General features: G+C 71.0%; 43 protein-coding genes (2 of these 43 only partly in view). 24 read left to right on the top strand and 19 right to left on the bottom strand.

The features are described from left to right. Together purK and purE are read right to left on the bottom strand one after the other, a co-directional pair. Positions 1-882, bottom strand: partial view of a 5-(carboxyamino)imidazole ribonucleotide synthase gene (gene purK, locus K8638_RS11420; protein ID WP_223754502.1) — the 5' portion only. Its footprint begins 261 nt before the window's first position; the window shows 882 of its 1,143 coding nt (coding positions 1-882); the start codon lies at positions 880-882; its stop codon lies beyond the left edge, outside the window. After that, a complete protein-coding gene (gene purE / locus K8638_RS11415) occupies positions 879-1,376 on the bottom strand; it encodes a 5-(carboxyamino)imidazole ribonucleotide mutase (RefSeq protein ID WP_223754501.1) in 498 nt (165 codons plus the stop codon). Before purE ends, purK begins: the two co-directional genes overlap by 4 nt. Before the next feature lie 337 nt (positions 1,377-1,713). Here purE and K8638_RS45165 point away from each other — a divergent pair, with 337 nt between their 5' ends. Then, entirely contained in the window at positions 1,714-6,216 is a 4,503-nt protein-coding gene (locus tag K8638_RS45165) for a cytochrome c peroxidase (protein ID WP_223754500.1), read from the top strand. Between the two features lie 82 nt (positions 6,217-6,298). Here K8638_RS45165 and K8638_RS11405 read toward each other — a convergent pair whose 3' ends face one another. Together K8638_RS11405 and cglC are read right to left on the bottom strand one after the other, a co-directional pair. Further along, on the bottom strand, positions 6,299-7,729 hold the full coding sequence (locus K8638_RS11405; protein ID WP_223754499.1) for a VWA domain-containing protein: 1,431 nt from the start codon (positions 7,727-7,729) through the stop codon (positions 6,299-6,301). An 84-nt stretch (positions 7,730-7,813) separates the two neighbouring features. Continuing rightward, complete coding sequence (gene cglC, locus K8638_RS11400; protein WP_223754498.1) at positions 7,814-8,338, bottom strand: adventurous gliding motility lipoprotein CglC; 525 nt, start codon at positions 8,336-8,338, stop codon at positions 7,814-7,816. 275 nt (positions 8,339-8,613) lie between these two features. On the opposite strand from cglC, the gene K8638_RS11395 reads away from it, so the two are divergent. From K8638_RS11395 to K8638_RS11370, 6 genes are all read left to right on the top strand, one after another. Then, positions 8,614-9,438 carry an outer membrane beta-barrel domain-containing protein gene (locus K8638_RS11395; RefSeq protein ID WP_223754497.1) on the top strand — a complete coding sequence of 275 codons (825 nt, stop codon included), beginning with the start codon at positions 8,614-8,616 and terminating at the stop codon, positions 9,436-9,438. Beyond that, positions 9,435-10,211 carry an outer membrane beta-barrel domain-containing protein gene (locus tag K8638_RS11390; protein WP_223754496.1) on the top strand — a complete coding sequence of 259 codons (777 nt, stop codon included), beginning with the start codon at positions 9,435-9,437 and terminating at the stop codon, positions 10,209-10,211. The genes K8638_RS11395 and K8638_RS11390 overlap by 4 nt, the downstream gene beginning before the upstream one ends. Continuing rightward, positions 10,208-12,253, top strand: coding sequence for an adventurous gliding motility protein GltC (gene gltC / locus K8638_RS11385; RefSeq protein WP_223754495.1), 2,046 nt, complete (start codon positions 10,208-10,210; stop codon positions 12,251-12,253). The genes K8638_RS11390 and gltC overlap by 4 nt, the downstream gene beginning before the upstream one ends. A 90-nt stretch (positions 12,254-12,343) precedes the next feature. Continuing rightward, positions 12,344-13,624: an MFS transporter gene (locus K8638_RS11380; RefSeq protein WP_223754494.1), complete on the top strand. Its 1,281-nt coding sequence runs from the start codon at positions 12,344-12,346 to the stop codon at positions 13,622-13,624. Between the two features lie 10 nt (positions 13,625-13,634). Further along, positions 13,635-14,672: a phosphate acyltransferase PlsX gene (gene plsX / locus K8638_RS11375; protein WP_223754493.1), complete on the top strand. Its 1,038-nt coding sequence runs from the start codon at positions 13,635-13,637 to the stop codon at positions 14,670-14,672. Further along, positions 14,669-15,712, top strand: a complete 1,044-nt coding sequence (locus K8638_RS11370; RefSeq protein WP_223754492.1) for a phosphatase domain-containing protein — start codon at positions 14,669-14,671, stop codon at positions 15,710-15,712. Before plsX ends, K8638_RS11370 begins: the two co-directional genes overlap by 4 nt. Before the next feature lie 97 nt (positions 15,713-15,809). Here K8638_RS11370 and K8638_RS11365 read toward each other — a convergent pair whose 3' ends face one another. From K8638_RS11365 to K8638_RS11345, 5 genes are all read right to left on the bottom strand, one after another. Beyond that, entirely contained in the window at positions 15,810-16,277 is a 468-nt protein-coding gene (locus K8638_RS11365) for an immunity 26/phosphotriesterase HocA family protein (RefSeq protein WP_223754491.1), read from the bottom strand. Further along, positions 16,274-22,612 (bottom strand): RHS repeat-associated core domain-containing protein, encoded by a 6,339-nt coding sequence (locus K8638_RS11360; protein WP_223754490.1) that lies wholly within the window; start codon positions 22,610-22,612, stop codon positions 16,274-16,276. The genes K8638_RS11365 and K8638_RS11360 overlap by 4 nt, the downstream gene beginning before the upstream one ends. Before the next feature lie 12 nt (positions 22,613-22,624). Beyond that, positions 22,625-22,828 carry a hypothetical protein gene (locus K8638_RS11355; protein WP_223754489.1) on the bottom strand — a complete coding sequence of 68 codons (204 nt, stop codon included), beginning with the start codon at positions 22,826-22,828 and terminating at the stop codon, positions 22,625-22,627. Positions 22,829-23,354: 526 nt separating this feature from the next. Continuing rightward, positions 23,355-24,473, bottom strand: a complete 1,119-nt coding sequence (locus tag K8638_RS11350; RefSeq protein ID WP_223754488.1) for a hypothetical protein — start codon at positions 24,471-24,473, stop codon at positions 23,355-23,357. 45 nt (positions 24,474-24,518) lie between these two features. Then, positions 24,519-26,774, bottom strand: a complete 2,256-nt coding sequence (locus tag K8638_RS11345; RefSeq protein WP_223754487.1) for a TonB-dependent siderophore receptor — start codon at positions 26,772-26,774, stop codon at positions 24,519-24,521. 683 nt (positions 26,775-27,457) lie between these two features. On the opposite strand from K8638_RS11345, the gene pcnB reads away from it, so the two are divergent. Beyond that, positions 27,458-29,197: a polynucleotide adenylyltransferase PcnB gene (gene pcnB / locus K8638_RS11340; RefSeq protein ID WP_223754486.1), complete on the top strand. Its 1,740-nt coding sequence runs from the start codon at positions 27,458-27,460 to the stop codon at positions 29,195-29,197. Positions 29,198-29,245: 48 nt separating this feature from the next. Here the strand turns inward: pcnB and dinB are convergent, their stop codons facing one another. Further along, positions 29,246-30,448 carry a DNA polymerase IV gene (dinB, locus tag K8638_RS11335; RefSeq protein ID WP_223754485.1) on the bottom strand — a complete coding sequence of 401 codons (1,203 nt, stop codon included), beginning with the start codon at positions 30,446-30,448 and terminating at the stop codon, positions 29,246-29,248. A 48-nt stretch (positions 30,449-30,496) separates the two neighbouring features. On the opposite strand from dinB, the gene K8638_RS11330 reads away from it, so the two are divergent. Next, on the top strand, positions 30,497-30,910 hold the full coding sequence (locus tag K8638_RS11330; RefSeq protein ID WP_223754484.1) for a secondary thiamine-phosphate synthase enzyme YjbQ: 414 nt from the start codon (positions 30,497-30,499) through the stop codon (positions 30,908-30,910). A 148-nt stretch (positions 30,911-31,058) separates the two neighbouring features. Here the strand turns inward: K8638_RS11330 and K8638_RS11325 are convergent, their stop codons facing one another. Together K8638_RS11325 and K8638_RS11320 are read right to left on the bottom strand one after the other, a co-directional pair. Then, positions 31,059-32,009, bottom strand: coding sequence for an RluA family pseudouridine synthase (locus K8638_RS11325; RefSeq protein ID WP_223754483.1), 951 nt, complete (start codon positions 32,007-32,009; stop codon positions 31,059-31,061). Next, on the bottom strand, positions 32,006-33,139 hold the full coding sequence (locus K8638_RS11320) for a serine/threonine-protein kinase (protein WP_223754482.1): 1,134 nt from the start codon (positions 33,137-33,139) through the stop codon (positions 32,006-32,008). The genes K8638_RS11325 and K8638_RS11320 overlap by 4 nt, the downstream gene beginning before the upstream one ends. Positions 33,140-33,269: 130 nt before the next feature. Between K8638_RS11320 and K8638_RS11315 the strand changes: the two genes are divergently transcribed. Further along, positions 33,270-35,399: a serine/threonine-protein kinase gene (locus tag K8638_RS11315; RefSeq protein ID WP_223754481.1), complete on the top strand. Its 2,130-nt coding sequence runs from the start codon at positions 33,270-33,272 to the stop codon at positions 35,397-35,399. Between the two features lie 159 nt (positions 35,400-35,558). Here the strand turns inward: K8638_RS11315 and K8638_RS11310 are convergent, their stop codons facing one another. The 3 genes from K8638_RS11310 to K8638_RS11300 form a co-directional block, all read right to left on the bottom strand. Next, the gene (locus tag K8638_RS11310; protein WP_223754480.1) at positions 35,559-37,595 is read right to left on the bottom strand and encodes a putative metal-binding motif-containing protein; all 2,037 of its coding nucleotides are present in this window, start codon (positions 37,593-37,595) and stop codon (positions 35,559-35,561) included. A 77-nt stretch (positions 37,596-37,672) separates the two neighbouring features. Then, on the bottom strand, positions 37,673-38,644 hold the full coding sequence (locus K8638_RS11305; protein WP_223754479.1) for a tetratricopeptide repeat protein: 972 nt from the start codon (positions 38,642-38,644) through the stop codon (positions 37,673-37,675). Next, complete coding sequence (locus K8638_RS11300) at positions 38,619-39,599, bottom strand: YafY family protein (protein WP_223754478.1); 981 nt, start codon at positions 39,597-39,599, stop codon at positions 38,619-38,621. Before K8638_RS11300 ends, K8638_RS11305 begins: the two co-directional genes overlap by 26 nt. Positions 39,600-39,704: 105 nt before the next feature. On the opposite strand from K8638_RS11300, the gene K8638_RS11295 reads away from it, so the two are divergent. From K8638_RS11295 to moaD, 11 genes are all read left to right on the top strand, one after another. Continuing rightward, on the top strand, positions 39,705-40,661 hold the full coding sequence (locus K8638_RS11295) for an SDR family oxidoreductase (RefSeq protein ID WP_223754477.1): 957 nt from the start codon (positions 39,705-39,707) through the stop codon (positions 40,659-40,661). 162 nt (positions 40,662-40,823) lie between these two features. Next, positions 40,824-41,612, top strand: a complete 789-nt coding sequence (locus tag K8638_RS11290) for an isoprenyl transferase (protein WP_223754476.1) — start codon at positions 40,824-40,826, stop codon at positions 41,610-41,612. Further along, positions 41,609-42,439: a phosphatidate cytidylyltransferase gene (locus K8638_RS11285; protein ID WP_223754475.1), complete on the top strand. Its 831-nt coding sequence runs from the start codon at positions 41,609-41,611 to the stop codon at positions 42,437-42,439. Before K8638_RS11290 ends, K8638_RS11285 begins: the two co-directional genes overlap by 4 nt. Positions 42,440-42,523: 84 nt before the next feature. After that, positions 42,524-44,155, top strand: a complete 1,632-nt coding sequence (rseP, locus tag K8638_RS11280) for an RIP metalloprotease RseP (protein WP_223754474.1) — start codon at positions 42,524-42,526, stop codon at positions 44,153-44,155. Between the two features lie 6 nt (positions 44,156-44,161). After that, positions 44,162-44,641 (top strand): septal ring lytic transglycosylase RlpA family protein, encoded by a 480-nt coding sequence (locus tag K8638_RS11275; RefSeq protein WP_223754473.1) that lies wholly within the window; start codon positions 44,162-44,164, stop codon positions 44,639-44,641. A gap of 11 nt (positions 44,642-44,652) precedes the next feature. Then, positions 44,653-45,390 (top strand): tRNA (adenosine(37)-N6)-threonylcarbamoyltransferase complex dimerization subunit type 1 TsaB, encoded by a 738-nt coding sequence (gene tsaB, locus K8638_RS11270; protein ID WP_223754472.1) that lies wholly within the window; start codon positions 44,653-44,655, stop codon positions 45,388-45,390. 53 nt (positions 45,391-45,443) lie between these two features. Beyond that, positions 45,444-46,478 carry an aspartate-semialdehyde dehydrogenase gene (locus tag K8638_RS11265; protein WP_223754471.1) on the top strand — a complete coding sequence of 345 codons (1,035 nt, stop codon included), beginning with the start codon at positions 45,444-45,446 and terminating at the stop codon, positions 46,476-46,478. Positions 46,479-46,604: 126 nt separating this feature from the next. Next, a complete protein-coding gene (locus K8638_RS11260; protein WP_370643953.1) occupies positions 46,605-47,498 on the top strand; it encodes an MXAN_2561 family MXYO-CTERM-anchored protein in 894 nt (297 codons plus the stop codon). After that, positions 47,495-48,223 carry an MXAN_2562 family outer membrane beta-barrel protein gene (locus K8638_RS11255; protein WP_223754469.1) on the top strand — a complete coding sequence of 243 codons (729 nt, stop codon included), beginning with the start codon at positions 47,495-47,497 and terminating at the stop codon, positions 48,221-48,223. The genes K8638_RS11260 and K8638_RS11255 overlap by 4 nt, the downstream gene beginning before the upstream one ends. Positions 48,224-48,230: 7 nt before the next feature. Continuing rightward, positions 48,231-50,060 (top strand): PKD domain-containing protein, encoded by a 1,830-nt coding sequence (locus K8638_RS11250; protein WP_223754468.1) that lies wholly within the window; start codon positions 48,231-48,233, stop codon positions 50,058-50,060. Further along, positions 50,057-50,731: a molybdopterin converting factor subunit 1 gene (moaD, locus tag K8638_RS11245; RefSeq protein ID WP_223754467.1), complete on the top strand. Its 675-nt coding sequence runs from the start codon at positions 50,057-50,059 to the stop codon at positions 50,729-50,731. The genes K8638_RS11250 and moaD overlap by 4 nt, the downstream gene beginning before the upstream one ends. A gap of 1 nt (position 50,732) precedes the next feature. Here moaD and K8638_RS11240 read toward each other — a convergent pair whose 3' ends face one another. From K8638_RS11240 to K8638_RS11230, 3 genes are all read right to left on the bottom strand, one after another. Continuing rightward, entirely contained in the window at positions 50,733-51,407 is a 675-nt protein-coding gene (locus K8638_RS11240; protein WP_223754466.1) for a hypothetical protein, read from the bottom strand. A 108-nt stretch (positions 51,408-51,515) separates the two neighbouring features. Beyond that, on the bottom strand, positions 51,516-52,694 hold the full coding sequence (locus K8638_RS11235; protein ID WP_223754465.1) for an RIP metalloprotease: 1,179 nt from the start codon (positions 52,692-52,694) through the stop codon (positions 51,516-51,518). A 16-nt stretch (positions 52,695-52,710) separates the two neighbouring features. Beyond that, positions 52,711-53,133, bottom strand: coding sequence for an NUDIX hydrolase (locus tag K8638_RS11230; RefSeq protein ID WP_223754654.1), 423 nt, complete (start codon positions 53,131-53,133; stop codon positions 52,711-52,713). A gap of 70 nt (positions 53,134-53,203) precedes the next feature. Between K8638_RS11230 and K8638_RS11225 the strand changes: the two genes are divergently transcribed. The 3 genes from K8638_RS11225 (at position 53,204) to K8638_RS11215 (ending at position 57,463) form a co-directional block, all read left to right on the top strand. Beyond that, the gene (locus tag K8638_RS11225) at positions 53,204-53,683 is read left to right on the top strand and encodes a hypothetical protein (RefSeq protein ID WP_370643951.1); all 480 of its coding nucleotides are present in this window, start codon (positions 53,204-53,206) and stop codon (positions 53,681-53,683) included. 68 nt (positions 53,684-53,751) lie between these two features. Next, the gene (gene acs, locus K8638_RS11220; protein ID WP_223754464.1) at positions 53,752-55,707 is read left to right on the top strand and encodes an acetate--CoA ligase; all 1,956 of its coding nucleotides are present in this window, start codon (positions 53,752-53,754) and stop codon (positions 55,705-55,707) included. A gap of 403 nt (positions 55,708-56,110) precedes the next feature. After that, complete coding sequence (locus K8638_RS11215; protein WP_223754463.1) at positions 56,111-57,463, top strand: aminotransferase class I/II-fold pyridoxal phosphate-dependent enzyme; 1,353 nt, start codon at positions 56,111-56,113, stop codon at positions 57,461-57,463. Positions 57,464-57,539: 76 nt separating this feature from the next. Here the strand turns inward: K8638_RS11215 and K8638_RS11210 are convergent, their stop codons facing one another. Next, on the bottom strand, positions 57,540-57,671 hold the final stretch of the coding sequence (locus K8638_RS11210; protein ID WP_223754462.1) for a histidine phosphatase family protein. The gene runs 498 nt beyond the window's last position; only the last 132 of its 630 coding nucleotides appear in the window; its start codon lies off the right edge, out of view; its stop codon occupies positions 57,540-57,542.

Genomic DNA, 57,671 nt, shown 5'->3' with positions numbered 1-57,671 from the left:
CACCGCCTGCTCGAACTGGGAGGTGAGGCAGGCGACTTCCGTGGAGTGGAAGCTGTTGTGCGGGCGCGGCGCCAGCTCGTTGACGAGCACGCTCCCGTCGCGCAGCAGGAACAGCTCCACCACCAGCAGGCCCTCCACCTGGAGCGCCTCGGTGATTCCGCGCGCCAGCTCCGTGGCCCGCGAGGAGACCTTCTCCGGCAGCGGGCCCGGCAGCAGGGACCACGCGAGGATGCGCTCCTCGTGGTGGTTGTAGGCCGGCGGGTACACCGCCACCTCGCCCTTCGGGCTGCGCGCCACCAGCACGGACAGCTCGGACTGCAAGTCCAGCGCGGCCTCCACCACCACGGAGCGCTCGCCCAGCTCCTTCCACGCGGTGGGGGCCTCGGCGGCGGACTTCACCTCCACCTGGCCGCGCCCGTCATAGCCACCCTCGCTGGACTTCACGAAGCAGCGGCCGCCCAGCGCCTGAATCGCCTCGGCCAGCTCGGCGGCGGAGTGGGCCTCGCGCCAGGGGCCCAGGGGGAAGCCACCCTTCGCGAGCCAGCCCTTCTGACGGCCGCGGTGCTGCACCACGCGCAGCACGTCCGCGCCCGGGCGCATGGGCGTGTGCCGCGCCACGGCCTCCAGCGTGGACAGGGCGACCTTCTCGATTTCGAGCGTCACCGTGTCGCTGCCACGCGCGAGCTGCTCGGCGGCGGCGGTGTCCGAGAAGGGGGCGGTGATGCACTGGTCCACCACCGAGAGGGCGGGGCAGGTGGGGTCCGGGTCCAGCGCCTTCACCTGGAAGCCCAGCGTGCGCGCCGCCAGCGCCATCATCCGCCCGAGCTGGCCGCCACCGAGGATGCCAATCGTCCCGCCGGGAAGCACCACGCGCGCCTTCATGAAATCTCCCGGTGCGCCAGCACCTCGTCGGTGCGCGCCTTGCGCCAGGCCGCGAGCCGCTCGCGCAGCTCGGGGTACTTCAGGCAGAGGATGGACGCGGCGTGCAGGGCGGCGTTGGCCGCGCCCGGCTTGCCGATGGCCTGGGTGCCGACGGGCACGCCCTTGGGCATCTGGACGATGGACAGGAGCGCGTCCAGCCCGCTCAGCAGGGTGGTGGGCATGGGCACGCCGATGACGGGCAGCAGCGTCTTGCTGGACACCATGCCGGGCAGGTGGGCGGCCCCTCCCGCGGCGGCGATGATGACGGACAGGCCCCGCGACTCCGCGGTGGACGCGTACTCCATCATCCAGTCCGGGGTGCGGTGGGCGGACACCACGCGGACCTCGTGTGGAATCGCCAGCTCCTTGAGGATGTCGACCCCGGGCTGCAGGTACTCCAGGTCGCTCCTACCGCCCATGATGACCCCGACCCAGGGGGTGACCGTGCTCGCCATATGGTGTCTCTCCGCGCCTCAGTGCGCTCTCCGGCCGAAGGCTGGAGGAACGCGGAGATAGGGCGGGGGCATTCCGCCGGTCAACCTGGAAAGCCAGCCCCCGGCGCCGCCCACACCGCCCGCATGCACGGCAGGGCGACTACCGGTTGCGCCAGGACGCCACGCGCCTTCATCCCGATGGTGCGCATTAATCAAGTTATGTCAGTTTTTCTGGATGCACAGACCCACACCCCGTTTCCGACGTTCCCGAGCCGTTCTGCCGTGTCTCCTGCTTCTCCTGGCGCTCGCCGGGTGCCGCCCGGAGGGGGCGGCGGAAGGGGAGGCTCCCCCGGAGGCGGTGGCGCGGGAGTCCGCGACGCTGACGGGCTCGGCCACCCAGAGCCTGCCGCCCATCACCCTGCGCAACGCGCTCGTGACGCAGCCGTTCGACCCGGAGCTGCTGACGCCGGACGGGCGGCTGGGCCTGTCCTTCCTGGGCGGCAACCGCGTCCGCTTCCTCGCCCTGGGGGACCCGGCCATCAACGTCACCTCGGGCGCGCCCCGCTTCGCCGCGCCCATGGCGCAGGGCGCCGTCATCGACGTGGACCTGCCTCCGCTGGCGGCACGGTCCGCCAACCTGGTGCGGGTGGACGGCGCGGCGCCGCTCTACACCTCCACCGCGCTCCAGATATGGACCAACTCGGGGCAGGGGGCGCTCTCGCTGGACCCGCGCTACTCGCCGGCGGGCAAGCCCTTCCCGGTGACGACGCCCGGTGAGTGCGCCGGCATCACCCCCGCGATGCGCGAGTCCGTCGTCGCGCCAGGCGGCCGGTACGAGTGCTACCGGCTCATCCACTTCCAGCCCTACTACGCGCCCACCACCGGGGCGCTCCTGTTGCACCAGGCGGAGGTCGCCGTGGTGGTGGATGCGCGCCGTCCCGACACCACCACGGGCGTGCCGGCCCGCGCGGCCAACCCCAACGTCGTCAGCGTCCAGTACCTCTCCGGCACCATGGCCCCCTGCCGCAGCCAGGGCCAGTCCTTCTACCTGTGGGCGCTGGAGGCCAGCGCCACGGCGGACGCCCGGCTGGTGGTGTCCGAGGGCGGCCGCTGGTCCTACAACGAGACGCCCTGGAATCCGAACACCTGGACCACGCAGCGCGAGTTCGGCGCGCTGTACGACAGCGTGCGCAACGACGTGGAGGGCACCCGGCGCATCTGCCGCCACATCGACCCGGCCACGGGCCAGCCGTCCTGCACCACCGCGACGGAGGAGGACTTCGCGCGCGTGTACCCGCTGGCCGCGCGGCCCATCTTCCTGGCGGACGGCACGCGCCGGACGGACGGCGGGCTGCCCACGCACCTGCAGTGCGGCTACACCTGGGTGACGCCCGAGGGCACCGACGTCTTCTGCCGCCCCAACCCCGCCATCAACGGCACCGTGCAGCCCTCCGTCGCCGTGGAGCTGACGCAGGGCTTCGAGAGCTCCACCGGCATGCACTTCTTCGCCTTCGGCCAGCACACCGGCTGGGTGCTCCGCCGGCTGGACGCCTCCATCAACAGCCGGCGCTTCAACCCCGAGGGCCTGAACAGCTTCCCGCCGGTGCAGCCGGACCCCATCCACCGTCCCTTCTCGCCGGTGTTCCTCAACACGGCCACGGGCTTCTGGGCGGAGAACCGCACCTCCCCGGAGCGCTCGCTGCCGCTGCAGCGCCAGTGGCCGCTCTTCCAGTTCATGACGCTGGACGACGGCATCCGCAACGCGGCTGGGGCGCAGTACGGCGGCCTGGGGCTGCTGCCCGAGTACGGCACGGCCATGTGGACGAACATGCATTACTGGGAGGCGTCGTTCGCGTGCGGGGTGAGCCCTACCTGCCTGCTGCACCTGCCCATGAACGAGCTGTTCTATGACACTACCGCCGCGCGGGGCGTGCTGCGGGCGCTGCCGCTCACCCAGGACACCTCCAGCAACAGCGACTTCCTGGACGCGGCGGGCAACCCGCTGGCGCGCATCAGCCCGTACGTGGGGCAGCTCCAGGGCGCCGCGCGCTTCGTCGGCGAGGTCTACGGGACGGCCTCGGACGAGCGCTACCTGTCCGGCTACCGCGGCACCGCCGTCAGCCTGGGCGCGAGCGGCCTCGTCACCGTGTCGGGCAACACCGCGGACGCGCCCGCGTGCCGCCGCAACAAGGGGTGCCTGGCGGCGGAGACGTACGGTGGTGGCTTCACCGCCGAGGTGGCCTTCCTGCTGCTCTTCAACCCCGCGGGTGTGTCGCTCCCCATCGCCCAGCACCACGGGCTGTGGGCCTTCCGCGTGCAGGGCGGCGCGCTGGTGGCGGACCTGACGTACGTGGGGGCCGACCAGGTGCGGCGGGTGCTGACGCTGTCGGCGCCGGGCACGCTCCCGTACTCGCAGCTCGGCGCCACGCCGGCCGCGCAGGCCCCGAACTGGCGCCACGTGGCGCTGCGCGTGGCCCCGGACGAGGGGCAGGCCTTCCTGCTGGTGAACGGGGTGGTCGCCGCGCGGGCGGACCTGGTGGCCGGCTCCACCTTCATGGGGCCGGCGTCCGGCTCGGGAGAGCTGGTGCGCGCGGGCCCCGGCGGCGCGTGCACGGCCTGCCCCGCCAACGACGCGCTCTTCATCGACGAGCTGGCCTTCCACCGCGTGGCGCTGCCGCTGGAGGAGGTCGCCGCCTCGGCGTCCGCCTTCTCCGGCCGCCAGGACTTCCTGACGCCCTCCGAGGCCCGCACCCTGTTCGCGCGCTACTTCAGCGCCACCAACCCGCGCCAGCTCGGCCTGCAGCCGGACGGCTTCCCGCGCTTCGTGCGCCCCGAGGATTTGCGCGTGCCGGCGTCCTTCCGCGCCTTCCTGCAGCCCGGGCAGGAGGCCGCCTTCCGGCAGCTCGTGGCGGTGGGTGAGCAGCTCTTCCGCTCGCCGGTGCTGTCCACCAACGCGGCGGGCGTCAGCCAGACGCAGGCGGGCACCGGCGAGCCGCTGTCCTGCGCCACCTGCCACCGCCAGGAGCGCGCCTTCACCGACGGGCGCGCGACGGCCATGGGCACGCAGTCCGTCCCGCTCAACACCCCCACCATCGTCAACCGCGCCTTCGGCACCAACCAGTTCTTCGCCCGCCGCTCGCAGGACCTCATCGACCTGGCGCTGGAGCCGGTGGTGGACCCGCGCGAGCTGAACGGCAACGTGCCGAGGATTCTCGAGCGCATCAACACCGGCGCGGACCAGGCGGCGCTGCGGCAGGGCTTCACGTCCGTCTTCGGCGCCGTGCCCGTCACCAGCAACCACCTGGAGCTGGCGCTCACCGCGTTCCAGCTCGTGCAGCTCAGCGTGGACTCGCTCTCGGAGGCGGTCATCGCCTCCGGCCAGCCCGTGGTGGACGGCCAGGGCAACCTGCTTCGGCCGGAGCTCTTGCGGCTGGGCCGGGAGCTCTTCGAGGGCAAGGCGCGGTGCAGCGCGTGCCACACGGGCCCCAACCTCACGGACGAGCTGGCCCATGACACGGGCGTCTCCGCCACCGCCGGCGCCATCAAGACGCCCACGCTGTGGGACGTGGCGGACACCGCGCCGTACTTCCACGACGGCAGCCGCGCCACGCTGCGGGACGTGCTGGACTTCTACAACCGCGGGGGCAACGTGCCCGGCCGGGTGCGCGACGGCCTGCGCGTCATCGACCCGGAGCTGCGCCCGCTGGCCCTGGCCGAGCGCGAGCTGATGGCACTGGAGCTGTACGTCCGCTCGCTGCGCAACGCCGCGCCCGTCATGTCGCAGGGCTTCCAGGGGCTGGCCTTCAGCGACCACGGCCCCATCCCCGGGATGAGCTGCGTGTCCGTCAACGAGTCCGCGGACCCGGCGGGCTGGTCCGACAACTACCTGTGCTCGCCGCGGCCCGAGGGCCTCGCCTGGAGCAGCGCCGGCCCCATCGCCGGCATGCGCTGCACCCAGGTCTCCGAGGCGGCCGAGCCTCCCGAGACGACGTGGAACGACAACTACGTCTGCGTGCCGACCAGCTCGACGCTGAACTTCACCTGGTCCATGGCCGGCCCCGTGGCTGGCAAGGCCTGCGTGCGCTTCCACGAGCCGGCGGACCCGCAGCCGTGGATGGACAACTACCTCTGCTACGACGAGCCGCTGCGCCTGCGCTTCAGCGCGGAGGGCGCCATCTCCGGCATGGTGTGCACGCTGACGAACGAGCTGTACGACACCGCGGGTGGCTGGAGCGACAACTACCTCTGCGCGAACAAGGACGTGGGCCTGCGCTGGAGCATGGGCGGTCCCATCTCCGGCATGCGCTGCACGCAGGTCAACGAGGGGCTGGAGCCCCCGGAGACGACGTGGAACGACAACTACGTGTGCGTGCCGCCCGAGTCGGACGTGCTGCTGTCCTACTCCATGGCGGGCCCCGTGGCCGGGCTGTCCTGCGTGGTGCTGAACGAGCCGAGAGACCCGCACTCCTGGGGTGACAACAACCTCTGCTTCCGCGAGGAGCCGCTGGCGCTGACGTTCTCCGCGGCGGGCGCGCCCGCGGGGCAGTCCTGCATCTCCGTCAACGAGGGCGCGGACCCGGGAGGCACCTGGAGCGACAACTACTTCTGCGCCAACCGTGACATCGGCATGCGGTGGGGCAGCGCGGGCCCCATCGCCGGCATGCGCTGCACCCAGGTGAACGAGCCGGCCGAGCCCGTGTCGACGACGTGGAACGACAACTACCTGTGCGTGCCGCCCGCGTCGTCCGTCACCTTCACCTGGTCCTACTCCGGCCCGCTCGCCGGGAGGACGTGCGCTCGCTGGTACGAGGCCGCGGACCCCCACTCGTGGGGCGACAACTACCTCTGCTACGCGTACTAGCGGCACCTCCCTCCGGACGTGAAAAGCCCCGCCTCCACGCGCTTCGTGGGGGCGGGGCGGGAGCGCCCGGCGGGGCGGGGCTTCAGTAGGTGGAGCCCAGCTTTCCGAAGCTCTTCAGGGCCCGCACCTTGCTCTTCTTGACGGCGGCCCGCGACTCCTCCTCGCTGTCGGCGCCGTCGTACTCGTCCATCGTGGCCTGCTGCTCGGCCATGTCGGGGGCCACCGCGGCGGCGCCCGCCACGGCGCTGGCCTCGTGGAAGAGGGCCTGATTCTGCTGGAGGTAGCCCTTCGCCTCGTCCTTGCGGCCACCGCGCAGGGCCTCGGCGGCCTTCTGCATGTTGACGGCGCTGCGGGCCCGCGCCGCGTACACCGTGGCCTCCTTGTCCTGCCGCGCCAGCACCTCCTCGCGCCGGTCCGTCACCACCGCGGACAGCGAGGCCCCGTTCTCCACGCCCACGCTGCGGATGAGGTCCGTGTACGCGAGCTTCAGGTCCGTGACCCGCACCGTGCGGCCCACGACGTCATCCGTGACGTTCAGCCGCACCACCACGCGCTCGAGCTGCCCCGCGGAGAAGTCCGGCAGCGTCACGCTCACCACGTTGCCGGACTGGCTGGCGCGGTAGCCCAGCACCTCGCCCAGCGACGTGCCCGGGGGCAGGGTGAAGGTCAACGTCACGTCGCGCGCCACGGAGGTGGTGGCCTGCTGCAGGTCCTTCTGGAAGAGGGTGGCCAGCTGCCCCGCGTCCTCCAGGAAGCCGTACGCGCCCGCGCCGTACTCGGCGAACGCCTGCATCAGGTCCTCGTTGAAGTCCGTGCCCACGCCGATGGCGCTCAGGGTGATGCCGGCGGCGCGCAGCTCGCGCGCCTGCTGCGTCAGGCCCGCGTCGTCGGTGACGCCCTCGGTGGGCTGGCCGTCGCTCATCAGGATGAGGCGGTTGACGGAGTACGCGCCCTGCGCCGAGGTGAGCTGGAAGCGGCCGGCGGACAGGCCCGCGCCGATGTTGGTGCCGCCCTCGTCCCAGATGCCGTCGATGTACTGGAGCATCCGCTCCCGGTTGCCGGGCGTGGCCTGCAGGGACGGCAGGCTCTTCACGTCCGAGCCGTAGTGGACGATGGCCAGCCGGTCCTCGTCACGCAGCAGGGACACCAGGTGCCGCGCCGCCTGCTTCGCCTGGGCCAGCTTGTAGCCGCTCATGGAGCCCGAGCGGTCGATGACCAGCGCCAGGTTGACGGGGCTGCGCTTCGCCCCCGGCACCTCGGCGCCCGTCAGGTCCACCGTGGCGAAGAGCTCGGAGGTGCCCGTGGGGATGTACGGGTGGGACAGGCGGCTCGTCATGGTGAGCGAGCCGTGCGTCGCCGTCACGGACGGGGGAGAGGGCGGGGTGGGCACCGGCGGAGCCACCAGCACGGGGGACGGCGGCTTCGGCGGCTGGCTCAACTGGGGCAGCCCCAGCACCAGGGCGGTGAGGGCGAGGCCGCCGGCCAGGCTGAGGAAGAGGACCGTTCGGTTCATGGCAGGGCTCCTTGCGCGAGCGACGCGGGCCCTGCCTTTACGAACGAGGTGCGGGAAAAGGTCTACCTTCCGCGCCGGAAAGTGTCAGGTGCCCGTCTCGGCCACGGGTGCGCCCGCGCAGAAGAAGGGCGAGTTGTTCTCGCCGAACGTCGCCCGGTACTGGGCCTCGTTCTCCGCGCGCAGGGCCTCCAGGGTGGCCTGGTCCAGCAGCAGGGGGCGGCACGCCATGCGCTCCGGCAGCCCCGGCAGCACGTCGCTGGTGTCCTTCACCTCGCAGGCGCTGGAGCCCTCCACGCAGGGCTTGCTGCAGTAGCCCATGGCGGGGGCGTTCCCGTTCACCGTGCCGTCCTCGTTCAGCGCGCGGGGGTAGTCCTGATCCCTCACGCAGATGAGGTCCTCGCACCCCAGGGAGCCGAAGGAGATGAAGTCCTGCCGCGCGGCGATCTCCTTCTCGAGAATGGGCATGGTGTCCTGGCCGGTCTGCGCCTTCTCCTCGGCGGTCGCCTTGCGGACCAGGGCGCACGGCTTGCCAATCTCGCTGGTCACCTCGCAGCCGCCCAGCAGCAGCGCGGCGGACATCAGCAGGGTGGTTCGCACGGACATCTTCATGAGACCTCGGACCTCGACAGAAGGGGGATGGGGGGCGCGGAACCTCGGGGCCCGCGAAGCATCCAGAAGGGTATCACAGCACCCCTGAAGGCCAACGCCCCCGTACCACGGTCTGAGATGGTGGAATTGTGAAGGAATACCGGAGGGATACAGGGCAACCAGGCGTGCGCGGGGCGGTTGATGGTTGGGAATGCGGCCGATAGGATGCGCAAGCCGAGAGTCCAGCTGTACCCCCGGTGGCAGTTACGCCCCCCTCCCTCACGGAGCCCCCGGATTTGAACCGCCCCACGTTGCTGCTCGCCCTGTGTCTGGTGCCTTCGCTGGCACCCGCCCAGAGCCAGGAAGGCATGGGACTCGACCTGACGGAAGAGTCCCAGCCTGCCTCGACCCCCGAGGAATCTCCCACTCCACCTCCCGCCGAGGAGGCCACGCCCGCCACGGCCACTGCCACGGAAGAGCCGGCGCCGGAACTGGCTGCTCCGCCACCACTGACGGACATCACCCAGGAGGACCGGGTGAAGAGCGTCCAGCGAAAGGTGTATCTGAAGAAGGGCCGCTTCGAGCTGACGCCGCTCATCAGCATCTCGGTGAATGATCCGTTCTACTCCAAGGTCGGCGCGTCGCTGCGCGGCGCGTACTACCTGGCGGACACGCTGGCCATCGCCGCGCGCGGTTCGCTGATGCAGGTGGTGCCGTCCGACGACGTGCGCCTGGCGAAGACGACCTTCCAGAGCAAGATCTACAACTCGGTGCCCGAGTGGTCCGCCATGGGCGACGTGGAGTGGAGCCCGCTGTACGGCAAGGTGGCGTTCCTCAACTCCATCCTCCACTTCGACGGCTACCTGCTGGCGGGCGCGGGCGTGGTGAAGACGGAGACGTCCTCGCTGCCCGACCGCGGCCTCAACCCCGCCGCCGACCTGGGCCTGGGCATGCGCTTCGTGGCGAAGGACTTCGTCGCCGTGAACGTGGCCCTCATCAATACCTCCTACGTGGACCAGCCCCTGGGCAGCAGCAAGGGCGCCGTCCAGAACGTCATGACGCTCAACGCCGGCATCTCTCTGTTCCTGCCGTTCAGCTCGACGGGGAGGGACGCGGAATGAAGCTCGCTCTTCGTCTGCTCCTGGCCCTGTGCCTCGTCGCGCCCGTGCTGGGCCACGCCCAGTCGACCTCTGAAGAGACGGAGGCCGGTGACGTGTCCGAGGTGGACAAGGACCGGCTCGGGCCGCTGCGCGAGCGCGTGCGGCCGGTCTCCGGGCACCTCTTCCTCAAGAAGGGGCGCTTCGAGTTCAGCCCGTCCGTCACGGCGTCGCTGCGCGATGCCTTCTTCAGCAAGTACATCTTCGGCGGCACGCTGACGTACCACCCGCTGGAGACGGTCGGTGTCAGCCTTCGCCTGGGCTACGCCATCAACACGGTGGCCGGCGCGGCGCAGATCTGCACCTTCGACGGCACGGGCGCGGACGCCACGCGTGGCTGCGGCTCGCCCACCATGAACCAGCTCGACGGGCAGGCCCCCGGCCAGCTCAAGCTGCTGGGTGGCGCGGACGTCCAGTGGGCCCCCATCTACGGCAAGCTGTCGCTGCTGGCGGAGAAGTTCGTCAGCTTCGACATGTACGGCATCGCGGGCGCCTCCGTGGTGCAGTACCGGGGCCCGGACCTGGACGACGCGCTCGCCGCGAAGAACTACCTCACCGGCGGCGCCAACCTGGGCGTGGGCGCTCGCTTCTTCTTCAACCGCTGGGTGACGCTGCGCGCCGAGGTGCGTGACCTCATCTACGTGGAGAAGAGCCGCGACGCCGACAACTACCTGCGAAACCAGCTCCTGTTCGAGCTGGGCGTGTCCTTCTTCTTCCTCAACGGCTCCGAGTCATGATCCGCTCCTTCCGGCTCATCCGTGTCGCCGTCCTCGGGCTCGCGCTCGCGTGGACGGCCCCCAGCTTCGCCCAGAGCTTCGAGGGACTGGACCTTGGTGCCCAGTCCAAGAAGAAGAAGCGAGGCTCCACCAGCAAGAAGAAGAAGACCTCCACCCGCAAGTCGCGGGGCGGCAAGGCCACGCCGGCCACGCCGGAGGACACTTCCGAGGACGCCTCCGCCTCCAGCGAGAGCCCGGCCGGGGCGCTGACGCCCGCGGAGACCGCGCCCGCGGTGCCCGCGCAGCCCGCGGCCACCCCCGCCTCCACGCCCGCGCCCGCGCCGACTCCCGCCTCGCCTCCGGCCTCCGCCGGCGGCCTGGGGTTGGATTTGACGTCGGACGCGCCCAAGCCGGCCGCGCCCACCATGTCCTTCGACGCGGTGGACGTCTCCGGCAAGACGGCGGACCGCCAGCGGCTGGACGTGGCCGTCAGCCTCTTCAAGAACGACGAGTACGAGAAGGCCGCCATGGCGGCGCACGAGCTGCTGGGTGACGCGAAGCTGGCGGGCCTGCACACCGAGGCGCGCTACGTGCTCGCCAAGTCGCTCTACCGCATGGGCATGTACCACTCGTCCCTGGGTGAGTTCTCCAAGCTGCTCGCCCTGGGCCCGTCCACCAAGTTCTTCAAGACGAGCCTGGAGTGGCTCTTCTTCATCAGCCGCAAGACGAAGAACGAGACGGTCATCCTCGACGAGATTGCCCGGCACGCGAACCAGGAGTTCCCGGAGAAGTACCGCAACGAGTTCCGCTACCTCCTGGCGCGCTACCACTTCGTGCGTGGCCGCGCGCTGGACCAGGTGGGCCAGCCGGCGGATGCGGACAAGAGCTTCGAGGAAGTGAAGCGCCTGGTGCTGATGATTCCCCGCACGGACCCGTTCTTCCCGCGCGCGAAGTACCTGGAGGGCATTGCCTCGTTCCGCAACGGCAGTCGGCAGAAGGACGCGGCCTCCAAGCGCGGCAACGGCGAGATGCTGGCCTCCGTGGAGGCGATGAAGGAGGTCATCCGCCTCACCCGGCCCATGCCCGGCAAGTCCGCCGAGCAGGCGAAGCTGGACAAGTCGCTGCGCGAGCTGGCCTTCATGCAGCTGGCCCGCACGCACTACGGCATGCAGCAGAACCGCTACGCCCTCTTCTACCTGGCCAAGGTGGAGCGGGGGAACACGCAGTGGCTGGAGTCCCTCTTCGAGTCGAGCTGGGCCAACTACCGCGTGGGCCAGTACGAGCAGGCGCTGGGCAACCTGATTACCCTGTCCTCGCCCTTCTTCCGCGAGGAGTACTTCCCCGAGGCGCTCATCCTGAAGGCGGTCATCTATTACGAGAACTGCCGCTACCGGGAGTCCAACCTCATCCTCCAGGACTTCGAGCGCACGTACCTGCCGGTGCATGACCAGCTCGAGTCGCTGGTGAAGAAGAACATGGACGCCGGGGAGTACTACTCGGTGCTCGCCGAGGTGCAGAAGAAGAACAAGGAGGGCCTGGAGAAGAACGAGACGGACATCATCCTCGAGCGCATCCTCCGGCTGGCGCTGACGGACCAGGACCTGCGCAAGACGAACGACTCCATCCTCGAGCTGGAGGCGGAGATGGACGCCTTCGCCAACAAGGCGGACACGTTCAAGTACTCGGAGCTGAGCAAGTCGCTGCTGGAGGACCTCAAGGTCCAGCGCACCGCCCTCATCTCCAAGGCCGGTATCATGGCCAAGGGCAAGCTGGAGACGGAGCTCGTCGCGCTCAAGCAGCTGCTGGCCAACGGCCTGCGCATCAAGTTCGAGACGACGACGAAGGAGAAGGAGTTCCTCGAGGAGCAGCTCAAGGCGGGTGGCCGCACGGCCATCGTCAAGAAGTACAAGTACTCGGTGGCCGTCCCGGACGACCAGCTCTATTGGCCGTACGAGGGCGAGTACTGGCGTGACGAGCTGGGCACGTACCAGTACACGCTGACCAAGGGCTGCATCGAGCGCGACACGGCGAACCGGAACGTCCAGTCCGCCGAGGCGATGTAGCGCCGGGTACTTCTTCACTCTCCACCTGCCGCCGGGGGCGCTATCTTCCGCGCTCCCGGCGGTTTTTCTTTTTCGAGGAAGGGGTTCCTGGTGGTGAGGCGGGCGGCGTCACTGCGCGTCGTCTTCGGAATCGTCGCGCTGGACCTCATCGGGTTCGGCATCCTGATTCCGCAGCTCGGTGTGTATGGAGTGAAGTTCGGCGCCTCGCCGTTCACGGTGGGGCTGCTCATCTCCGTCTATTCGCTCATGCAGCTGCTGGCCGCGCCGCTCCTGGGCCGGCTCAGCGACAGGTACGGCCGGCGGCCGGTGCTGCTGATGAGCCAGGTGGGCTCGCTGGCGGGGTACCTGCTGTTCGCCTTCGCGGACTCGCTGCCGCTGCTCTTCCTGGCGCGCATCATCGACGGGGTGTCCGGGGGCAACATCTCCACGGCGCAGGCGGTGGTGGCGGACATCACCCCTCCGAAGGACAGGGCGCGGGGCATGGGCGTCATCGGCGCGGCCTTCGGCCTGGGCTTCGTGCTGGGCCCGGCGCTGGGGGGCTTCCTGGGGGCCTGGGGCGGCAACCTCGCCATCGGACTGTTCGCTGCCGGACTGGTGGCGCTCAACCTCACGGGCACCTTCTTCTTCCTCCCGGAGACGCGGCCTCCGGACGCGGCCGGGGGCCACGCGCGCACGCTGAAGGGCGCGTCCGTGGCGCTGCACCTGCCGGTGGTGGGGCGCTGCCTGGTGCTGGTGCTGGTGTTCACCACGGCCTTCGCGCAGATGGAGGGCACCTTCTCCGTGTACCTCCTGACGCGCTTCCTCTCGTCGGGGCCGGTGCCGCTGCAAGGGGGGCTGTTCCTCCAGGCGGCGCTGCCGGATGCGGCCGTGCTGCGTGAGGCCAGCCTCCGGGCCGGTTGGCTCTTCGCCCTGGTGGGCGTGCTGTCCGCGGCCGTACAGGGCGGGCTGGTGCGCCGGTTGACGGGAGGAGAGGAGGGCAGGCCGGGGCGCGAAGCCCTGCTGGCCACGGTGGGCTTCGGGCTGACGGCGGCCGGACTGGCCCTGCTCCCGGTGGCACCGACGTACGCGTGGTTGTTTCCCGTGATGGGGCTCCTGGCGGTGGGGTCGGCGCTGGTGAACCCATGTCTGTCCGCCCTGGTATCTCTCCATGCTCCGCCGGAGCGGCTGGGGGCGGTGCTGGGGGCATTCCAGGCCTTCGGCTCGCTGGGGCGGATTGTCGGGCCGGCGCTGGGCGGGTGGCTCTTCACCCGTATGGGGCCGGGGGCGCCGTATGGGACGGCGGCCGTCATGGTGGGCATGGCGGGGCTGCTGGCGTTGTCCCTGGTGGCCCAGGCGAGAATGGCAGGCGCGGGGGCCGGGCAAAGGTCCTAAGATGGAGGCCATGGTGGGGACGCAGCCGCAGCCGGTGACGATTGCATTCGATGTCATGGGGACGGACCACGGCCCCGCGGAGGTGGTGCGCGGAGCGGCGATGCTGTCGCTGGAGGCTCCGCACATCCACACGCTGCTCGTCGGCGACCGGGCGCTCATCGACGAGGCGCTGGCGGAGACGAAGCACAACGGCGAGCGCATCTCCGTGCAGCACGCCGCGGACTTCGTCGGCATGGACGAGAAGCCGGGCGAGGCGCTGGCGCGCAAGCCGAACGCCTCGGTGGCGGTGGCGGCGCGGCTGGTGGCGGAGGGCGAGGCCCAGGCGCTGGTGTCCGCGGGCAACACGGGCGCGGGCGTGCTGGCGTGCGCGCGGCACTTCCAGCTCATCCCCGGCGTGCGGCGCGCGGCGCTGGCCACGGTGTACCCGACGCGCTCGGTGCGTGGCGCGAAGGAGGACCCGTTCTCCCTCATCCTCGACGTGGGCGCCACGGTGGAGGCCACGGCGGATGACCTGGTGACGTTCGCCGTCATGGGCTCGGCCTACGCGCGCATCATCTCCCGCAACGAGCGGCCGAAGGTGGCGCTCCTGTCCAACGGCGTGGAGCCGCAGAAGGGCCCGCCTCGGGTGGTGGAGGCGCACGCGCGGCTGTCGGAGCTGCCGGACATCAACTTCATCGGCAACGTGGAGGGCATCGACATCCCGAAGGGCACCGCGGACGTCATCGTCACGGACGGCTTCGTGGGCAACGTCTGCTTGAAGATGCTGGAGGGCGTCCACGACACGGTGGTGGAGCTGGCCCAGTACGCCTACAAGGAGAGCCTGCGCTGGCGCGCGGGCCTGGCCATGCTGTCCAGCGGCATCCAGCGCATCAAGGACATCACCGACTGGAACCAGTACGGTGGGGCGCCGATTCTGGGCTTCGACAAAATCTTCATCAAGGCGCACGGGCGCTCGAAGTCGCGGGCCATCGCCAACGCGGGGAAGGTGGCGGCGAAGGTGGTGGCGAACAACCTCGGTACCGCCATCCGGGAAGGCCTGAAGAAGTGAGCCTGCCGGACCGCATCGACCCACGTCCGCCCCGGCGCATCTACCGGTGGGACCTGGACAAGACGTACCTCCAGACGGACTTCGACTCGCTGCGTGATTTGCTGCGCACGGCGTTCCAGAAGGCGCACGAGAAGGTGGCGGTGCCCGGGGCGAGCGCGCTCATCCGCGAGCTGTCGGAGCAGGGCGACTCGCGGCTGTGCATCGTCTCCGGCAGCCCGAAGCAGATGCGGGCGGTGCTGGAGGAGAAGCTCAAGCTGGACGGCGTGAAGTGGGACGAGTTCGTCCTCAAGGACAACGTGGGCAACCTCCTGCGCGGCCGCTTCCGGGCCCTGCGCGGGCAGGTGGGCTACAAGCTGCCGGCGATTCTGGAGAGCCGGGTGCACGCGCCGGTGGAGGCCGAGGAGGTGCTCTTCGGCGACGACGCGGAGGCGGACGCGTTCATCTACTCGCTGTACGCGGACCTGATTGCGGGCCGCGTGGACGAGCGGGTGCTGTCGCAGGTGCTGGAGGCGGGCGGGGTGTACCCGGACGACGCGGAGCGGGTGCGCGCGGCGTGGAAGAAGATTCCGGTGTCGGACCCGGTGCGGCGCATCTTCATCCACCTGGACCGGCTGACGCCGCCCGCGCAGTTCTCCGCGTACGGGCCGCGCGTGGTGCCCATCTTCAACTACTTCCAGGCGGCGCTGGTGCTGCTGGCGGACGGCCACCTGACGGCGCCGCAGGTGCTCAAGATTGCCGTGGAGATGGTGCAGACGGCGGGGCACAACATCATCACCCTGTCCAACTCGTTCCAGGACCTGCTGCGGCGCGGGCTGCCGCTGCAGCAGGCGGCGATTGCGCTGTCCCAGGCGCTGGAGGGGCCCAACAAGCTGCTGGCGGCGATGCGGCCCATGCCGGACATCCTCTCCGCGTTCAGCAAGCGCCTGGCCGCGCTGGGCACGCCGCCGCCGCCCCCGCCGGTGCAGGCGGTGGACTACGTGAAGCTCATCCACCACGCGCTGCCCCGCAACCACAAGGGGCGGACGAAGCCGGCGGAGTAGGGCGGGGCGAGGGCCCCGAGGCCTTCCGGGCCGGCGCGGTGGGCCGGGACGGAGGTGCCGGTGACTTTGGCACCTCCGCCCGTGAGGCCCGGGACGGTCAGCCCCGGACCCGCAGCGACTCCACCCACTTGTTCGGCCGGCCGGCGAAGTGGTCCTCCAGCCGGTCCACGACGTGGCCGGGCTCCCACACGGCCGCCCGCTCCAGATGCAGGCACTCTTCGCGGCTCGCGGGGCGCTCGTCCCCGCCGTCGTGGGTGATGCTCAGTGCCCCCGACAGCGGGTCCTGCTTGAAGAACGCAGGGGGACGCAGGAGCTCCTCGGGCACGGTGACCCGTCCGAGCACCGGCCAGAGGCCGCTGGTGACCGCGTGGTTCATCACCCAGAGGCTGAAGGCGATGGGCTTGCCAGCAATCTCCTCGACGGGAGGCGCTGGCTCTCGAGCCCGGAAGTCAAAGAACGCCATCAGCGGCTCTGGCAGGACCCACGCGAACGCGAGCCTGCCCTCGGAGAGGGGGATGGCCACGATGTCGCCCACCCTGCGTCTTACCCTGCGTGCTGCGCTCATGGTCCGAACTCTTTTTTCGCGGCGTCGATGTAGGTCTGCCGGTTCGGGTTGTTGGGGGAGATGCCGTTGATGGCATTCCCGGAGGTGCCACCCGTCGACCGGGCACCGCCATTGGCGTCAATCCCCTGCTGCTCGCGTCCCCGGATGGCGGCCGGGTTGCTCGAGGATTTGTCCAGGACGGCTGGGCCATAACCCTGCCCGTTCATGTGGTGATTCGCATCCCGCCTGGCCACGTTCTGGGCGGGGGTGCCCGTCCCGCTGGTGCGGCCCGTATATACATCGCCCGTCGTCGGATGGGTCTTCGTGTACGTCTGGTAGGTCCTCGAGCCTCCCCGGATGCCCATCGTCGGGGGGGCCCGGACGCCGCCCCTGCCGCCGCGGCCCCCGCTCTCCAGGGCGGCTCCCACGCCGTACCCGAACAGGTAGGACATGCGGTTTTCACTGGGCGGGTTGAACTCGCCCAGGGCGTGTTCGCCGATGCCGGTGAAGAACGCGTCCAGGGACGCGCGCCAGCCGGACACCCCCTTGGCCTCGGTGCCGAACGGGTCGACGAGGTTGAGGGGGTCATTGCGGACGTAGGCGTAGAGGTTGACGTCGTCCTGGGTGCCGATGGGGTCGGTCTGCACGAAGCGGCCCAGCCAGGGGGCGTAGGCGCGGGCGCGCAGGTCCACGAGGCCCGTCTCCGCGTCCTCGCGGCGCCCCTGCCAGCGCAGGGCCACGCAGCCGGCCGTCGTCGGCTGGCAGGAGGCCACCGACGCCTCGCCGAACGGGCCGTAGGTGTACTTCGCCGTCACGGTGCCGGCGGCATCCGTGACGCCGATGATGCTGCCGAGGCGGTCCGCCAGCAGGTACTTCTTCGCGGTGCCCTCGATGATGGCGAGCGGCTCATCCAGTCCCGGGCCGGGGATGTAGCGGCGGATGAGGGCGTTGGCGCCGTTGTAGTCGGCAAGCTCCGCCAGCCCCGCCAGCAGCACCTGGCTGACGGTACCGGCGACCGTCTTCTTCACCCGGCGGCCCACCGGGTCGTAGCCGTACGTGGCGGAGGTGGTGCCCTGGGTGGCGCTGGCGAGACGGTTGAGGGCGTCGTAGCCCAGCGTCCGGCCGTTGCTGGAGGTGAGGTTGCCGTTGGCGTCGTAGGCCTGCGCCTGGCCCGTCCACGTCGTGTACTGGTTCAGGCCGTTGGAGACGTAGGCCGCCGTCTGCGCCGCGGGCGGGACATAGACATACGCGGCATTCGTCGACCACAGGCCCGTGAGCTGGTGGGCCTTGTTGTAGCCATGGGTGAGCGTCACGTCGTCGGCGGTGCCCGCGGTGTCGTGCGTGAGCTGGTACACGGGGCCCGCCGGCCAGTACGAGTACGACGTCGTCACGCCGCCGCGCGCCATGGAGGTGCGCCGCGAGGCCTGGTCGTACGCGAAGGTGACGAGGGTGGTGGTGCCCGACTCCTTCACCGCGGTGACGCGGTTGGCGCCGTCGTACTCGTAGGTGACGTAGTAGCCGTCCGGCCACGTCAGCCGCTCCAGGCCACCGGACTTGTTGTACGTCGTGCCGATGTTGCGCGTCCACGTGCCGACGACGTCGCTCGTCTGGGTGACGCGGCCGGCGTTGTCGTAGGTGTAGCTGATGACGTGAGAGCCGTCCGCGTAGCGCGTCTGCGAGGGCCGGCCCGCCGCGTCGAAGTCGTAGGCGACGTTGGGCACGACGGTGCTGGTGCGCTGCCGCAGCCGCTGGAGGACGTCGTAGACGAAGGTGAGGGTCTGCCCCGCCCGCGTCCGCTGGCTGGTGACGTTGCCGGCGGCGTCGTAGCCCAGCTCTTCATAGTCCGTGGTGCTGGACTGGCCCGCCGTCGTGGGGTTGGGGAAGTACGTGCGCTTCAGCCTGTCGTACGCGTCGTACTCGTACGTCGTCTTGTTGCCCTTGGCGTCCGTCAGCGTCTGCACGCGCCCGTTGTTGGTGTACGTGTAGGTGGCGTAGGTGGCCTGCGAGGCCGTGCCGTAGGCGAGGTAGACGCGCCACTCGCTGCCGTCGGCGTACCTGTCGTAGCGGGTGACGCGCCCTTCCATGTCCGTCACCGACAGGAGGCGGCCCGCGTTGTCGTAGGTGTTGACGCTCTTCGGGGTGGTGCCGTCGACGGTGTGGGCCCAGGCGGAGACGGTGGCCACGTTGCCCGTCGGCGTGTACGTGCGGACCTGGCGCAGCCACTGCGTGCCGAGCTGGCGGCGCGTCTCCGTCAGGCGGTCGTCGGCGTCGTACGTGGACTCCGTCACCGGGGCGGCCTGGCCCGTCGCGGGCACCGGCTCCACCGTGCGCTCCAGCAGCCGGTTGGCGTTGTACACGTAGGTGGTGACGAAGCCGCGCGGGTCCGTCACCGAGGCCACGTCACCCGCGGGGGTGTAGCCGTACTGGGTGACGAGGTTGAGGCCGGCCGGGTCCACCTGGCGCTGCAGCAGCGTCTTCTTCCCCGCCTCGTCGTAGGTGTGGCGCACCAGCCGGCCCGTCGGGTCCGTCTCGTCCACCACCTGCCCGCGCGTGTTGTACGTCCACGTCGTCGTCGGGTTGACGCCGTCGACGAGGGGCTGGATGCGCTTGAGGAGGTTGCCCTTCGTGTCGTACTGGTACGTCGTCTGGTTTCCGAGCGCGTCCCGCGTCCACTCCGGCTTGTTCCAGGTGGCGTGGTAGGAGGCCGTGGTGACGAGGTCTCCCGTGCCCGTCTTGGGCTTGACGCGCGTCTCGATGACGTTGAAGCGCGAGTCGTAGGTGAGGAGGACCTGGTTGCCCTCGGGCAGCCGCGTGCCCACCAGGTTCTGCTGGCCGTCGTACGTGTACGTCGTCGCGAAGCCGCGCGGGTCGATGAAGCGCCGCACCTTCCCGTTGTCGTCGAAGTACCAGACCTTCGTGTTGCCGAGCGGGTCCACCTCCTCCGTGCGGGTGCCGGCGACGAAGTACTGCGTCAGCATGCCGTTGGCGTCGAGCTGCTCCTTGACGCGCCCCAGCGAGTCATACGTGTTGGTGACGAAGGCCACCGTCGGCGCCGTGGGATAGAAGATGCTCCGCACCTGCCCCGGCTGCACGTAGCTGTACGTCGTCGTGTTCAGCCGCGGGTTCCTCACCCCCGTCAGGTTGCTGCCCGTCAGGGTGTACTGGACGGAGCGGCCGGCCCCGTCGGTGACGGTGGTCAGCCGCCCCGAGGCATGGGTGAACGTCAGGCTCCAGCCGTGGGTGTGCGTCACGGAGGTCAGCAGCCCGCCGGAGTAGGTGAAGTTCAGCCCCACCCCGTTGGGATTCCGGAGGGTGGCCACCGTGCCGTCGGCGTTGAACGTCATCACCTCCTGCGTCTTCGCCGTCAGCTGCCAGTTGGCGGGCTTCGTGAGGGTGGACGCGGAGCCGGGCGGGGGCAGGTAGCGGAAGAGGCGCGCGCCCCCGGCGTCGAGGCCATTGGGGGCCTTGATGAACTGCTGGTTGGCGCCCATGACGGACACCGTCGCGGCGTTGTCCACCAGCGACTGGGTGGCCCACTCCTGCACCATCGTGGCCAGCACGAGGTTCTTCAGGCCCTTGTCCGTCGCCAGCAGGTCATGCGCGACGTACAGGCCGACGAGCATCGATGCCGCGTCCGCCGTCGAGTCCTCGCCCAGGCCCTGGAAGCCGTCGCTGTCCTCGCGCACGCGGACGTCGAGGTTGTGGCCCCAGCCGCGGCCCAGCACGCCGTCTCGCAGCCAGGCCCCCGAGTTGTAGCCGCGCTTGAAGACGAACTCCGCCTCCGGCGGCCCCACCTGCAGGTCCTCCACCTCGTGCACGAAATCACCCGTCACCACGTTGACCGGGTCACCCGACTTCGGCTGGGAGGCGGCGTTTCCACCGTTGGTCGCGGACGACTGCGCGCTCGTCTCGATGCTCGAGGACGCGGTGGTGGACGCCACCGTGGTGCTGGAGAAGCCTCCCTTGGCGCCGTTGATGATGTGGCCGATGGCGTTGTTGCCCGAGCTGACGGCGAGGAAGGTGAAGCCCACCCACGAGCCCTGGCCCAGGTTGCCCTCGCCGGGGATGATGATGCGGTAGCCCGCGTTGATGTAGGCCTCCGCGTTGGCCAGCTCGTTGGCGTCGTAGTTGAGGGCCGCCAGCTTGGGCTTGATGGTCGCCCAGTTCAGGCTCGTCGCCTCGTAGAAGGTCTTCCCCGCGGTGTTGGCCACGTCGAAGAGGCTCACCGTGGAGATGCCCTCCACCGCCTGCGTCTGCTCGAGGACGGTCGACTCGTAGGCGCTGCCGAAGCCGGCGGTGGAGAAGAAGGCCGTCAAATCACTGCCGCCCGCCTTGGAGATGGTGGAGCCGTAGGCGAAGGGGATGTCCACGTACGGCGCGGTCGTCTGCCCCGCCACGCCCACCACGTGGTGGGTCAGGACGTAGGAGTTGGTGACGCGCTCGAGGAGGGCCGACGTCACGCTGCGCTCGGCCAGCCACAGGTCGGCCAGCTGCTGGAGCGACTCGCCCAGCACCGCCTCGGAGTCCCCCGCGCTTCCACCCGCCCGCAGGGTGGTGGACTTCTGCCGGTGGGACTCGCTGGCGCCGCGTCCGGTGGCGCCCCAGCCATTCATGATGGCGTAGGTGTAGTTGGCGCCGACGCGCAGGTACATCGTCCCGGACTGGTCCGCGTAGGTGCCGCTGTTGGCGGCGTAGGCCTCGTTGATGGTGACGGTCATCGCCTGCGTTCCGCCGGCCGTGCCCGCCGTCGTCGCCGTCGCCTGTGTCACGCCGTCCAGGAGGAGGACCGCCTTGTTGTCGGCGCCGTAGCGGAGGGTGAGGCGCTTGCCGCCCAGGTCGGAGGCGTAGAAGGTCTTGTCGATGCCGCCCACCTGCAGCCGCAGCGTGGGGAGGTACGAGGTGGGGATGGACGCCCAGAGGGTGGGCGTCGTGCCGGCCTTCAGCTTGGGGTTGGCCGTGACGCGCAGGTCGGCCTGGCCGGCGATGGACTGGATGGGGCGGCCGCCCAGCGTCTGGTCCATCGTCTTGAAGGTGTGGCTGGCGCGCACCGTGTTGATGAGGTTGGTGGCGTAGGTGTGCAGCTTCTGGCGGAGCGCCGTGCCGTTGAAGCTCTTCAGGGACGCGCCCGAGACGTCACCGGCGACGCCGCCCACGGAGGTGAGGAAGTCGCTCTGGGTGTAGCCCAGGACGGAGGAGAGGCTGATGGCCGCCGGGGTGAGGGAGGCCTGCTTCCGGGCAGGGTCGAAGTGGTACCAGGTGGTGCCCAGCTCCTTGCCCGTGGCGCGGACCCAGACGTGGCCCATCTCCACGACGGTGACGTCGCCATTGGCGTCCTGGCCGTAGGCCATGGGGATGCCGCCGCTGGGCAGCAGCCAGCTCAGCACCGCGCCCTTCTTGGAGCCGAGCCAGCCCTCGACGTCGGCGGGGGCGAGGCTGAGCGTGCCCTGCACGACCTCGGCGGTGTAGCCGGAGGCGCGCAGCAGCTGCACCATGAGGTTGGCCTGGTCGAAGGCGTTGCCCGCCTGGTCCAGGATGACGGACTGGGGGCTCTTCTTGAGGCCCCACGTGGGGGTGAAGGCGATGGTGTCGTGGACGTACTCGTGGATGCGGTCCACGTCGGAGCGCAGCGCCCTGGCGAGCTCGGCGAGGTCACCGACGGGCTGCACGAGGGCGGCCTGCATGATGGGAGCGTCGGCCCGGCGGGACTGCGTCTCGTAGTAGCGGACGGCCTCGTCCGGGGACACGCGAGGCCCGTGGATGAGCCCCACCGACGGGAGGGCGCCACCGGGGGCGCTGGCCGTCTCCGGAGCCTCCTGGGGGCCACGTGCCGCGTCCGGGTCCTCTGCCGTGCCGCCGCCCTCGGGCGGGCGGGCCTGGCCGTCGAGGACGCCGGGCACGGCCACCTGGGCCGCGTCTGGCGCGAGCTCCTGGAGGCAGGCCGTCGCCTCACCGTCTCCGGTGCCGGCCAGCGTCAGCTCGGCGTGGACGACGTCCGGGACGAGGGCGTCCGGCATGTCGCACGTGTCGAGGACGAGCGCCTGGTCGCGCGCCACGAAGCGGCAGCCCAGTTGCGTCCCGTCGCCCTGGACGAGGCGCAGCGTCGCCGTCGCCTCGCCGGGCAGGGGCTTCTCGCTCCGCCACGACAGGGTGGAGGGGGCGCGCACCTTCTCCGCGCGGGCACTCTGCCCCTCGCGCTCGGCATTCCACTGCCCCGCCACCGCGACGCCTTCGCGCACCGCCGCCGTCGCGCTGGGGTTGCACTCCTGCGCGGACACGTCCCGCGTGCCGGTCTCCGCTCCGCCGCAGGCGGTGAGGAGGAGGGTCCCAAGCAGACCCGCTTTCAGTCTCAGGCTCATGGTGGTGTCTTCCTAGGGAGTCGGAGGGACGGGGTTGGGGTTGGTGATGGTGGTGTCGATGACGCGCTGGGTGCGGTTGCCCGCGACGTCCAGGGTGTGGACGATGCGCTTCGTCGAGGCCGGGTACTCCGCCCACTGCAGCCGTCCCTGCGCGTCGTAGCCGAAGGTGACGGCCGTCTGGGTCGCCAGCGCGGCCTCCCGTGCCGAGACGGGCATGCCCTCCTGGGGACGTGCCGCGGGGGCCGTCACTCCGGCTCGCCCGGCCTGTTCCGGCGCCTGGGGCTCCGAACCACAGGCCGTCCCGAGGCAGGCGAGGGCGCCCACCGCGAACAGTGAAGATATACGTCTGGCATCCGCAATGCCTTGCTTGAAGAACAAAGTATTCATCCTCGTTGTCAGGGATTCGCTGTCACGTGCGGAACTCGGCCGTGACAAGGCTTGCTCACCACCAGGGCTGCGTGGCGCGGCGCGCCTCAGCAAAGCCCGTACCAGTGGCTTCTCCAGACAGACGAGCACAGTGAGAACAACAGAACAGAGCCGAGTCGCCGGACAGCGGTTGGGGGAGGTGAGGTCCCCACAGGCTGGGGGGCCCGCACAACATTCGCTGGGCGGAGGCGTCACTCAGGGGGGGCTGGGGTCGAATGACCCTCCCGCGCCCTCCCTGGTTTGATGACGCTCAGTTCAGGTCGGGCGGGGGCCGGCGCTGCTCGAGGCCGCACCGGGCCCCCGGGTGAAGCGGTGACTACGGGCAGGCGAAGAGCGCGTCGAGGGCGGCCACGGCGGCGTCCACGTCCACGTCTTCCGCGTTCGTCTTCTCCACCTCGGCCTTCAGCACGTCCGCCCGCGCCGCGTTGGTTTCCCGCGCCGCGCGGTCGAAGAAGGGCCCCAGCGTGTTGATGAAGGCCATGCGCGCCTGGGAGCCCTCCTCGTTGCCACACGTCAGCTCCGTCAGCCGCTGGCGGAGGATGAGGGCCGTGCCGCGCAGCAGCGCCTTGTCGTACTGGCGCAGTGCCCGCTGCTGAAGCGCGGTGTTGGTGGCGGCGCCCGTCTCGTTGTCCAGGTTGCGCCAGCAGCGCACGGCCAGCGCGCCGTCATAGGCGCGCTCGTGCGTCTCCGGCCCCAGCGCCTTCACGTAGGCCGCCAGGCCCTTGGGCTCCGCGCGCGGCGTGCCACCCGTGTAGTAGGCCCAGGCGCTGTCGCAGTCCTTCGGGGTGCTGGCGCAGCTCGTCACCTCGGCCAGCGGCGAGACGTAGAGGAACCAGAGCAGCGCCGCCTCGATGCGCGCGGCGTGCACGCGCGGTGACTCGCCCTGGGCGCCGCGGGTGAAGGCATCGTTGAGGACGGGGAGCAGCTTCGCCGGGCCCACGCACCGGTCCGGCGCCGTCTCCGGCACGCCCTGGTCCCGGCACCGCGCGCCACCCGGCGCGGGCGGGTAGTGGATGTCCTCGCGGCGCTGCACGCGTGACGCCAGGCCCTCCGGCTGGGTGAAGAGGTCCAGTGACTCCACGAACTCCTGCGACGTGGGCACCTTGCCGTCCTTCCACAGCTTGACGGCAATCTGGTCGAACGCCGCCACGCGGGCCACCGTGGAGATGTTGGGGTCGATGGGTGTGTAGACGTTCTCGTCCGAGACACACGCGGGCCACGCGTCCGTCACGCTGTTGTTGGCCGCCGCGTCGCGGGGACGGTAGTCGGTGGCCGCCGGCTGGCAGGCCGTCACGTTCTCCGTGTAGACGGGCGGGTTCTCGCAGTCGATGTCGTTGCCCCCGGCATCGGGGTTGCCGTTGGGCTTCGGGTCGTCGTCGCCGCAGCCCGTGGACAGCAGGGCCGCCGTGGCGAGGGTGAGGAGGATGCGCTTCATGGGTGTCTTCTCCCGCGGGGAAGGAGGAGGCGCTCGGGGCGCTCGTCAGAAGGGGGTGGCCTCCAGGGAGACCACGAGTCCCCGGCCCGGGCCGTTGACGCTCGAGCCGTGCGAACGGTACGCCGCGTCCGTCACGTTCTCCAACACCGCGGCCACCACCCACCGTGTATCCAGCCGCCAGGCGGCTCTCACCTCGAGCACTGCGTACCCGGGAGTGCCTCCCAGCGGAATTCTCGCATCCGAGCGATCCGCGATGGCGAGCCGCTCCTGCGCGAGGGCCCAGCGCAGGCCGGTGCTCGCGGAGAGGCCGGAGGGGTGCGCCCACAGCAACTCCACGGTGCCGTTGAGCGGAGGCACACGCGACAGGGGCACGCGCGGCGAGTAGGGCACGTCGGGGTTGGCGGGTGGGTCCGCGAGGTTGGGGCCCTCGCCCCACGTCCACGCGACGCCGGCCTGCGCGGTGAGGGCCGCGGGGAGCCGCAGGCGGGCGCTGCCCTCCAGGCCGTACAACATGCTCGGCTCGCGCGCGTTGACGAGCTGGAAGCGAGACCAGGAGGCATTGCACTGCGGGGTGGACGGCGGGCAGTCCGCCACGTCGCGAGGCCGCCGGCCGATGGCGCCGTCCAGCCGCGTGGCGAAGCCCCAGCCTTCCAGCGTGACGCGCCAGGAGCGCAGGCGGGCGCCCAGGTCCAGCGTGGTGGACCGCTCGGGGGTGAGCGCCGCGTTCTCGAACTGGAAGCCGGGGCCGGTCTGCTGCCGCGAGGTGAGGTCGTCCAGGTTGGGCGCGCGGAAGGAGCGGTCCAGGTGCGCCAGCAGCGTGACGGCGCGCGCGGCCTTCCACTCCACGCCTGCGTGGCCCACCCACGGCACCCAGGTGTTGCTCACCGCGAGCGTGCCGGACTCGGCGTCCTCCGGGGCGCGGGCTGAGACCAGCCCCACCCGGGTTCCGGCGCGCGCGGTGAGCCGGGAGTGGGCCTCCCACTCGGCGTCCATGAAGACGCCGCCGGTGAAGTAGCGCGAGCCCCGCAGGTACTGGCCCCGGCTGCGCTCCAATTCCACGCCGAGCGCGGTGAAGGCCGTGCGGGCCTCCGAGCGCACGAAGTCCCATGCCCCGTCCGCGCCGAAGGTGAAGCGCACCGGGCGCGAGGCCAGGGTGTACGGACTGGGAGACACGTGCAGGGTGGCTCCCAGCGTGTCCACGTCGTCCGTGCCCCGGTCCACCACGTTGAAGGCGGGACGGTTGAAGGTGCGCCGCTCGTGCTGCTGCTGCCAGGACAGGGTGGCACGGGCGGTGGTGCCCCAGCGCTCGGCGCGAGTCCAGGCCGCGTACGCCAGCGTGCGGAACTGCTGGTCATACTGGAGGCACTCGTCGAAGCGCGAGAAGGGCGGGGCGCACTGGTCCGTGCGCGGGGCGTCGTACTGGCGATAGAGGTATGCGGCCGCCGTGAGCGTGTCCCTGTCGCTGGCGCGCCAGACGAGGCGGCCGTCCGCCGTCAGTTCATCGAAGCCCGTGCCGAGCTGGGTGCGGCCATCCCTGTCGAAGCGCGGCACCTCGGGCGGTTGCCCGTCGGTGAGGTTGTACACGGGGCCGCCGCTCTCCAGCAGGCCCACGCGCCGGCCGCCCACGCCGCCGATGAAGCCGAGGCGCTCGGTGGCGCCCCGCACCTGAACCCGGCCGCCGCGCTCGCTGTCGGCGGTGGCGCCGCGCAGGAAGAAGGTGGGGCGGAAGGGCGTGGGCCTCGCGGGGGGCTCCAGCGGGTGGGCCAGCAGCACGCCGCCCAGCGCGTCCGAGCCGTACGGCGTGGAGGCTCCGCCGCGCAGCACCTCCACCGAGTCCAGCGTGCGCGAGTCAAGGGTGAAGAAGTACTGGTTGGGGCCCTGGCGCCAGGTGCTGGTGTTGAGGCGGATGTCGTCGAAGAGCGCGAGCGTCTGCTGGCCGGTGAGCCCGCGCACGAAGGCCGAGCCCTGCGCGTGCGCCGTCTGCTGCACGAAGACGCCCGGCTCCCAGCGCAGCGCGTCGGGCGCCGAGCGCGGCAGGCGGCGCTCCAGGTCCGCGCGGGTGACGGTGCTCGTGGCGCGACCCTCGGGCGCGTCGTCCGCCGAGGCGGACGCGGAGACGATGGTCTCGCGGGAGAACTGAATCTCCGGGGCCACGGGGCGGCCCCGGGACGTGTCCTCCGCCGGGGGAGGCACGGAGACCTCCGCCGTCTCCTGGGCTCCCACCGGCGTGCCGCACAGCAGCGCCACCCCGGCGGCGAGGAGCGCGGTACGGGCGGGCGGTGCGGGACGGGGAGGACGCATCGGGGCCGGGGAGGCCGCACAATACCGGCCTCCCACGCCCTGTCAGCCCCCCGGGGACGCAGTGGCGCCTGGCGCGCCCGGCCCGGGGCCGGATGGCCGCCCGCTCTCCGGACGTCCGTCAAGCCCGCTCTGTCCCGGCCCGCCCGGCACCTCCCCGAGCGGCCCGGGGCCCGCCGTCCCGGCGGTTCCCAGAACGTTTCGCGTGCGTAGCGTGTTGATACGAGACAGAGTGCCCCGGGAGAACGGGTCGTCCCCACGCGCTTCCGGTCACGTGAGCTACGTGCGTGACGCCGTTCAGCGCACTCGGAGCGAGCCCGGAGCAGGATGCCCTTCCACGTTTTCGTGAATCTTCCACCGAGAAGGGGCTGTCAGCCGGTATGCTCGCGAGGGCGCAGGCGAGGCCCCTTCCCCCAGGGACGGAGCAGGGAGGCCACGGTGGCCCCCGCCGGTCCGGTGGTGCCGGTCAACAATGTCTTCCCGCGCTACTCCCCACCGGGGAGGATGCGGTATAGACGGCTGCCCTTAAAGCGCCCCTTGTGGGGCGTCAATGGCGAATGACGCGAGATTCGAATGAGACGCCGCCTGCCGGCGGTCCGCTGCCACCTGCGCCCGACACAGACGCGCGCGAGGTTCCCTCTTCCGAGGCGGCAGCGACTACCGAGCGCGGCGAACAAGAGGTTCCCATGAGTTCCCACCTGGAGCTGTCGGCGCCCTCGGAGGAGGCCAGCGCCTCCGAGCCCGTGGCCGCCGAGCCGGCCCCTTCCGAAACCGAAACCCCCCCTACGTCCCCCGCCACCCCCGCCCGGCCCGAAGACCTCGAGCCCCCCGTGCTCGCCGCCGGGACGGAAGAGGAGGAAGACGAGGACGATGAAGACGACGAGGCCGACGCGCTGGTGGGCGGCTTCGACGACTCCGGCCTGAGCGCCGAGGCGGTGCTCGCCGCCGCCGAGGCCGCGGACGCCGCCGAGGGCCTCGAGCCCGAGGTGGAGCAGGTGCCCGCCGTCCTCGAGCCCGAGCCCGAGCCCACCCCCTTCGAGCGCGAGCTGCACGCGCCCCATGTCCGGCCCTCGGGCGAGCCGGCGGAAATCGACCCGGACGAGCTGGACCCGGACGCACTCAAGGTGGTGCTGCGCCTGCACCAGCACGGCCACCAGGCGTACATGGTGGGCGGCTGCGTCCGCGACCTGCTCCTGGGCCGCAAGCCGAAGGACTTCGACATCGCCACCAGCGCCACCCCCAACGAGGTGCGCGGCATCTTCCGCAACTGCCGGCTCATCGGCCGGCGCTTCCGGCTGGCGCACGTCTACTTCAAGGGCGGGAAGATCATCGAGGTCTCCACCTTCCGCGCCAACCCGACGGAGCTGGAGCCCGCCAATGGTGGCGGTGAGGACGAGGGTGAAACGTCCGGCGAGGACCTGCTCATCACCCACGACAACGTCTTCGGCACCGCGCAGCAGGACGCGCGCCGCCGCGACTTCACCATCAACGGCCTCTTCTACGACGTGGCCGAGGGGCGGGTCATCGACTACGTCCGCGGCCGGCGGGACCTGGACGAGCGCTTCATCCGCACCATTGGCGACCCGGAGATTCGCATGCGCGAGGACCCGGTGCGCATCCTGCGCGCCGTGCGCTTCGCCGCGAAGCTGGAGCTCGACATCGAGTCGCGCACGTACGCGGCCATGGAGGGCGCGGTGGAGGACCTGCCGCGCTGCGCGCCCGCGCGCCTGCTGGAGGAGACGTTCCGCCTCATCCGCGGCGGTGTGTCCGCTCCGGCCCTCAAGCTGCTGGACGCGCTGGACGCGCTGAAAATCCTGCTGCCGCCGGTGGCCGCGTACCTCAAGCAGCACGGGAAGGAGGGCGAGAAGACCTTCTACGCCTTCGCCAACGCCATGGACCGGCGCGTGGCCGCGGGCGAGCCGCTGGACGACGCCATCCTCCTGGCCATGCTGCTGATGCCCATCAGCCGCTCGCCGGCGCAGGAAGAGGCCCAGGCCCCGGCGCAGGAGGGCGGCCGCCCGTCCGTGTCGCAGGTGGTGGAGGACCTGCTCGCCGGCTTCGTGCAGTCGGCGCGCCTGCCCCGCCGCATCGCCGAGCGCTGCCGCATGCTGCTGCTGGCCCAGCGCACGCTGTCCGGTGAGCGCCGCCGCCGCAGCGCCGCCTTCAAGCGCCACCCGCTCTTCAACGAGGCGCTCACCGTCTTCGAGATGACGGTGGAGGCCACGGGGGAGGGCCGCGAGCAGCTCGAGGCGTGGAAGGCCGGCGAGGTGCCGCCGCCGCGCGCGGGGGCCATCGACGAGGGCCCCGACGCCGGAGGCCAGCGCAAGCGCCGCCGCCGCCGCCGTCGCCGCCGTCCTTCCGGGGGCGGGGCCTCCGGTGAGGGTTCGGGTTCGTCCGCGTCCGGTTCCGACGCGGGCGAGGCGTGAGCCTCGCGACGCCGAGCTCGTCAGGCCGGCGGCGGACTGACTCGCGCCTCAGCGCTTCGGCCTGTCCACCGGGCGCTCGGAGCGGTGCGCGTCGTCGGCCGGGGCCTCGCTCCCGGCGATGTCCGCCGTCGTAATCGCCTTGCTGCCGAAGCGCTCCGCAATCTTGTCCAGCGCCGCGTTCAGCTTCGCGGTGCGCGGAGGCGCCGCGGGGAAGAGGCCGAGCTGCGGCGGCACGTCGTCGAGCTGCACGCTCACCCCGGTGAGGCGGATGGGCTTGCCCTCGTGCGAGCGCTCCATCAGCTCCAGCGCGGTGCGGTAGAGGGCCTGCCCGTCATCCGTGGCCTCGCGCAGTGTGGTGCGCCGGGTGATGAGCGTGAAGTCCGCGAACTTCAGCTTGAGCTGCACCACGCGGCCCTTCACCCCGGCGCGCCGCAGCCGCCGTCCCACCCGCAGCGCCTGCGAGTGCACGTGCGGCTTCAGCGCGTCCACCCCCGTGAGGTCCTCCTCGAAGGTGTCCTCCGCGCCCACGCTCTTGGCCGCGCGGTCCGGCACCACCTCGCGCGTGTCGATGCCCTGGGACAATTCCCACAGGTGCCGCCCGCTGGAGCCGAGCCGCTCCTCCAGCCACTCCGGCTCCCTCGCCGCCACGTCGCCGATGGTCCGCAGCCCGGCGGCCTTGAGCGCCTCCTCCGTCTTCGGTCCCACGCCCCACAGGCGCGACACCGGCAGCCCCGCGAGGAAGGCCACCGTCTCCTCCGGCCGCACCTCGCGCTGCCCGTTCGGCTTCGCCAGGTCCGAGGCAATCTTCGCCACGAACTTCACCGTGGCGATGCCCGCCGAGGCCGGCAGGTTCAGCTCGTCCGCGATTTCCTTGCGGATGCGCCGCGCGATGTCCGCCGGTGTCCCGAACAGGCCCACGGACGCCGTCACGTCGAGGAAGGCCTCGTCCAGGGAGAGGGGCTCGATGAGCGGCGTGTAGCGCTCGAAGATGGCGAAGACCTGCTCGCTGGCCTCGGCGTACGCGGAGAAGCGCGGCTTCACGACGATGGCGTGCGGCGCGGCCTTGATGGCGCGGGCCATGGGCATGGCGCTGCGCACCCCGAAGGGGCGGACCTCATAGGAGGCGGCGACCACCACTCCCCGCTGTGCGTGCCCGCCGACAATGATGGGCTTGCCTCGCAGGGCTGGGTTGTCCCGCTGCTCCACGGACGCATAGAAGGCGTCCATGTCCACGTGGATGATGGCTCGCATGGCACGAGTCACTGTAGTGGCCCCCTCTGACGCTCGACGGAAGCCGACATGAAGACCCTGACCGAGTACCTGTGGTTCGAAACCAAGGAGCGGCGCGAATTGGTGCGCCTCACCGACACGGTGACCTCGCTGGTCCGCAAGAGCGGCATCCAGGAAGGAATGGTTCTCGTCTCAGCCATGCACATCACCGCGGGCGTCTTCGTCAACGACGACGAGCCCGGCCTCCATGAAGACATCTGGGAGTGGCTCCAGAAGCTGGCGCCCTTCGGTCCCGATTACCGCCACCACCGCACCGGCGAGGACAACGGCGATGCCCACCTCAAGTCGCTGCTCATCCACCATCAGGTCATCATCCCCGTCACCGCGGGGAAGCTGGACCTGGGGCCCTGGCAGCAGGTGTTCTACGCCGAGTTCGACGGACAGCGCCGAAAGCGCGTCATCGTGAAGGTGATGGGCGAGTAAGGGCACACCCTGACGGGGTGGGTTGACGCGGGTGACGTGTCAGGTGGTGCGGGCGAGGCTCCGGCACCCCGGCACGGCGTGAGGGCGAGGCCCCGGCCGGGTGCCGGGGCGGCGGGCGGTACCGGACGCCATGCGGCGCCGGGCGGAGTCAGCCCTGGTGCTCGCCCGGAGGCAGGGGCAGGCCCAGGCGCTCCAGCTCCGCGCGCAGCTCCGCCGGAAGGGGGCTGCTCACGCGAAGCTGCCGCTGCGTCTCCGGGTGGGGGAGGGACAGCGAGCGGGCGTGCAGGAAGAAGCGGCCCAGGCCCGGCGCCTCGCGCCCGCCGTACAGCGTGTCCCCGACGATGGGCGCGCCAACCCCCGCGAGGTGCGCGCGCACCTGGTGCAGCACGCCGGTGAGAATCTGCACCTCCACGAGGCTGTATTCCCCCGTGCGTGCCAGCACCGTGAAACGGGACACCGCCTCGCGGGCATCCTCCGCTCCGTGGGGCGCGGGCTCCACGCGGTCCGGGTGCCGGGGGTGGTGGCGCAGGGGCACGTCGATGTCGCCCTCATCCGCCAGGGGGCCCGTCACCAGCGCGAGGTAGCGCTTGTCCACCGAGCGCCCACCGAAGGCCTCGCGCACCGTGGTCCACGCCTGCCGCGTGCGCGCCGCCACCAGCACGCCGGAGGTCTCCACGTCCAGGCGGTGGCACAGGCCGCCCTCGCGCGGGTCCACGGACGCCTGCGCGCACTCGGGGTAGCGCGCGACCAGGGCGTTGGCCACGGTGCCCGTCTCCCCGGGCTGCAAGGGATGCGAGGGCCGGCCCGCGGGCTTGTCCACGAAGACCAGGGCCGAATCCTCGTGCAGCACGACGAGGGGGAAGCCGGTGTCGGGCACCGCCTCGCGCGACTCCTCCTCCACCTCCACGGAGACGTTCTGCCCGGCCACCAGCGTCAGGCCCTTCTTCGCCGTGCGGCCGTTCACCTTCACCGCGCCGGCCTCGAAGAGGCGCTTGAGGCGCGCGCGGGACAGGCCCAGGGCTTCACCGACGAAGAGGTCCACCCGCTGGCCCGCCTTCGCGGCGTCCACGGTGAGGGTGTGCAGCTTGGGAGGGTTCACTCGGAAAGGGCCTCGTAGACTTCCTCGGCCGTCTGGAACCGGTCGTCCGGCTCCTTGCGGATGAGGCGGTGGGCCACGCGCGCGAGCTGCGGGTCCCCATGAAGGTTCAGCGCCAGCACCGGTGGCGGCTCCGTCTCCAGCACCTGGCGCCAGAGCTCGTGCGGCGTCTTCGCGTCGAAGGGGGGCCGCCCGCTCAAGAGCTCATAGAGGATGACCCCGAGGCTGTACAGGTCCGAGCGTCCGTCCAGCGGCTCACCCAGAATCTGCTCCGGGGCCATGTAGCGGTAGGTGCCCACCAGCTTGCCGGCCTCGGTAATCGCCACGTCGTCCGCGAGGAACTTGGCGAGGCCGAAGTCCATCAGCCTCACCTGCCGGTCCTCGTCCACCATGATGTTGGAGGGCTTGAGGTCCCGGTGCACCAGCCCGTGGCCGTGGATGTAGGCCAGGGCCTCGCAGACCTGGAGCATGGCGTCCTTGAGGCGTCCCATCCGCTCCGGGCGGTTGAGGTCCTCCACGCGCTGGACGCGGTCGCGCTCCTCCAGCTCCGGCCGCTTCGAGGTGGGGGGCGGAGGCGCGAAGCCCTCCATCGAGTCGTCGGAGTCGATGGCCGCCGCCGGCATGCCGCCGCCGGTGAAGCTGGCCAGGTCCTCGCTGGGGGCCTCGTCGGCGAAGGCGGCCAGGCCGAAGACGCGCTCTCCATCCTCTTCGGAGTCGGCCATCGAGTCCGACTCGCTGCCGGGGCCGAAGTCGTCGTCCGCGGTGCGCCGGATGGACAGGGGGCTTCGCGGGGTGCTGTAGCCGGTGGGGTGGGAGAGCAGGTTCTCGCTGCTCATGTCCAGGTAGTGGCGGAGGGTGAGCCCCTCGATGAGCTCCATGGTGAGGTACGGCACGCCCTCGTGGACGCCGGACTCGAAGACCTTCACCACGTTGGGGTGGGACAGGTCCGCGAGCGTCTCGAACTCGCGAGCGAGCCTGCGCGCGGCACGCGCGTCCAACGCCGGGCCGCCGGAGAGCAGCTTCAGCGCGACCTCGTCGTTGGTGCGGCGGTCCAGGGCCCGGTACACGGTCCCTGCCCCGCCACTGCCAAGCGTCTCCAGGACGCGGTAGGGACCAATGACCTTCAGGGGCATGGATGCGGAGATCCTACGGACCACGTCGGGTCAGGGTCAAACAGGTTATCCGCTCGATTGCCTGGAGTTGGGCAGTGCGGCCCGAGGTGGGTTTTAAATTCCCATCAAACCTGGGAGAACCCGAATCCAAATGCAACTTGGGAAGTACCAGCTGGTGCGGAAGCTCGCCACGGGGGGCATGGCGGAGGTCTATCTCGCGAAGGCCGCCGGTCCGATGGGCTTCGAGAAGACGCTCGTGCTCAAGCGCATTCTTCCCCACCTGGCGGAGGACCCCGCGTTCGTGGAGATGTTCCTGGGCGAGGCCAAGCTGGCGGCCCAGCTCGAGCACCCGAACGTCGTGCAGATTTTCGACTTCGGTGAGGCCGAGGGCAGCTTCTTCCTGGCGATGGAGCTCATCGACGGGCCGAACCTGCGCAAGCTGGTGAAGCGCGCGCAGGCGGAGCCGCTGCCTCCGGCGCTGTGCGCGAAGCTGGTGGCCTTCGCCGCGGAGGGGCTGGCCTACGCGCACGACTTCCGGGATTCGGCCACGGGCGAGCCGCTGGGGCTGATTCACCGCGACGTGAGCCCGGACAACATCCTGGTGTCGCGGCAGGGCGCGGTGAAGGTGGTGGACTTCGGCATCGCCAAGGTGGCGGGGCAGAGTCACCGCACGCAGACGGGCGTGGTGAAGGGCAAGGTGGCGTACATGCCACCCGAGCAGCTCCAGACGAAGCCGCTGGACCGGCGGGTGGACGTCTATGCGCTCGGCGTCGTGCTGTACGAGCTGCTCACGGGGAAGCGGCCGTTCGATGCCACCACGGACGTGAGCGTGATGCAGGCCATCCTGTTCGAGGCGTTCATCCCCGCCACGCAGCGCCGGCCGGATTTGCCGGGGGCCTTGCAGCAGGTGCTGGACAGGGCGCTGGAGAAGGACCGCGAGAAGCGCTACCCGGACTGCCGCGCGCTCCAGGCGGATCTGGAGCGGTTCATCATGTCCACCGGCGAGTCGGTGGGCGCGTACCAGATTGCCCAGTTCGTGGGGCAGTGGATGGTGGAGACGGGGGGCGCGCAGGTGGGGGGGACGCCGCCTCGGTCGGCGACGCCGCGCGGGGCGTTCGGGACGGGGCCGAAGCCGGAGACGGCGCGGAAGTCCATGGAGGTGCCGGTGGACTCCACGTCGCCCACGACGCCGATGCCCATCGCGATGCGGTCCGCGGTGCGGGAGCTGCCGCCGGCACCTCCCGTGGAGCGCGCGCCGGAGCGGTCCACGATGAAGGAGCTCGCGGCGGAGTCTCCCGCGAGCCGGTCGACCGTGCAGGAGCGGGCGGTGCCGTCGCCCTCGGAGCGGTCGACGGTGCAGGAACGGGCGGTACAGACTCCCTCGCGCATCCGGGGCGAGGAGCGCGCGACGCAGCCGATGCCCGGCCTGGCGGCGGTGGGGAAGCGTCAGTCGGGAGCGTCGTGGAAGGCGCCGCCGGACGTGGTCATGGCGCCGACGACGCCGATGCCTGCTATCACCTCGCAATCGGCTTCGGCCGACGCGGGAGCACAGGAGGACTCCGAGGATGGGGTGCACACGCGGAGCGCGGAGCTCACCGCGCCCGGGGCCCGGAAGAAGCCCGGGATGCTTGTGGCGGCGGCCGTGGGCGGGGTGCTGCTCACGGTGGGCGGAGGCTTCGCGCTGTTCGGTACGGACTCGGGCTCGAAGAAGGCCGTGCCGGTGGAGGTGGAGCCGCTGCCTCCCGGGAAGGTGAAGGACACGGCTTCAAGTGGGGATGGGGCGCGCGCGGCCGAGGCGCGGCCCGCGGAGCAGGGCTCGGCCGTGCGAGAGGCCGCCTCCACGGAGGCACCGGCGATTGCCGCCGCGCCTGCTGTTGCTCCAGCGGCGCCGAGTGAGAGCACGAAGCCGGCGGGCGGAGTCCCTCCTCCCTCGGAAGTGAAGCCCGCCAGCGATACCGCCGCGCCCGAGGGGAAATCCGAAGCCCCTCCTGCCTCCGAGCCGGCGAAGACGCCGGTCGTGGAGAAGAAGCGCACTGCTCCGGCTGTTCAGCGTCCCCGGCCGGCGGCAAAGGGCACCCTGGAGTTACGCATCCGTCCCTATGCCATCGTGTCGCTCGACGGGAAGGTGCTCGGCCAGACGCCGCTCGCGCCCGTCGAGGTGTCCGTGGGCAGGCACACCCTGCGGCTCGTCAACAAGGAGCTGGGGAAGGACGTGACGAGGACCATCGAGGTGAAGGCGGGCGAGCCCAACATGTTCAAGCTCAACCTGGAGGTGGAGTAGGGCGGGGGCCTCGAGAGTGCTGGGCAATGCCGGCGAGCTGCTGCTCTTGGGGCGCCGCCATGGTTCGGCGGGTGCGCCTGGCAAAGGGGCGGAGCCGTGCAGTTCCAAAAAAGAGGGGTTCCCCCCGCCTCGTGTGCCGTGTCCTGGGGAGCCGCGGTATCACCTCGGCCAGTGGAGGATTCGACCTCCATCGCCCACCACCCACAGATCCTCTGGGCTGGTGCCGGCGATGTCGTTGAGCCGGGCGCCGGAGACGGCGTGGATCTGCTGCCAGCTCTGGCCGTTGTACCGGTAGATGTGGCCACTCGCGCAGGTGGCATAGGCCGAGGATGCGCCGAAGGCGACGACGGAGGTGAGGTTGTGGGTGTTGGGGAAGGTCAGCTTGCTCCAGGTCGTGCCGTTCCACCTCACCGCGGAGCCGGAGTCACCCACGGCGAAGGCGAGCTTCGTGTTCACCACCCAGACACCCACGAGGCGGGCCACGCCTGAAACGCTGTGCTGGATGTTCTCGTTCACCCACAGGTTGTTGGCGGGGTCATAGCGGTACGCGCGGGGCGAGGGCGTGCTGTCGTACCCGCCGACCAGGAAGAGGGTGTCGCGCGAAACGCCGTGGACGTCGTACACGGGGAGGATGGGGTTGGTGGAGGTGTTGTTGAAGGTCACCGTGTCGACGCCGGTCCAGATGAAGGCCAGTCCCTCGCCGGAAATCGAGCTGTCGCTCGCGCCGTAGATGAGGAGGCTCCCGGTGTCTCGCAGGCCCACCATGCCGTAGGTGGCCACGCCGGTGAGGGTGACTTCGGTGCAGCCCGAAGCGGTGGGGAACTGCCAGGCCTGCCGGCCTCCGAGGGAGCCGAACCAGGCGCGGCCGCTGTTGGCCGGGTCTGACCACACGCTGGACCAGGCGGTGGAGTTCGAGGCGTTGGTGCCGACGTTGCCACATCCGGCCGTGGTGACGTTGAAGGTGGTGCTCCCCGGCGACACCACGGCGCGGCGGTTGTTCTCACCGACGGCCCAGACACCCCCGGCCGTCCAGGTGGAAACCGAGTTCCACACCTGGCTTCCCGAGCCGACGGTCTGTTCACTCCAGGCTGGCGCACCGTTCGGGCACACGGCCGCGGCCTCGGGCTGGGTGTCGCAGTCGTTGTCCTCCAGGTCGCACAGCTCCGGCGCGCCCGGGTAGGTGAACGGATTCCCCTCGTTGCAGTCGCCAGCCTGAGTGACGTACCCGGTGCCCGGAGAGAAGCACGACTGGATGGCCGTGCCGCTGCCGTACCCGTCAATGTCCGCGTCGAGCACCCAGCTCGACGGAGGCTGCATGAGCTGGCAGACGGCATCCCCAGTGATGGTGTCGCACGCGTACTGGCCGCCGCACTGGGTGGCCGCGTCCGTGCAGGCCGAGCCGGGCGTGGGGAAGCCCTCGTTCAGGTTGCCATCGCAGTTGTCATCCAGGTCGTTGCAGCGCTCCAGCGCGCCGGGACGCACGCCGGCGCGGGTGTCGTCACAGTCATCCGCCGCGTTCGTGGTGTAGCCCGCTGGTATGTCGGTGCAGAATTCCACGGGCCTGGCGTTTTTGTCTCCGTGCCCGTCCTGGTCCAAGTCCGGGGTCGCCACGATGGCGTTGGGGATGGTGCAGACGACCTCGCCGTTGCTTCCACAGCGGAAGGTGCCCGCGCAGTTCTGGGCATTGGTGCAGCCCTGGCCCAGCGACAGCTCCACCGCGTCCGGCTGGCCGTTGCAGTTGTCGTCCACGTCGTTGCAGCGTTCCGTTGCGCCCGGGTACATGGAGGGCTCGCTGTCCTGGCAGTCCGTGCCGCCGCTGAGGACATCCACGTAGCCGTCCTGATCCGCGTCCGTCGCGAGCAACCGCAAGGTTGTCGTGGCGGTCTGGCCGCGCGCTAGCGTGATGCGCTCCGAGTTGCTCACTACCGATTCGCCCGCGCAGGTCCGCTCGTAAGCCTGGGCCACCAGCTCAACGGTGTCGCTCCAGCTGTCTGGGGGGAACACGCCCACCACGAGGGAGCCTCCGGTGGGCTCACCCTTGCCCGCCACCTCCGTGGACAGCTCCAGGCCGCGGTTCACATCGCGGGCCACCACGAGTACACAACCAGGGCGGAAACCGCTGTAGACAATGCTGAGCTGCACGGCCTTGCAGGTGTTTCCTTCTTCAAGGACGGCATCTACCCCCTCGTCGCTCACGGTGCATCCGCCGAGTTCTTCGAGGCTCGGCACGGTGCATGCGCTCAGGAGCAAGAGGAGTACGGCTGTCGCGCGAATCACGGGGACACCTCCGCGACACGCCCGGTCTCATGGCTCGTGAACCAGGTAAAGGCAGCGCCTGCCGCGGCTGTGATGGCCGCCCCGAAAAGGATGTTCGCGACGAGCGCCTGACTCCGGGCCTCTTCGAGGTGACTGCTTCGGGCTTCCATGCGGAACGTCTCTCGCGCGTCCTGGATGTTGCCCCGGGACTGGAGGCCGAAGTATCCGCCCACTCCGCCGGCAACCACCCCTGCACCCAGCAACACCAGCGGGAGGGGGCGGAGTCCGCGCGAGCGCTCCTCATGGAGTTGGGGGGAATTCACGTCCACCGTCGGCGCGGAAGGCATCGGGGGCGTGACCAGGCCCGGAGGCTGCTCGGAGGATTGGACGGGCCGGTCGGTGTTGGAGGGCTCATGGGGGGAGGGGAGTGTCCGCGGTCGTGACTGCGCGCGAGCCTCCGCCGCGCGTGTGCTCCGCAGCTCTTCGCGTACGTTTTCGAAGTCCCGTTCCACCTTGGGGGACACCCTCACCGGAAGCCGTGCGTCCAGGTTCAGGGACAGGGCCTCACGGAAGGCCGTGAGTGACTGGGGCCGCTGACCGAGGTCCGCCAGCACGATTCCCCTGTACAGCGCTACCTGGACCCTGTCCTCGTCGCTTCTGGCCTGGGCCTTCGCATGGAATAGCGCCTCGAGGGACTGTTCGTACTCCAGTTCCTCATAGAGTCGCGCTGCCGTTTGCAGGCGTGCCCGGAACCCGGCCTCCTGCCCCTCAACTGCTGTCGCGATGGAGGCGGAGTTCTGCGCGAGCGCCAGTCCCGGCAGCATCAGTGCCACGCCCAGGAGCAGAGCTCGGGCGGAAGTTCCCCTCAGAGAAATGCTTTCCATGCAAGGCCACAATACCACGCACAGACGGCACTTCAGTGCCTCTGCACCCCAGGCCCTGCCAGGTCTGACATTGTGGCTGTTACCGCTTCGGAGCCGCGCGGCCATGCACCGCCAGGATTCCTCTCGCCAGCGAGACGAGCCGGCTCCGCAGTGTTTCCGGAGCGAGCACCTCGACGCCTCCGCCCACCTCGCAGAGTTGTGAGAGCGCAATCGTCTCCCGCTCGAAGTCCACGGTGACGGTCCGGGTGCCGTCCCGGGCTTCCGAGGCCGACTCGAGGCGCGCCCGGTCGGCCGGAGGCCGAAGCTGCTTCAGGGCCTCGGCTGCCTCCGCCGTGAGCCGCACCGTGACTTCATACGTGGCCCGCTTCTCCGCGAAGCGCTTGCACCACTCCCTCCAGAACGCGGGAAGGTCGAAGCGCTCGGGCCGGACGAACGTCTCCGGCAGCAGCTTCGCCCCCTCCACGCGCGAGCCCCGGTAGACGCGCGGCTCCTCTCCGTTTCCCGCGACGAGGTACCAGCGGTCCGCCTTGATGACGAGCGCGTACGGGTCCACCACGCGCCTGCCTCGCTTGCCCTCGAAGTCCCGGTACACCAGCGACACCCGCCGGTCCTGCCACACCGCGTCCCTCAGCACGGCGAGGTGCGGGACGGGCTCGCGCTCGGAGAACCATGACGACGCGTCCACATGGAGGCGCTGGCGCGCGTACTTCAGCGCGGGCTGCTGGATGGCGGGCAGCGCCGCAGCGAGCTTCACCATCCCCGTGCGTAACGGCGCCGACAGTCCCAAATCCTCCAGGGCACCCGGCGCGCCCACCGTCGCCAGCGCGTGCAGTTCCGCGCGGGTGAGTCCGGTGAGCTGTATGCGCCATCCCTCCATCAATGCAACACCGCCCGCCGCGCCCCGCGTCGCGTACACCGGCACGCCCGCGCCGGAGAGCGCGTCCAGGTCTCGGTGGATGGTGCGCTCGGAGACCTGGAGCTCGCGAGCCAGCTCACCCGCCGTCATCTTCGGGCGGGTCTGGAGCAGCAGCGTCAATCGGACGAGTCGGTCGGCACGCATGGGGGAATCCGGCGCGGAAGTGTACGCGGGGAATCATGACACTGGATGTCAGGATTCCCCCGGCAGGATGCCTGGGTGAACCTGACGCCCAGGGAGAGCCAGCCCATGAAGCCACTCGAAGGACGCATCGCACTCGTCGCCGGCGCCACGCGCGGAGCCGGGCGGGGCATCGCCACCATGCTCGGCGAGGCCGGAGCCACTGTGTACTGCACGGGGCGCAGCGTGCGCGGCAGGCCCGCGTCCGGCGACAAGCGCCCGGAGACCATCGAGGAGACGGCGGAGCTCGTAACCGCGCGCGGCGGGCGCGGCCTCGCGGTGCGGGTGGACCACTCGGTCGAGGAGGAGGTCGTGGCCCTGTGCGAGCGCATCCGGAGTGAGCAGGGCCGGCTCGACGTGCTGGTGAACGACATCTGGGGCGGGGATGCGCTGGCCGAGTTCGGCCCGCCGTTCTGGAAGCAGTCCGCCGCCAATGGCCAGCGCATGTACGAGCGCGCCGTCTTCACGCACCTCATCACCAGCCGCCACGCCGTGCCGCTCATGGTGGAGCAGGACCGGGGCCTCATCATCGAAATCACGGACGGTGACTCCTTCGGCTACCGTGGCAGCCTCTGGTACGACCTGGTGAAGCTGTCGGTCATCCGCATCGCCTTCACCATGTCGCGCGACTTGCGCCGGACGAAGGTGACGGCGCTGGCGCTGACGCCGGGCTTCCTGCGCTCGGAGGAGATGCTGGAGAACTTCGGGGTGACGGAGGCGAACTGGCGCGACGGCGCGAAGAAGGACCCGCACTTCATCGCCTCGGAGTCGCCCGCGTACGTGGGGCGGGCGGTGGCGGCGCTCGCGGCCGATCCGCATGTGGGCACCAAGGCCGGCCGGGTCTTCAGCTCCTGGGGGCTCGCGCGCGAGTACGGCTTCACCGACCTGGACGGCTCGCAGCCCCACTGGGGCGAGTACTTCGCGAAGGCCTTCGGCCACCCATGGCCCGTCGCCGACGAGGCCGCGTACGCCTCCTGGCGCAACGGCCCCACTGATCTGGCTTGTCCGGATTGGCCCGTCTACTGATCCGCGAGAGAGGGGTGTGTCTACCTGGACCCACATGCACAGGTCTCTCGCGGGGGCTCCAGCCGTTCGCGCCCCGCGGGCGACCGGCCGGGGGCCCCGAGTGACGGTTGGGCCACGCGCCCGTGGACGCGGCGCGGCGGCGTCGATAGGGTGCGCGGCTTCATGGAACGCCCCTCGGTTTCCGCCCTCGAGCTACAGGTGAAGGCCCGTCCGGTGCCTCGCCACGTGGGCATCATCATGGATGGCAACGGCCGCTGGGCGGAGTCCCGGGGGCTGCCCCGGCTGGAGGGCCACCGCGAGGGCAGCTCCAGCGTGCGCGAGGTGACCCGCGCCGCGCGCCGCCTGGGCATCCAGGCCCTGACGCTCTACGCCTTCTCCTCCCAGAACTGGGCCCGGCCCGCCGAGGAGGTCGCCGGCCTCATGGAGTTGCTGCGCGACTACCTCGAGCGCGAGCGCCCCGAAATCCTCGACAACGGCATCCGCCTCAACGCCATCGGCGACATCGACCGGCTGCCCCGCTACGTGCGCGAGCCGCTCGACTCGCTGATCGCCGACTCCGCCCACAACACCGGCATGGTGCTGTCGCTGGCCCTGTCCTACGGCGGGCGGGAGGAAATCCTCCGGGCCGCCCAGCGCCTGGCGGAGGCCATCTCCAAGGGGGAGCTGCGGGCGGGACAGGTGGAGGAGAAGGACTTCGAGCAGTTCCTGTGGACGAACGGGCTGCCGCCGCTGGACCTCGTGGTGCGCACCAGCGGCGAGCTGCGCGTGTCCAACTTCCTCCTCTGGCAGGTGGCGTACGCGGAGCTGTGCTTCACGGACGCCCTGTGGCCGGACTTCCGCACCGAGGAGTTCCTCCGCTGCGTGGCGCAGTACCAGCAACGCGAGCGGCGCTTCGGGTTGACGTCCGCCCAGGTGCAGCGGGAGGACCCTCCCCAGCGGGCCAAGGCGTGAACGAAAAGAACCGAAACCTCGTCATCCGCGTCGTCTCGGCAGTGACGTTGCTGCCCCTGGTGCTCGTGCTGCTCCTGCTGGGCGGCGTGTGGAGCGCCGGGCTGCTCGCGGTGGCCGCCGCGGCCTGTGTCGGCGAGTACTACCTCATCGTCCAGAAGCGGCTGACGGTGGCCGCCTGGGTGGGCATGGCCTTCGCCGCCGTGCTGCCCTTCCTGCCCATGAAGGACGCCGCCCGCACCGGCGAGACGGCCTTCTGGCTGACCATCGTCTTCGCGTTCTTCGCCTGGATATACCACCTCTTCAAGGGCCCCCTGGCCGAGGCCCCCACCCGCACGGCGCACCTGGTCAACGGCTTCCTGTATGGCTCGGTGGGCCTCACCGCGCTGTCCGCCCTGCGCCTGCTGCCAGAGCATGGCCTGGCGTGGGTCATCTGTGCGCTGACCATCACCTGGGCCAACGACACGGCCGCGTACTTCTTCGGCCGCTTCCTGGGGAAGCACAAGCTCTACCCCGAGGTGAGCCCCAACAAGACGTGGGAAGGGTTCTTCGGGGGCATGGTGGGCTCGGTGGGCGGCATGTTCATCGCCAGGGCCGGCTTCTTCCCCGTCTTCACCGTGTGGGACTGCGTGCTGCTGGGCGTGGCCGGCGGAATCCTGGGGCCCATTGGCGACCTGTGCGAGTCCATGCTCAAGCGGGCGTACGGGGTGAAGGACTCGGGCTTCCTCATCCCCGGGCACGGCGGCATCCTGGACCGCATCGACGCGCTGCTGTTCAACGCCCCCCTGGTGTTCGTCTACGTGCAGTTCGTGCGCGGCCTCCTGCCGTAGGTCCGCGCCGTTCCGCCTGCCCGCCTGCTCGGCGGGCCCCGTTGTGCGTTGTCCGTCCGGGCGCCCACGATTACTGTTGCGCCCATGCTCCAGAACGCCTTGTCCTTCATCGTGCTGTTGGGCGTGCTCGTCACGGTGCACGAGCTCGGCCACTTCCTCGTGGCCAAGGCCTGTGGGGTGAAGGTCCTGAAGTTCTCCATCGGCTTCGGTCCGAAGCTGATTGGCTTCACCAAGGGTGAGACGGAGTACCAGATTGCCCTGCTGCCCCTGGGCGGCTTCGTGAAGATGGCGGGTGACCTGCCCCACGAGGAGCTCAGTCCGGAGGAGGCCAGCCGGGGCTTCCTGGCGCAGCCTCCCTGGAAGCGCGGCCTCATCGTCCTGGCCGGCCCCGCCTTCAACCTCATCTTCCCGGTCCTCATCTACTTCTTCGTCTTCCTCGGCCCGCACCAGGCCACGTCCACCCTGGTGGGCTCCGTCAGCCCGGGCATGCCCGCCGCCGCCGCCGGCATCCGCCCCGGCGACAGAATCATGTCCGTGGATGGTGAGCCGGTGCGCACCTTCGACGACATGGTCGACGCGTTCGTCGGCCGCTTCGAGCGGCCCATCGACATCGTGGTGGAGCGGGACGGGAAGCCGCAGACGGTGAAGGTGACGCCGGTGAAGGTGGTGGACTCGTCCCCCATCGACACGGTGGAGCGGGGAAAGATTGGCGTGGAGTCGGTGTCGAGGCCCACGCTGGTGGGCGTGCCTCCGGGCTCCATCGCCGAGCAGGCCGGCCTGCGCACCTTCGACCGCGTCCTGGCCGTCAATGGCGTGCCCGTGCGGGACGAGGCCCGTCTCCACCAGGCGGTGGACAAGCACCCGGAGGGGACGCCCCTCGAGCTCTCGGTGCGGCGGCTGGAGCCGGTGCAGGTGGGCGCGGTGGCGGGGCGGCTTCCCCAGGTGCTGAAAGTCACGGTGCCCAAGCAGGCGGGGGAGGGGCTGGCGGCGCTGGGCGCGGAGTCCGCGGACCCGTACGTCGCCACGGTGGCGCCGGGCAGCGCGGCCGCGAAGGCGGGCCTGCGGCCGGGTGACAGGCTCGTCTCCATCGACGGGACGCCGGTGGAGTCGTTCCACCAGTTCGCCACGAGGCTCAACGCGCTGAAGGAGCAGCCCTTCACCCTGACGTGGCGGGGGGCGGGCGGTGAGCGCACGGAGAAGGTCGCGCAGGCGCCGCTGGAGACGGTGGACGGCATGGGCAACCCCTCCAAGCCGGTGGTGCTGGGCGTGCTCAACTGGGACATCCGGCTGGCGGACAGGCCCGTGCTGGACGAGGTGACGGTCCACATGGGGCCGGGCGCGGCGCTCAAGGAGGCGGCCCTCGTCGTCCCGAAGATTGTCGGTCAGATGGTGAAGGTCATCGGCGGCCTCTTCGTGGGCAGCGTGCCGCTGAGCACGGTGGGCGGGCCCATCATGATGTACCAGATGGCCGCCAAGAGCGCCGAGCAGGGCCTGGACACCTTCCTCAACCTGATGGCCATCATCTCCATCAACCTGGGGGTGATGAACCTGCTGCCCATCCCCGTGCTGGACGGCTTCCACCTGCTGTCCGCCGCGTGGGAGGGAATCCGCCGCCGCCCCATCCCCGTGCGGGTGCGGGAGGTGGCCAACATGGTCGGCCTGGCGCTGCTCATCATGCTGATGCTGCTGGCTGTCTCCAACGACGTCATGCGCTGAGGTGCCATGCGAGGAAGTGCCGTTGCGTGCGTGTTGGGGTTGAGCGTGCTCGCGGGCTGTGCCCAGCGCGCCGCGAAGCCCCAGCCTCCGGAGACTTCCACGGCCGGTGGCTCGCCGCCCGTGACGAAGCGCGAACAGATGCCGCGCACGTACCTGGGCGAGGGGCTCGCGTCCTTCTACGGCCCGGGCCTGCACGGCCGGCCCACCGCCAGCGGCGAGCGCTTCAACCAGAACGCGCTCACCGCCGCGCACCGCAAGGAGCGCTTCGGCTCCTGCGTGCGCGTGGTGAACATGGAGAACGGGAGGCAGGTGGAGGTGCGGGTGAATGACCGCGGCCCCTTCGTGGAGGGCCGCATCATCGACGTGTCGCTGGCCGCCGCGAAGAAGCTGGGCATGGTGGACAAGGGCGTGGCCCGCGTGCGGCTGTACCGCTGCGCCACCCCCGTGTCGGAGATTCCCCGGGCGTCCTGGGCCGCGCCGGTGTAGGGAGCGGCCCCATGTTCCTCTCGCTGGACACCTCGACGCTGACGCTGTCCCTGGCCCTGGTGGAGCGCGAGCCCGGTGGCGGCCTGCGCGCGCTGGAGCACGTGGTGGTGGGGCCTCCCCAGAAGCAGAGCGAGGTGCTGCCCGGCATCATCGGCGAGCTGCTGTCCCGGCACGGGGCGAAGCTGGCGGAACTGGAGGGGCTGGCCGTGGGCCTGGGGCCGGGCTCCTTCACGGGGCTGCGCATCGGCCTGGCCACGGTGAAGTCGCTGGCGTACGCGGCGGGCCTCAAGGTGGCGGGGGCCTCGTCGCTGGCGGCGGTGGCGCTGGAGGGCCCGGAGGACGTGCCGCTGTACTGCCTGGCGGTGGCGCGCAAGGACGACCTGTACCTGGGCGCGTACGTGCGGCGGGGCGGGACGGTGGAGGCGCTGGAGCCGGAGACGGCCATGTCCCCCCAGGAGGTGGCCGCGCGCCTGGCCGCGGAGCCCCGGGCGCTGGCGCTGGGGCCCGCGCTGGTGGACTACCGCTCGGCGCTGGAGTCCCACGGCGTGGCGCCGCACCGGCTGCTGGCGGGGCCGGCCTTCCCCTCGGCGGTGGAGCTGGCGCGGCTGGTGCGCTTCCCGGAGGAGCGCTCGCTGCAGGCGCTCTTCGCGCTGGAGCCGCACTACGTGCGCGCCTCCGAGCCGGAGCGCAACCCGAAGTTCCCCCCGCTGCCCGGGCCGGCGCCCACGGCGCGGTTGAAGGAAGACTGAAGCCGTCGCGCGGCCCTCGCGTCCGCGTGCGCGGGTGAGTAAAGGACGCGCCCATGAAAGACGATGTGATGATTGGCGTGGTGGGGGCCACCGGCGTGGTGGGCCGTGAGGTGCTGGCCGCGTTGTACGCGCAGGACGTGCCCGCCGAGCGCGTGCGCGCCTTCGGCTCCGAGCGCTCGAAGGGCCTGGACGTGGAATACGGCGAGGACTCGCTGGAGGTGGAGCGGGCCACGCCGGAGGCCTTCCGGGGCCTGGGCGTGGTGCTGCTGGCCACCCCGGCGGAGGCGTCCCGTACGCTGGCCCCGGCCGCGCAGGCGGCGGGGGCCTGGGTGGTGGACGTCAGCCCCGCCTTCCGGGGCGACGGCAACGTGCCGCTCGTCCTCCCGGGCTTCAACGGCGAGGCGCTGGGCGCGGGCTTCACCTTCAAGGGCCGCGTGGTGTGCCTGCCGGGCGCCGTCACCTCCGCCGTGGTGCACGTGGTGGAGCCGCTGCGCCGGGCCTTCGGCGTGGTGCGCGCGCAGGTGACGGCGATGATGGGCGTGTCCAGCGCGGGCGTGCGCGGGGTGGCGGAGCTGGAGAAGCAGACGGCGGACCTCTTGTCCGGGCGCGAGCCGGAGCCCCACGTCTTCCCCCACCGGGTGGGCTTCAACCTGGTGCCCCAGGTGAGCGGCTTCATGGTGAACTCCCCCTGGACGGAGGAGGAGGGCGGCTGGACGCTGGAGGCCGCCCGGCTGTTCTCCGCCCGGGGCGAGGTGCCCGTCATCGCCGGCACCGCGGTGCAGGTGCCCAGCTTCTACGGCCACGGCATCACCCTCAACGTGCAGCTCAAGAAGCCGGGGCCCGTGGAGCAGGTGCGCGCCGCCCTCAAGACGTCCTCCACCCTCAAGGTGCTGGATGCCCCCGGCGAGCGCATCTACCCCATGCCCATGCTGGTGACGTCAGACCCGGCGGTGCATGTGGGCCGGGTTCGCGCCTTTCCCCAGGCCCCCGAGTGGGTGACGCTCTTCGCCGCCGTGGACAACGCCACCCGGGGCGCCGCCCTCAACCTGGTGGAAGCGGGGATGCTCCTGGCGAAGCGCCCCGCCTGACAAATTGGCAAAGCCCCTCGAGCCGCCCTGCCTGTTTGGCGTGGCCGAGGGGGCCCGCCATGGGGGAAATAGGGCGGTTGCATGGGGGTTGTGGGTGGCCTCCCGATTGCTAGCCTGCGCGTACCCATGCGTTTCCTACTCGTTGGCCTCCTGCTCTTCGCGTCGACCGCCCTGGGGCAGACCCTGACCCTGACGGTCGGTAGCAGTACCGATCCCTCCGATACCCTTGGCCTCAACCGCGAAGACTGCGGCAGGAACCTGGACCTCAAATGGAGCTTCACGGGTGGGACTGCCTGTGAGCCGCTGCAGCTCTGGGTGACCACGGCCAGCAGCTGCGGGGAGGCGCCGGCGGCGGGCGACTACGTCCTGGACGAGGTGCCGGAGGGCAATGTCGGCAATCCGGGGACCGAGGTACGCCGCATCGCCGTGGACCAGCTCCCCGTCTTCACCTCCGCGGATGGCGGCTCGACGACGTGCTCCACCGCCACCGTGGACCAGACGATGCGCGTCTGTGGCTTCACCCAGTCCGCCAGCCTGACGAATATCTGCGACATCGACGTCAAGGTGAGCACTGCGCCGAAGATCCGCTTCGACACCCGGCCCCCGCCCAAGCCCACCATCAGCGCGGTGATTCCCCGTGACTCGGCGCTGGGCGTCACGGTGTCGGCCGAGAGCGACTCCACCGTGAGGGTGGTGGCCCTGCTGACGGACGGGGACGGAGGTGTCGGCGCCGAGGTGGCCAGCGACGAGACGACGGCCACGGGCACCGCGGAGCTGGCGGATCTGCAGAACGGGGTGACCTACCAGGTCCTCGCCTATGCGACGGACCAGTCGAAGAACACGAGCGAGGCGTCGGACCCGAGCACGGGCACGCCCGTCGCGAGCCGCGGCTTCTTTGGCACCTACGTCGACGCCGGGGGGGCTGAGAGGGGCGGGTGTGGCGTGGCGGGTGGAAGCCTCGCCGGGGGCGCGGCGCTGGCCATTCTGGGTATCTGGTTGTCGAGGAGGAAGCAGTCATGAGTCGGGCAACGGCCCTGGGGTTCGCGGCGCTCCTGTCGTCGCTTCCCGCCTGGGGACAGGAAGCGCCGCCGGTGGTGCAGCCGGTGTCGCTGGCGTCTCCGCGCAGTGGCGCGGTGGTGCTGAGGCTGGGCGGTTACAAGCCCCTCATCGACGAGGAGGAAGGGCTTGGCGGCACGCCGTACGAGGACTTCTTCGGTGACGAGTCGCTGCTGCTGTTCGAGGCGGAGATGCAGCGCTTCTTCTACCAGGGCATCGGTACGGCGGGCCTGAGCCTGTCGGCCGGCTACGGGGAGAAGTACGCGCCCGCGCGGCTGGAGGGCGGCGCCCCGGCGGCGGAACAGTCGGCGCTGAGGGTGATTCCGCTGAGCGCCAACGTCTTCTACAAGTTCGATTACGCCGCCTTCGAGTGGGGCATCCCCCTGGTCCCCTACGGCAAGCTGGGCCTCATCTACACGCCGTGGTGGATTACCAAGGGGAGCGACACCGAGACGGCGGATGGCCGGAAGGGCAACGGCGGCGAGTGGGGCTGGGGCGCCACGGGCGGCGTGGCCTTCATGCTGGACGTGCTGGAGCCGCGCTTCGCGCGCGACTTCGACACGGACATCGGGGTGAACCACAGCTACCTGTTCGCCGAGTACACCTACGCGGATGTGAACAATTTCGGCGGCGGCGGGCTCAACCTGTCCAGCCGGCGCTGGATGTTCGGACTGGCGCTGGACTACTAAGCGGCTCATGCCGCCTCCTCCTCGCCCCTCCGCCCCGCTTGTCGCGCTGCTGCTCCTGACGGTCGCCGTGGGCCCCTGGGCCTCCGGCTGCCGGCGGGTGGTGCGGCCGGACATGGGGCAGGACCGCACGGTGGAGGCGGGCGTGCCGGTGGAGCTCGGCTCGCGTGAGGAGGGCGCGACGGCCGTCACCTGGGAGCCGGGTGATGGCACCGCGCCCGTGAAGGCCGCGCGGCTGTCCCACGCCTTCGCGCGGACGGGCTCGTACACCGTGCGCGCGCTGCACGAGGGCGAGGAGGTGGGCCGCGTGCAGCTCACCGTGGTGCCGCGGCCGGTGCTGCGCGCGGTGCCCGCGGCGGCGCAGACGGTGCTGTGGGTGCCCCGGCTTCGCGGCAACGTGGAGCCGCTGGTGGACTTCTACGAGCGGCTCATCGGCCCGGAGAACGCGCGGCGCTCGCTGGAGGAGGCGCCGCTGGTGTCGCTGATGCTGCGCGGCCTGTCGGACGGCGCCGGCGTGGTGGACCCGGAGGAGGGCTTCGGCTTCTTCCTGCTGCCCGAGTTCGACGGCGTGGTGGCGCTGCTGGGCGTGACGGAGCCGGAGTCGGCGATGGACGCGGTGGCGGGGGAGCTGGAGGACGCCGGCCACCAGGTGATTCCCCGGGACGACGGCACGGCGCGGGTGGTGCCCTCGGACGGCAGCTCGCCGATGCTGCTGTTCGAGGACCGGGGCTACCTCTACCTCGCCGTGCCGGAGGACCCGGACGCGACGGAGGAGGGCGCGCCGGTGGATGCGCAGGCCGTGGCGACTCCGGACGTGGAGGTGGCGCGCCGTGCGGTGAAGTCCTTCACGGGCCCCGGCATCTCCGAGGAGGCCCTGCTGGGCGAGCTGCGCGGGAAGGTGGCCGAGGGCAGCGTGTACCTGTACTCGGGGGCGCGGCCGGACCCGCTGGAGGCGGGGGAGGAGGAGGGCCCGGTGCGGGGCTTCTTCGCGTCCCTGGCCGTGCGGCCGGAGCGGGTGGACCTGGATGGCTTCCTCGCCTCGTCCCGGCCGCTGCTGCGGGGCGCGAGCGCGCCGGCGTCGGCCCTGCTGGAGCAGGCGGCGCTGGGGCCCTTCGCGGCGGCGCAGCTCTCCGTGCCGCCCGAGGAGCTGGCGAAGCTGGCCTTCGGCTCCCCGGGCTCGCCCCGCCGCCAGCGCACGCTGGAGCGGTGGCGCCAGCAGGGACTGGACGCGGAGCCGCTGCTGAAGGCGCTGCGCGGCGACGTGGCGATGCTGGTGTACTTCGACGCGCCGGCCTTCTTCCGCAACTTCATCCGCGAGAAGCGGCCGGAGCCCCGGGGCACCGTGGTGGTGGAGGCGGGGCTGACCTCGTCCGAGGAGGTGCTGCGCCTCATCGACCGGCAGCTCCAGGACACCTCGCTGCGCTACACCACGCAGAAGCTGCCGGAGGGCGTGCTCTACCGCACGCGGGTGCGGGAGCAGCCGGTGGAGCTGCGTGTCACCCCGCAGCGGGCCACGCTGCTGGCGGGTGAGCTGCTGGAGGGGCGCCCGCGCGGGGACGTGGGCACGGCGCTGCGCGAGCGCTTCGGCGGTGAGGCCTTCGGCGCCGGGCACGTGTCGGTGATGCTGGACCTGGGACAGCTTCGCGCGGACCTGCGTGCGCCGGAGAGCGTGCCGGGCGTGCCCCAGGGACAGCTCGAGGCGGCACGGGCCTTCACTGGCGCGCTGCTGGAGCAGCTCACGCCGCTGGACTCGGCCTTCCTGGACTTCTCGCTGGCGGAGGGCGGGGCCCGGCTCAAGGGGCGCATGTCGCTGCGGGGCGAGCGGGAGGTGTCGCGTTGAGCGGCGGCGGGAGCATCACCGTTCTCTATTTCGCCGCGGCCCGCGAGCGCGCGGGCGGGGCGCGCGAGACGCTGGAGGTGCCCGGGGGCGCCCTCGTGGGCGACGTGCTGCGGCTGCTCACCGGGAAGCACCCGGCGCTGGCGCCGCTCTTGCCGCACCTGCGCGTGGCGGTGGACCAGGAGTTCGTGGGCCCGGAGGCGCCGGTGCGCGCGGGCGCGGAGGTAGCGCTCATTCCGCCGGTGGCCGGGGGCTCGCCGGGGCTGTTCTCCGTGGTGGACCGGCCGCTGCGTCTGGAAGAGGCCGTGGAGGCGGTGGAGGGGGAGGGGTACGGCGGGCTCGTCACCTTCAGCGGCTCCGTGCGCGACCAGACGAAGGGCCGGCGGGTGCTGCGGCTGGAGTACGAGGCCTACGCGCCCATGGCGGAGAAGAAGCTGGCGGAGATTGGGGCGGAGGTGGCGGCGCAGTGGCCGGGGACGCGGCTGGCCATCGTCCACCGCGTGGGCACGCTGGTGCCGGGAGAGCTGGCCGTGGTCATCGCCGCGGCGGCGCCCCACCGGAAGGAGGCCTTCCGCGGCTGCGAGCACGCGATTGAGCGGCTCAAGCAGGACGTGCCCATCTGGAAGAAGGAGTTCTTCGAGGACGGCGAGGTCTGGGTGGGCCTGGGGCCCTGACTCAGCGCACGCGGAAGAAGCCGGGGACGTTGACGCCGCCGGTGCCCGCGTCGGGCTGCTGGGCGCGCTCTGCCTCGGTGAGGGGGCGTAGCGGAGTTTCCAGGCCCAGGGCCTTGCGGCGCGCGGCCTCCTTCTCGGCGGCGAGCTGCAGGGCGCGCGCGTTGGACTCGGCCTGGCGCTCCGGTGTCGGGCCGGCGATGAGGAAGCCCACCGGCAGGCTCAGGAAGAGCGCGCTCACCACCACCAGCCAGCCGAGGTCCTTCCACTGGAGGGGGCCGACGCGCTCCTTCACCACGGAGCCCTGCACCACCAGCGAGAGCTGGCCCTCGGTGAGCCGGAGCGTCATGCCGTCCGTCAGCTCCACGGACGCGCGGCCGCCGGCCCCGCCCAGCTCCGTCCGGGGCACGGGGCCGAAGGCGTCTCCGTGCAGCTTGCGCTCCAGGCGCGCGGCGGGAGGCAGGTGGATGCGCCAGCCTCGCTCGGTGCGCTCGGCCAGGAGGAAGGGCTCCTCCGGGAGCGTGAAGCCATAGAGAGGCAGCGGGGCCTTCTCGTCCGCGGCGGCGTGGATGGCGGTCTGCTCGGCGCCATAGCTCCACGCCTCGGAGAGGTTGGTGCCCCAGTACAGCTCGCAGTACAGCCCGCCGCCCGTCTTGGTGCTCATCGCGCGTTGAAGCATAGGTCCTTCACCGGCCCTCGGCCGCTTGAAGTGTGGGGTGCCTGTCCGGCCCCTGGACAGCCGGGGAGGGGAGAAGGTTCCACGGTGGCGGGCGGTGGGATTCGCCTCTCAAGGAGGCGAGCGGGTGGCGGAGGCCGGCGTTGAGGCGTCCGGCGCCCCCATGCCACCCGGGAGCGTCCCCGCGTCCGGGGGAGCGGCCGCGGGTGCTGGCGCCCCTGAAGGAGCCGACGGCGTGGAGCCCGTCGCGGGTGCCGGTGCCGGCCGCTCCGGGAGCGCGCGGCGGATCTCCGCGCCCGCCATCACCACGATGGCCGCAGCGATGCCGAAGAAGCCCACCGTCTGCGCCACCGTCTCCACACGCGGGGGCAGTCTCCGGCCGCTCGCCGCCTCCACCATCAGCAGCACCACGCGGCCACCGTCCAGGCCGGGCACGGGGAGCATCGTCAGGAGCGCGAGCGCCACGGACGCGGCCACCAGGGCCCGCAGCAGCGAGTCCATTCCGGAAGACGCCGCGTCCGAGGACTCCTGCCGCATCAGCGCCCCCGGCCCCACCGCGCCCGCGCGCTCGGGGCCGCGCACCAGCCGCGCCAGCATGGACATTCCCTCGGCCGCCACGCTGCCGGTGTGTGCGAACGCGTGGCCCAGCGCCTCGCCCGTGCCGTGCGCGCGGTACACGTACTGCTGGCTCACGCCGATGCGGCCCGCGCCCCGCTCGTCCGGACGCGGGCGCACCTGCACCATGCGCTTCTCTCCCTGCCGCTCCACGCCCAGCTCCAGCGGACGGCCCGGAGCCGCCGCCACCTTCTCCACGAACTCCGACCAGCTCCCGAGCGGCTGCCCCGACACGCTGACGATGCGGTCTCCCGGCAGGAGCTGCGCCCGCGCCGCCTCCGAGCCGGGCTGCACCGTGCCCACCGTCAGCGGCACCACCACGTGCGTGCCGGACGTGTACAGCGCGATGAGGATGCCCAGCGCCAGCACGTAGTTGGCCAGCGGTCCCGCCAGGATGATGAGCATGCGCCGCAGCGGGCCCAGCACGCGGAAGCCGCCTGCCTCCGCCGCGTCCGCGCGGTGCGGATTCATCCCCTGCACGTGGGCGGTGGCCCCCAGCGGCACCGCGGCCAGCACGTACTGCGTGCCCCACAGCTGGAAGGACACCAGCGGCGGGCCGAAGCCGAACACGAAGCGGGGCACCTTCACGCCGAGCAGCCGCGCGGCGACGAGGTGCCCCAGCTCATGCAGGGCCAGGAGCGCCCCGAGGGCGAGCAGGACGAGCGCGTAGTGCATCCGGGTGCGTCACTCCCTACAGCTTCCGGCGCTGCCCGGTCTGCTTGTAGGCCAGGTAGTCGGAGAGGATGGTGCCGTGGTCGAAGCACAAGTCCTTCGGCAGCGCGCTCACGGGGAAGGCCCTGGCCTCCGCCGCGTCGTCCGCGCCCGCCGGCTCGCCCTCGGCCGTGCCGATGTAGACGGTGGAGAGGGTGTGCAGGCGTGGGTCCCTCTTCGGGTCCGAGTAGGTGAAGAACTGCTCCGTCAGCTTCACCTTCAGCCCCGTCTCCTCGAGCGCCTCGCGCACGGCCGCCGCCTCCAGCGGCTCGCCCTCGTCCACGAAGCCGCCGGGCAGCGCCCAGCCCACCGGCGGGTTCGCCCGGCGGATGAGGACGATGCGCTCACCGGACAGCTCGATGATGCAGTCCACGGTGGGCTTGGGGTTGCGGTATTCGGCCATGGCGCCGAGTGTAACCGCTGCCGCCACGATGCACTGCCTCCATTGCATGCCGTGGGGTATGGTGCGCGCCGTGTCTACCCTTGGACGCTTCCGCCTCCTCGTCCCCGCCCTGCTCGTGGTGGGCATGTCCGGCTGCCTGCCCTACGCCCAGGAGCAGGGGGACTATGTCTTCGACCCCGTGGAGATATACCGAGACGAATGCGGGCTGGCGGAGTCCAACCGGGAGCAGCTCCGCGGCACCCTCCAGATTACGGGCCGCGTCGTCCGCCTGGACTTCGACCTGCTGGACAGCGAGCTCATCGGCTACTTCCTCGACGAGGGAGAGGACTTCTCCATCGACGGCAGCGTGGTGAACGCCAGCACCCAGGTGCGGGGCCAGGAGTGTCTGCTGGACCAGGTGAACCTCCACCTGGAGGGCACGACGCAGTGCGAGACGCAGTTCGACGGCGTGCTGCGCGTGCGCTACGAGGCCCAGCAGCGCCCGGACGCGTGCGTCTGCGAGCTGTGGATGCGGTACGAAGCCGTCAAGGATTCGAAGCCCTGTGATTGAGCGTGCTTGAGACCTGGCTCGCGGGTTCCTAGAACAGAGGGGTGGTTGCCCATTCTGCGGAGGAGCCCATGGCTGAAACGCAGCACGAGATCAAATCGGTCCTGACGGAGACACGCGTCTTCCCACCCCCGGAGGCGTTCGCGAAGCAGGCCCACATCCGTGGCATGGACGACTACCGGCGGCTCTGGGACGAGGCCGCCAGGAATCCGGACAAGTACTGGGGCGACCGGGCCCGCGAGGAGTTGTTCTGGAAGGAACCCTTCCAGACGGTGCTGGACTGGAAGCCGCCGCACGCGCGGTGGTTCGTCGAGGGGCGCACCAACCTCGCGTACAACTGTCTGGACCGCCACCTGGCGAAGCGCCGCGACAAGGCCGCCATCCTCTTCGAGGGCGAGCCCGGAGACAGGCGGCGAATCACGTACGGCGAGCTGGCGGTGGAGGTGAACCGGCTGGCCAACGGCCTCAAGTCGCTCGGGGTGCGCAAGGGGGACCGGGTGGGCATCTACCTGCCCATGGTGCCGGAGGCCGCGGTGGCCATGCTGGCGTGCGCGCGCATCGGTGCGGTGCACTCGGTGGTGTTCGGCGGCTTCTCCGCCGAGGCGCTCCAGGAGCGCATGAACGACGCGGGCGCGAAGGTGCTGCTCACCGCGGACGGCGGCTGGCGCAAGGGCGCGGTGGTGCCGCTCCTGAAGAACGTGGAGGCGGCGCTGCCGAACATGACCTCCATGGAGAAGGTGGTGGTGCTGCGGCGCACGGGCGAGTCGCTGCCGCTGTCCGGCCCGAAGCTGATGGCGTGGGACGCGCTGGTGAAGGGCCAGTCCGACGCGTGCGAGCCGGAGTGGGTGGAGAGCGAGCACCCGCTGTTCATCCTCTACACGTCCGGCTCCACCGGGAAGCCGAAGGGCGTGCTGCACACCACGGGCGGCTACTCGGTGATGGCGTCCCTCACCACGCGCTGGGTGTTCGACCTGCGCGAGGACGACGTCTACTGGTGCACCGCGGACGTGGGCTGGGTGACGGGGCACAGCTACGTCGTCTACGGCCCGCTGATGAACGGCGTCACCACCGTCCTCTACGAGGGCGCGCCCACGCAGCCGGGGCCGGACCGCTTCTGGGAAATCATCGCGCGCTACAAGGCCACCATCCTCTACACCGCGCCCACCGCCATCCGCGCCTTCATGCGCCTGGGTGAGGAGCACCCGCGCAAGCACGACATGTCCTCGCTGCGGCTGCTGGGCAGCGTGGGTGAGCCCATCAACCCCGAGGCGTGGATGTGGTACCGCGACGTCATCGGCGGCGGCCGGTGCCCCGTCGTGGACACGTGGTGGCAGACGGAGACGGGCGCCATCATGATTTCGCCGCTGCCGGGGGCCACGCCCACCAAGCCCGGCTCGGCCACCTTCCCGCTGCCCGGCATCCACGCCGAAATCCTGGACCGCCAGGGCAACCCGGTGCCGAAGGGGCAGGGCGGCCTCCTCTTCGTCACCCGGCCGTGGCCCTCCATGCTGCGCACCGTGTACGGCGACCCGGACCGGTACGTGCGCACGTACTTCAGCGAGCTGCCCGGCAAGTACTTCACCGGCGACGGCGCGCGCACGGACGAGGACGGCTACTTCTGGCTGATGGGCCGCGTGGACGACGTGGTGAACGTGGCCGGCCACCGCCTGGGCACCGCGGAGGTGGAGAGCGCGCTGGTGGCGCACCCGCGCGTGTCCGAGGCCGCCGTGGTGGGCCGCCCGGACGAGCTGAAGGGCACCGCGCTGGTGGCCTTCGTCACGCTGAAGCAGGGCAACGCGCCCTCTCCGGAGCTGAAGAAGGAGCTGGCCACGCACGTGGCGAAGGAGATTGGCGCCATCGCCCGGCCGGATGAAATCCGCTTCGCCGAGGCGCTTCCGAAGACGCGCTCCGGAAAAATCATGCGCCGGCTGCTGCGCGACGTGGCCTCGGGCAACCAGTCCGCGCAGGACACCACCACGCTGGAGGACCTCAACGTCCTCGCCACGCTGCGGCAGAACGACGAATAACGCACCCTTCCTCGCACCTCGGGACGGGGGGACCCGTCAGGTCGCCCCGCCCTCCTTTGGACTACACGGCCCCGGAGCCTCCCAGTCAGTGGGCGGCCCCCGGGGCCGTTGTCGTTCCGCACCCGGTGAGGTCACCTTTGCCCTCTCTGGAGCCCGTCTGGAGTGTTCAAAGCCAGACAGCAGCCGAACGCCTGCTATGCTTGCTTGAGTCGCAGGGAAGCGCAGGTTTTCCCTCTGCGCAGCACATCCCGTAGAGTCGTGCCAAACGAATACAGCCGAGCCATCTGGGTAGCCGGGTTGACACTGGAAAGATGCAGAGGCATTAAATAGGGTCGTGCTCGCCCCCCGAGCGCCTTGCCTGTCGTCCCCAGCACCGCCTCCCTCCTCCCCCCGGACGTGCCTCATGGAACTCCGCGACCAGCTTGAATCCCCCCTCTTCACCCACTTCATCTCCGACTACGCACAGCCCGTCGGGCCGGACCTGTTGGGGAGGACGGAAGAGTTCTTCCAGTGGCAGGAGGCGCGGCGCCAGACGGGGCTGTGGCCCTACTCGCGGAGCCTGGAAGCGGCGCCCGAGGCGTCGTGCGGTGTTCGCAGCGAGACGGGCACGTGCCGCCAGGGCCTGAACTTCGGCTCGCAGGACTACCTGTCGCTGTCCACGCACCCGGAAGTGATTGCGACGGCCCACCGGGCCATCGAGCAGTACGGACTGCACAGCGCGGGCTCGGCGATGCTGGGGGGCAACACGGCGCCGTCGCTGATGCTGGAGAAGGCGCTCGCCGAGCACCTTCAGATGCCGCACGTGGCGCTGTTCTCGACTGGCTGGGGGGCCGGGTTCGGGACCATCGTCGGGCTGGTACGCCCGGATGACCACGTGGTGCTGGACGCGCTCAGCCACCAGTGCCTGCAGCAGGGGGCGATGGCCGCCACGCACAACGTGAGCCGCGTGCCGCACCTGAACAACCGCGCCATGCGCCGCAAGCTGCAGGAGATTCGCGCCCGCGACGCGCGCAACGGCGTGCTGGTCGTCACCGAGGGCCTCTTCTCCATGGACTCGGACGTGCCGCGGCTGGAGGAGCTCCAGGCCATCTGCCACGAGTACAACGCCACGCTGCTGGTGGACGTGGCGCATGACCTGGGCGCGCTGGGCCCCAAGGGCACGGGCAGCCTGGGCCTGCAGGACATGCTGGGGAAGGTGGACCTGGTGGTGGGCGCCTTCTCGAAGACGCTCGCGTCCAACGGCGGCTTCATGGCCACGCGCTCGCCGGCGGTGCGCCAGTTCGTGCGCGTCATGGGCGGGCCGCACATCTTCTCCAACGCGCTGCTGCCCGGCCAGGCCGCGGTGGTGCTGGAGGCGCTGCGCATCGTCCGCTCGGAGGAGGGCGAGGCGCTGCGCCTGAAGGCCCGGCAGAACAGCCTCACGCTGCGCGGCGCGTTCGCGGAGCACGGCATCGAGTGCCTGGGCGAGCCCTCCAACGTGGTGCCGGTGCCCGTGGGCGACGCGAAGGTGGCGCGCCTCGCCGCGAAGCTGGTGTTCGAGCGCGGCATCTTCGCCAACCTCGTGGAGTACCCGGCCGTCCGCCTGCGCGAGACGCGCTTCCGCATGCAGGTCATGTCCTCGCACACCGAGGAGCAGGTGCGGCAGGCCGCGGAGGTGGTGTGCGGCGCGATTGAAGAGGCCCGCGCGCTGGTGAAGGCCCGGACCCGTCCGTCCCGCGCGGCCCGGCTCGAGGAGCGGCTCCAGGCCGAGCTGTGACGGGAAGCGCTCCGCGCCCCTTCCGTCCGGGGCGCGGAGTGGAGGACCCGGGCCTTCCGCGCCCGGGCCGCCGCGCTCAGGTGTCGTCGCGGCTGGTGGCCCTCAGGTGGGTGACGTCACCCCAGGTCACCAGCCGGAGCGAGCCCTCGTGGTAGTCGAACTGGTTCCACCCCGCGTTGAGCACGGAGAAGGTGCGAGGCGCCTCCGG

This window comes from Myxococcus sp. RHSTA-1-4 (assembly GCF_020037125.1).
Taxonomy (GTDB): domain Bacteria; phylum Myxococcota; class Myxococcia; order Myxococcales; family Myxococcaceae; genus Myxococcus.
The sequence above is the reverse complement of the archived record's forward strand: the minus strand, read 5'-3'. Positions and strand labels throughout refer to the sequence as shown.

What these genes read in the sequence shown, in the direction of transcription:
- purE (WP_223754501.1), bottom strand. Translation starts at nt 1,376, where the DNA reads ATGGCGAGCACGGTCACCCCCTGGGTCGGGGTCATCATGGGCGGTAGG.
- K8638_RS11405 (WP_223754499.1), bottom strand. Translation starts at nt 7,729, where the DNA reads ATGAACCGAACGGTCCTCTTCCTCAGCCTGGCCGGCGGCCTCGCCCTC.
- cglC (WP_223754498.1), bottom strand. Translation starts at nt 8,338, where the DNA reads ATGAAGATGTCCGTGCGAACCACCCTGCTGATGTCCGCCGCGCTGCTG.
- K8638_RS11390 (WP_223754496.1), top strand. Translation starts at nt 9,435, where the DNA reads ATGAAGCTCGCTCTTCGTCTGCTCCTGGCCCTGTGCCTCGTCGCGCCC.
- gltC (WP_223754495.1), top strand. Translation starts at nt 10,208, where the DNA reads ATGATCCGCTCCTTCCGGCTCATCCGTGTCGCCGTCCTCGGGCTCGCG.
- plsX (WP_223754493.1), top strand. Translation starts at nt 13,635, where the DNA reads ATGGTGGGGACGCAGCCGCAGCCGGTGACGATTGCATTCGATGTCATG.
- K8638_RS11365 (WP_223754491.1), bottom strand. Translation starts at nt 16,277, where the DNA reads ATGAGCGCAGCACGCAGGGTAAGACGCAGGGTGGGCGACATCGTGGCC.
- K8638_RS11360 (WP_223754490.1), bottom strand. Translation starts at nt 22,612, where the DNA reads ATGAGCCTGAGACTGAAAGCGGGTCTGCTTGGGACCCTCCTCCTCACC.
- K8638_RS11355 (WP_223754489.1), bottom strand. Translation starts at nt 22,828, where the DNA reads ATGCCCGTCTCGGCACGGGAGGCCGCGCTGGCGACCCAGACGGCCGTC.
- K8638_RS11350 (WP_223754488.1), bottom strand. Translation starts at nt 24,473, where the DNA reads ATGAAGCGCATCCTCCTCACCCTCGCCACGGCGGCCCTGCTGTCCACG.
- K8638_RS11345 (WP_223754487.1), bottom strand. Translation starts at nt 26,774, where the DNA reads ATGCGTCCTCCCCGTCCCGCACCGCCCGCCCGTACCGCGCTCCTCGCC.
- pcnB (WP_223754486.1), top strand. Translation starts at nt 27,458, where the DNA reads ATGAGTTCCCACCTGGAGCTGTCGGCGCCCTCGGAGGAGGCCAGCGCC.
- dinB (WP_223754485.1), bottom strand. Translation starts at nt 30,448, where the DNA reads ATGCGAGCCATCATCCACGTGGACATGGACGCCTTCTATGCGTCCGTG.
- K8638_RS11330 (WP_223754484.1), top strand. Translation starts at nt 30,497, where the DNA reads ATGAAGACCCTGACCGAGTACCTGTGGTTCGAAACCAAGGAGCGGCGC.
- K8638_RS11320 (WP_223754482.1), bottom strand. Translation starts at nt 33,139, where the DNA reads ATGCCCCTGAAGGTCATTGGTCCCTACCGCGTCCTGGAGACGCTTGGC.
- K8638_RS11315 (WP_223754481.1), top strand. Translation starts at nt 33,270, where the DNA reads ATGCAACTTGGGAAGTACCAGCTGGTGCGGAAGCTCGCCACGGGGGGC.
- K8638_RS11305 (WP_223754479.1), bottom strand. Translation starts at nt 38,644, where the DNA reads ATGGCCGCGCGGCTCCGAAGCGGTAACAGCCACAATGTCAGACCTGGC.
- K8638_RS11300 (WP_223754478.1), bottom strand. Translation starts at nt 39,599, where the DNA reads ATGCGTGCCGACCGACTCGTCCGATTGACGCTGCTGCTCCAGACCCGC.
- K8638_RS11295 (WP_223754477.1), top strand. Translation starts at nt 39,705, where the DNA reads ATGAAGCCACTCGAAGGACGCATCGCACTCGTCGCCGGCGCCACGCGC.
- K8638_RS11290 (WP_223754476.1), top strand. Translation starts at nt 40,824, where the DNA reads ATGGAACGCCCCTCGGTTTCCGCCCTCGAGCTACAGGTGAAGGCCCGT.
- rseP (WP_223754474.1), top strand. Translation starts at nt 42,524, where the DNA reads ATGCTCCAGAACGCCTTGTCCTTCATCGTGCTGTTGGGCGTGCTCGTC.
- K8638_RS11275 (WP_223754473.1), top strand. Translation starts at nt 44,162, where the DNA reads ATGCGAGGAAGTGCCGTTGCGTGCGTGTTGGGGTTGAGCGTGCTCGCG.
- tsaB (WP_223754472.1), top strand. Translation starts at nt 44,653, where the DNA reads ATGTTCCTCTCGCTGGACACCTCGACGCTGACGCTGTCCCTGGCCCTG.
- K8638_RS11265 (WP_223754471.1), top strand. Translation starts at nt 45,444, where the DNA reads ATGAAAGACGATGTGATGATTGGCGTGGTGGGGGCCACCGGCGTGGTG.
- K8638_RS11260 (WP_370643953.1), top strand. Translation starts at nt 46,605, where the DNA reads ATGCGTTTCCTACTCGTTGGCCTCCTGCTCTTCGCGTCGACCGCCCTG.
- K8638_RS11255 (WP_223754469.1), top strand. Translation starts at nt 47,495, where the DNA reads ATGAGTCGGGCAACGGCCCTGGGGTTCGCGGCGCTCCTGTCGTCGCTT.
- K8638_RS11250 (WP_223754468.1), top strand. Translation starts at nt 48,231, where the DNA reads ATGCCGCCTCCTCCTCGCCCCTCCGCCCCGCTTGTCGCGCTGCTGCTC.
- K8638_RS11240 (WP_223754466.1), bottom strand. Translation starts at nt 51,407, where the DNA reads ATGCTTCAACGCGCGATGAGCACCAAGACGGGCGGCGGGCTGTACTGC.
- K8638_RS11235 (WP_223754465.1), bottom strand. Translation starts at nt 52,694, where the DNA reads ATGCACTACGCGCTCGTCCTGCTCGCCCTCGGGGCGCTCCTGGCCCTG.
- K8638_RS11230 (WP_223754654.1), bottom strand. Translation starts at nt 53,133, where the DNA reads ATGGCCGAATACCGCAACCCCAAGCCCACCGTGGACTGCATCATCGAG.
- acs (WP_223754464.1), top strand. Translation starts at nt 53,752, where the DNA reads ATGGCTGAAACGCAGCACGAGATCAAATCGGTCCTGACGGAGACACGC.
- K8638_RS11215 (WP_223754463.1), top strand. Translation starts at nt 56,111, where the DNA reads ATGGAACTCCGCGACCAGCTTGAATCCCCCCTCTTCACCCACTTCATC.